Consider the following 57,671-nt stretch of genomic DNA (forward strand, 5'->3'; position numbering starts at 1 on the left):
TTGCTATTTGTACGTTATTAATAGCTTGTGCTCTTGGTCTTGTCAGTCCGAAGGAAGCTTTTAGCGGTTTTAGTAATGATATTGTTATTATCGTGGGGAGTGTGTTTGTTGTCAGTACGGCCGTATCGCGCTCTGGTATAATGGAATTTATTATTCAACGGATATGGCCAGACGTGAAATCTGTGCGTCTTCAATTAGCCTTTTTAGTTCTTTCTGTTGTCGTATTATCAATGTTTGTTAAAAATATTGGTGCTTTGGCTATTATGCTTCCGATAGCTTTTCAGTTTGCACGTCGTTCTCAGGTTTCTCCTTCTGTCTTTTTGATGCCCATGGCCTTTGGTTCTTTGTTGGGGGGGCTTATGACACAGATAGGAACATCTCCCAATGTTGTTATTTCAGCGATGCAAGAACGTTTAGCAGGAACACCTTTTACTATGTTTGATTTTACACCAGTTGGTGCGGTTATTGCGGCGGCTGGTGTTGTATATTTAGTCTTTTTTTATTGGCTTTTGCCTGTACGTGTGCGTTCAGGTGTATCATTTGATGATGCCATTGATATTCGTAATTATGTTGCAGAAGTGCGTATTCCAATAAATTCACCGATTATAGGGAAAAATATTGTTGATTTGGTTAAGCCATCAAGTGGTGACGTTATGGTGATTCAAATCATCAGAAACAAAGTATCTATTTCACCGTTACCAGATTTTGTTTTGTCTGAAAATGATATTATTTTGCTGGAAGGGTCGCATACAGGGTTAGATAGCGTGATGAACTCTGCTCGTTTAGAGTTTTCTAAGGGGCGAACTATTGCTGCAGGTGATAAGGACAGTGACATCGATATTATTGAAGCAGTCATCACCCATAATTCACCTCTTATTGGTATTAGTGCGAAAGAGTTTTCCCTATTTGATCACTATAATGTAAATTTGCTTGCATTAAGTCGTCAACATGAAAGGGTGCGGGGAAGACTTGATGATATTATTTTCCATCTTGGCGATGTGATTGTTTTGCAAGGACAGGATGCAGTTATTCCAAATTTATTAAGAGAATTGAAATGCCTGCCCCTAGCAAAACGAAATATTGTGTTTGGAAATTTACGACATGGTTTCATCTCTTTAGCTGTTTTATTTATAGCAATTATTTTTACAGCTTTTCATATTGTTCCCGTTGCGTTTTCTTTTTTTTCTGCTGCTGCAGCAATGGTTATCTTTCGCGTTTTGCCCGCGCGTGATCTGTATCAGGCATTAGATGGCCAAATATTAGTACTATTAGCGGCTCTTATTCCAGTGAGTGAAGCGTTAGAGAAAACAGGATGTACGGATCTCATTGGTCAATGGCTGAGCCAATTGGCAATATTTTTCCCACCATCTGGTGCCTTAGCACTTATGTTGGTGACAGCTATGTTGGTCACGCCATTTTTGAATAATGCAGCAACAGTGATGATGGTAGCACCAATTGCGTCAAGTTTTGCTCATTCCCTACATTATAAGCCTGAAGCTTTTTTGATGGCTGTTGCAATTGGTGCGGGCTGTGAGTTTCTTACACCTATTGGACATCAAAGTAATATGCTCGTGATGGCACCAGGAGGATATCGTTTTAGTGATTATCCACGTTTGGGTGCTCCATTGGCGGTGTTGATCGTTATTATTGCTGTTCCAATGCTTATGTGGGTTTGGCCCCTACAATAGGATATTTTTAGAAACTTTAAGGATCAATTACAAAAGGTTGTTAATCGTATAAAGATAAGTTGAAGGGATACATTTTGTATAAAGAGCTTTAACTGAAGATTTGAAATTATACCACACTTTGATTATGGTACTTCGGTATTTTTGATACAGATCAGATTTATCTATTTGGTTTTAGTAGGTATTCGTGGGAATTTATTTTTTGTTCAAGTTTTTAAAAGAATTGTCTTTTCTATTATAATTCTATAATCCAATATTATCAATGATTGCGTTGAAGACTCTAAAAGATTATCTCCCTATATAATGGGGAGAAAGTCCGTTTGAGATGATAGGCAATCATGATAAATATTAAAACAGTGAATTTTTTATAAGACTCAAAACAATATATAAAAGCTGTAATGTGAACAAACAGGGCGGTTACATCATTTTCGATTAAGACTGTTGTAAAAATTCGATTGATTTGGCTACATGTTGATTTAAAATAAATAAACGAGCAATTTAAAGATTTTTAGTTAATTAGGACTACCATCTTTGTCCATTTATGCGTAAAAGCACAGGGAAAGTAACTTTTTTCAAGGTATGATATATGTCGTATGATAGTTTTATTGCTGAAGTGAATGCAGAATTTCGTCAGGAAAAGGCGCTTGCTTTTTGGAGGCGGTATGGTTTTTCAATTATTGGAGCAGCTATTCTTTTTATACTCATGATAGTTGCTTATCAAATTTACCATCATCAGCAAATAAAGAAAGCCGGTTATATTGGTGATGCATTTGTAAAAAGTCTTGATTTTGCGGATACACGTCATTTTGATAAAGCGATAAAGCAATTAGAAACTGTTAAAACCTCTCATTTTGGGGGGTATCCTTTTCTTGCTCGTTTACGTGAGGCTTCTTTACTCATGGAGAAGGGTGACATTATTAAGTCAGTGGAGATTTTTGATTCTGTTGCAGCGGATGAGAAAGCACCAGAGATTTTGCAGAAAGTTGCAAAAATTCGGGCGGCTTATATCCTAGTTGATACAGGGACGTTAGCTGATGTTGAAAAGCGTATCAAAGATATGACAAGTGATACCGATCCTATGCATATGTCTGCAAGAGAGGCTTTAGGTTTAGCTGCTTATAAGGCGGATAAAATGGATGAGGCGGTTTATTATTTTAAGAAAATTTCTGAAAAAGGTGCTTTGGGTTCAAAAATAACAGATCGGGCTCGAATAATGCTTGAGCTGATACAAGCTGAGGGCAAGGCAAATAAGGAATAAATCGATGAGCCTTACCATTGCTATCGTTGGTCGTCCCAATGTTGGGAAGTCAACACTATTTAATCGTTTGGTTGGGCAAAAATTGGCTTTGGTTGATGATAAGCCTGGTGTAACACGTGATCGACGTATTCATGCGGCAAAACTTCAAGATCTACGTTTTGATGTGGTTGATACGGCTGGGCTGGAAGAAGCAGGTGATCATACACTTGAGGGGCGTATGCGTTCTCATACAAAAGCTGCAATTGATGAAGCGGATCTTATTTTATTTGTATTTGATGCAAAGAGCGGGATAACACCAAGTGATTTAAATTTTGCTTCATTGGTTCGCAAATCAGGAAAGCCAATTGTGCTTGTTGCTAATAAGTCTGAGTCAAGAGCGGCAACAGGAGGAGAGTATGAGGCGTGGTCATTAGGTTTGGGGGAGCCGTGCCTAATATCGGCTGAACATGGTTTGGGACTTAGTGATCTGCGTGATGCAATTATAGATGCTGTGGGGTCAGAGCGTGCTTTTGGCAACAACAAAGAAGAAGATATTACGATACAGCCTGCATCTGTTAGTGATGATGTAAACGATTTGGAAGAAGAGGAGCTTATTTACGATGAAAGTAAGCCCATTAGGATTGCAATTGCAGGGCGTCCCAATACAGGAAAATCCACTCTTATCAATAGCATGTTGAAACAAGAGCGCTTGTTAACAGGACCAGAAGCAGGACTTACGCGTGATTCTATTTCTGTAGATTGGGAATGGCGTGGTCGTCATATTAAACTTTTTGATACTGCAGGTTTACGTCGAAAATCGAAAATTCAAGAAAAATTAGAAAAACTATCTGTTGCAGATACTTTGCGTGCTATTCGTTTTGCAGAAGTGGTGGTCATTGTTTTTGATGCAACGATACCTTTTGAAAAGCAAGATTTACAAATTGCTGATCTCGTGATTCGTGAAGGGCGTGTTCCAGTTATTGCTTTCAATAAGTGGGACCTTATTGAAAATAGTCAGACCACATTGATTGATTTGCATGAAAAATGTGCGCGATTTCTTCCTCAAGTTCGTGGTTTGAGAGCTGTTCCTTTATCAGGACAATATGGTCAAGGGATTGATAAACTGATGGAAAATGTCATGATGATGCACCGTGTATGGAATCGTCGCATTTCGACGGCTAAATTGAACCAATGGCTTGGAACTGTTGTTGCACATCATCCACCTCCTGCGGTTTCTGGGCGTCGACTTAAGGTTAAATACATCACACAGGTTAAGACACGTCCTCCTGGATTTATGATTTCTTGCTCGCGCGCCCAAAGTATGCCACAGTCGTATTTGCGCTATCTTGTCAATGGGTTACGTGAAAAATTTGATATGTCTGGTATACCCGTTCGCATATCATTACGAGCCTCTGATAATCCTTTTGCGACACGTTCCAAAAAGAAATGATAACTCTTTAATTTTTTAAGTGATGAAATCTATACTTAAGAATCTTAAAAATAAGTTTTTTCAATGATCGTTCTTTTCATAAAAGAAAAAATTTTTATTTGCTAAAGTTTTAATTTTATTGATAATCATTTACCATGAGCGCTATTGAATAGAGTTCTCTCATCTTGATAAAGATCATTTATTTGCATGTTATGAGAAGAGTTTAATAGGGAGTATTTAAGAAAGAGTACATCATCCTCTCAATGGGTTATTTAAATGCAAGAATAGATGCAAATATGAGGGTAGGGAAATACAATTATGATGCTCGTTTGAAAAGAAGCATTAAATTATCGTTTTATAAAAATAAAGGTTATAAATAAGCGCTTTTGCTTACGATAGTTTGTCTAAATAAAAAGCAAAAATATTTGCTGAATCTACCGATATTCAATTGTAAAGGGCGAAATTCAAAAAAGTGGATTAAAATTGTATAAAGTAGTATGGTGATCTTATTTAAAATTTATTGTGTTCTATTGGCTTGACCTATTTGAAATTTTAGATTTATTAATATCTCGTATTTAAAGAAACCTCTCTTAATACCCTCAAGCTCATTGAGTGATGGGTTCTGTGATGGCATATGTAAAATACTTTGCGAATAGGATCATATAAAAACCATTGATTATTATCATTTTCATAAAATAAAAAGTGCAAGTTTATTTGAATAAAAGGAACAAAAAACGCTCTCATACTGTTTTTAGCTTTCTATGTTCTCTTTCAAAACTATAATTGATATAACATTGGGAGCTGGAAAATAAGATCGTATCAGTTTACACCTTTTGTTAAGCGTAAAAATGTAAAAATGGCTGTTCTATGAGTTTTATATCATTCACGGGAACTTTTCGTTATATATTCACGGGTGCTGTCGTGAAATCAGTTTAGGTGCTCAGAATATCTTTTTAAGAAAGATGTAAATTAAAAAATACGTTATTTATACAATAAAATTTATACGATAATTTGTGATAGATTTCTTTTAGTATCTTGACGAATAAATTCGGGAACAATATGATGCACACGGTTTTATGAAATGCATTCTTACGTTGCTTTTTAATTAAGGAGCCAATGATGGCGATGGGCGAGAAACCCGTTATAAGCCGTAAGGAGGCTGAAGAGGAAAAGCAAGGAGAGTGTCTTCATTCAGAGGATTTGGAATGTCGTAGTAGGAACTTAAGCGTAGCTTTAGTGCGCAAGCAGGCATTAAAGAAGCGGGAGCATGAGAATAAGCGAGAGAAATCACAAGGAGGGATGGCAAATGCAATTAAGCTTTCCAGTGAATTTCTGGCGAGTGTTATAGTTGGTGTTATTTTAGGGTTAGGGTTTGATAAGTTAGCAGGTTCGTATCCTTGGGGATTGGTATTTTTTCTCTTCTTTGGATTTGCTGCTGGTGTAGTGAGTATTCTTCGGTCTGTAGGGTATGTTTCCTCCAGTCAATTAGGAAAAAAAGGCGTATTGCGCCAAGATAAACAAGATAAAGGGGCCAATGAGAGGTCCGATAAATGAGGTTGAAGTGACAGCGCACGCTCCAGATCCTATTCATCAGTTTGAGGTTTCAAGGCTGATTAAGATTTCCATAGGAAATATGGATTTATCGTTTACAAATGTATCATTGTTTACAGTCCTCACGGTTGTTGTAACTTCTATTTTTCTCTTCATTTCATCATCAAGTCGTGGATTGGTTCCAACGCGGATGCAGTCTCTTTCGGAAATGGCATATGAGTTTGTAGCATCGACTCTGCGGGAATCATCTGGTGTACAGGGAATGCAGTTTTTTCCTTTAGTTTTTTCTCTGTTTACTTTTATTTTGGTTGCTAACTTTATTGGTCTTTTTCCTTATTTTTATACGGTTACATCGCAGATCATGATCACGTTTTCGTTAGCAATGGTGGTAATTTTGACGGTGATTGGTTATGGCTTTTATAAGCATGGGGTCAGTTTTTTGAAACTGTTTGTTCCCAGTGGAGTTCCTGTTGTGGTTTTGCCTCTGGTGACAATGATTGAGGTTATTTCTTTTCTCTCCCGTCCAATTAGTCTTTCTCTTCGTCTTTTTGCGAATATGCTTGCTGGTCATATTACGCTCAAAGTGTTTTCTGGGTTTGTTGTTTCAATGATTGGGGTAGGACTCGTAGGTGTGGGTGGTTCGGTTTTACCGCTTATTATGACTGTAGCGATTACTGCTCTTGAGTTTTTGGTCGCATTTCTTCAGGCTTACGTCTTTACGGTTTTAACTTGTATGTATCTTAATGATGCAATTCATCCAGGACATTAATAGAACTGGCGGTTTTCCGTCGAATAATGCAATTTCGCTTTAAAGGAGAATAACATGGAAATGGTGCTTGCAGCAAAATATATTGGCGCTGGTCTTGCTTGCTTTGGTATGGCTGGAACAGCTTTAGGACTTGGTAATATTTTTGGTAGCTATCTTTCTGGTGCATTACGAAATCCGTCAGCAGCAGATAGTCAGTTTGGACGTCTTGTCTTTGGTTTTGCTGTAACAGAAGCTTTGGGAATTTTTTCACTGCTTATTGCTTTACTACTTCTTTTTGGGGTTTAATCATCATCAAAAGGGTATATCTGTTCTTGCATGAGGAAAGATTTACCCTTTTAGCTCTTAACCAGAGAGATGTCAGTCAGTTATCATCGGTTATAGAGGGCTTTAATAAGCTATTTAAAGGATGAAAGAAGATGTTTGTTTCAAGCGCTTATGCACAGAACACTGAAACGTCGATAGAACATATTAAAAAGGTGGCAGAACATGCAAATCGCGTGTTTCCGCCTTTTGATTTTGTACATTTTGGTTCGCATTTTTTCTGGTTGGCGATTTCTTTCGGACTTTTTTATCTTTTTATCTCTCGTGTAATTGTACCACGTATTGGTGGTGTCATTGAAACGCGGCGAGATCGAATCGCATCTGATTTAGATCAGGCAATGCGCATGAAGCAGGAAGCAGACATTGTTGTTGAAACTTATGAGCGGAAATTAGCAGAAGCGCGTTTGAAAGCGCATGCTATAGCGCAGGTAGCTAGTGAAGAATTAAAAGAAAAAGCAGAGCTTGAACGGAAAGAAATTGAAGAGAGTTTAGAAAAAAAACTCGCAGATGCTGAAAAACAGATAGCAAAAATTCGGGATAAAGCGATGCAAAATGTTGGTTCTATCGCTGAAGAAGTGGCTCTTGAAATTGTGAAAAAATTGATTGACGTTGATATTAGCAAAGAGGCTGTTCGTTCAGTTGTTAAAACTGCGGATTATTGAGGAAGACAAAAATGACTGATACTTTTTGGGCATTTGTTGGGTTAGTTCTTTTTTTAGCTCTTTTAGTCTATTTCCAAATTCCACAGAGGGTTATACACCATCTTGATGCGCGCGCGAAGCGTATCAAAGATGAGCTGGATGAGGCTCTGCGTCTTCGTGAAGAGGCACAGGAAATATTGGCTGAATATCAACGCAAACATGCAGAAGCAGAAAAAGATGCGCAAGAAATTATTGCAGCAGCAAAACATGAAGTTGAATCTGTTATTGCTGAGGCTCGTACAAAAGCAGAAGAATATGTAAAAAACCGCAATAAATTGGCAGAGCAAAAAATTGCTCAAGCAGAAGCGGATGCGATACGCATGGTTTCTTCATCGGCTATTGATTTGGCAATTTCTACAGCACGTATCCTTATTGCAAAGGAATTAGATTCTAACAAGGCAGATGAACTTATTAAAGAGTCTCTTGAGAAAGAATCATTTATCAAAATGAAAACATATCTTAATTAATGATATTTGAGAGATAAAAAATGTCCTCTTTGGTTGCATAATTTTCTCAATATTAATTAATAAAAGTCATAAAAAAGAAAAATTTATCTTCATTATTTTTATCAATTAATAGGACATTTTGATTCTAAATGACAAGTTTTGAAAAGTCCGCAACCGATTGTGTAATAATGTGAATACATTTGAGAAGAGCAAGACGGTTAGCACGAACATCAGGTTTTTTATCATTCACCAATACCTTTTCGAAAAATATATCAATCAATTTTCCAAGTGGCGCTAGCACACTGAGTACAAATGATAAATTTGTCGCATTGATGGGAGCAAGAACCTGTTTTTCTACTTCACAAATTGCATGATAGAGCTGCTTTTCTTCTTTCTCGACAAAGAGCTCAGGATTAATTTCATTCACTATTGTTGTGCTTTTTTGAAATTCATTTTCAAGAATATTGGCAGTACGTTTTACAGAGGCTACAAAGTTCATTCCATCATGGGTATTGATAAAAGCGATAAGCGATTCGACACGACGTGCAACCAATAAAAAATCATCAGAATCTTTATTTAAAACGGCTTCAAGGGCATCGTAACGAGCACCTTCCTCTTTTAGATAGATTTTCAAACGGTCATGAAAAAAGAATAACAGGTCTGATAAAATATATTCTGTTTTTTCTGGAAGCAGATTCAGCAATTGTGAATTTTCTCTTTGAGAGATTTCATATTTATTTTTTTGTTTTAAGAAAAGATTCATTGCTAACTGAAACAGTGGCATAAGATTGATTTTCCAATCTCGCGAAAGTACAAGCCTAATAACTCCCAGTGCTGCTCGTCTTAACGCATAGGGATCTTTTGAGCCCGTTGGTTTTTCATTAATGAGCCAAAAGCCAACGAGCATGTCAATTTTGTCGGCGAGCATAACGGTTATAGCAAGCGGTTCTTGTGGAAGACGATCTGTTGGTCCTTGAGGTTTATAATGGTCCTCAATTGCTACAGCTACGCGAGGATCTTCCCCTTGAAGAAGGGCATATTTTTGCCCCATAACCCCTTGTAGTTCAGGAAACTCTCCGACAATTTCTGTTTGCAAATCAGCTTTTGCAAGGATTGCTGCACGTTTTGCTAAAAGAGGATCTGTCTGTATCAAAGGTGAAATTTCTTGTGCGAGTGTAGCAATGCGTTCTACTCTTGCACCTTGCGTACCTAATTTAGCATGAAAAGTTACATTCAAATGATCAAGTCGCGCCATTCTTTGATCGAGAGGTTTTTTTATATCAAGATCAAATTTTTTTATAGAAGATTCTAATTGTTGAATATCAGGCAAATCACGCTGATCGGTTTGCCAAAAATAAAGTGCATCAGAAAGACGGGCACGGACAACCTTACTATTTCCTTTTGAAATTTCTTTGCCTTCATCATTTGAAAGAATATTAGAAACGAGAATAAAATGATGAGAAAGTTTTACTTTTTCTCCTTGTTTACGGGTAACAAAACATTTTTGATTAGCTCGAATGGTCAAGCGAATAATTTCTGGAGGAATATCAAGGAATGATTGGTCAAAATCACCCATCAGGATAACAGGCCATTCAACAAGACCAGCAACTTCTTCTAGGAGGGGATTGTCTTGAACTAGTTCTAAACCGTTGGCAAAGCAGAGATTTTGGGCATCAGCTAAAATAATATTCTTTCGTCTTTCGGCATCCAGAATGACTTTATGGGTTTCAAGTTGAGTAACATAATCATCAAAGCGGCGCACTTGAAATGGCTTTCCATCACTTAAGAAACGATGACCATAAGTTAAATTATTGCTTTTAAGAGAACCAATTGTAAACGGAATAACATGTGTTTCACCAATTTCTGGTCCGAAGACGCAAAGAATGTTTTGTAAGGGTCGAATCCACTTCAGAGCACCACTTTGTGCTGAATCTTTTCCCCAACGCATAGATTTCGGCCACGGAAAGTTGCGGATAATATTCGGTAAAATATCGGCAATAATTTCTTCTGCAGCTCGACCTTTTTTAACAATTTTAGCAATATAAAAATGACCTTTTTTATCATCATGTCCAATATGTGCTTCAGAAATATCGTTTAATCCTGTTGCACGTAGAAAACCATCAATTACATGCTGTGGTGATTTTATACTAGGACCTCTTCGTTCTTCATGGATATCTTTTGAGCGTATGGAAAGTCCGCGTATGTCCAATGTTAGCCGACGAGGTGTCCAATATTCACGAGCAGCTTCATATATCAATCCAGCATTCACAAGTTGATCTGTAACAGATTTTTTGAGATCAGCAGCAGCTTTTCGTTGCATACGTGCGGGGATTTCTTCACTGAAAAGTTCAAGAAGAAGATCAGACATTAGGCTTCTCCAGTATATATTTGTCCAGCTTCTGTGAGTAAGAAGGCTTCCCCACAACGGCGCGCGAGATCACGAACGCGAAGAATGTAATTTTGTCGTTCGGTTACAGAAATAACGCCACGTGCTTGCAAAAGATTAAAGATATGGCTCGCTTTAATACATTGATCATAGGCAGGAAAAACACAGCGATGTAATATATTTTCTTTATTTGGTTTTCCAGCATCAAGAAGTGCGCTGCATTCGCGTTCTGCATCGATAAAGTGCTGATGTAGCAGTTTTGTATCAGCAAATTCGAAGTTGTAATATGAGTATTCCTGTTCTGTCTGTAAAAAAATATCTCTATAACTTATTTTGTTTTCTCCCTCCAAACCATTAAAGTTAAGGTCATAGACGTTATCAACCCCTTGGATATACATCGCTAGACGCTCAAGACCGTATGTGAGTTCCCCTGAAACTGGAGCGCATTCAATGCCACAAACTTGTTGAAAATAAGTAAATTGAGAGACTTCCATCCCATCGCACCAGCATTCCCATCCAAGCCCCCAAGCACCAAGGGTGGGACTTTCCCAATCATCTTCAACAAAGCGAATATCATGCAGTTTTGTATCAAGTCCGATAGCTTGTAGCGACTTTATGTAAAGTTCTTGTAGATTGAGCGGAGAGGGTTTGAGAAGTACTTGGAATTGATAATAGTGTTGTAAACGATTTGGATTCTTACCATATCGTCCATCTGTTGGACGTCTGGAGGGTTGGACATAAGCAACTTTCCAAGGGCGTGGACCTAGGGAGCGTAATGTTGTTGCGGGATGAAAAGTCCCAGCTCCGACTTCCATATCGTAAGGTTGCAAAATTGCACATCCATAGTGTGCCCAATAATTTTGCAAAGTTAAGATTAGTCCCTGAAAAGAACGTTTGGGGTTAAGATGTTCAGGCAGTTTCACGCTTTATACTCTTTATATTGGACTAAACAAAAGTAATTTTAGTTTCTCTGTTTATTATTTCATGTGGTTTATGGCTAAGCATCGTTTATTGCAAACCAAATTTCAACTTTTCTTGAATTTGTTCAGAATTTTCTGGTTTTCCGTCAATTGCATGGTTCCATTGAAAGATTGCTTCACGTTTACGTCCAACTTTCCAATAGGCATCACCTAAATGATCATTCAGTGTTGGGTCCTCAGGTTGTAATCTGACAGCATTTTCTAATATTTGCACTGCTTTATTATATTCTTTTAGTTTATAATAAGCCCACCCTAAAGAATCGAGAATATGACTGTTGTGAGCTTGCAAAGCAGAAGCTTTTTGCAGCATACGGAGCGATTCTTCAAGCTTCTCACCACGTTCTACAAGGGAATAGGCTAAATAATTAAGAACCTGCGGTTGGTTTGGAAAAAATTCAAGCGATTTTCTCAAGTCAATTTCTGCTTTTGGCCATTGCTTTAAACGTTCGAAAGCAATACCACGCTGATAAAAGAGTTTCCAATCGTCCTGCTGAAAGTTTTTTATCTGGGCAATAGCGGTGTCTAGAGTTTTAATGGCCTCAAGGAATTTATTGTCCTGCATATAAAAAGCAACGAGCGTTATCAAAATATTACGATCATTGGGAAACTTTTCATTTAACAATGTGAGTAATTTTATTGCTTCTTTGTAATTGTTGTTATTGGCAAGAAGGAATGCAAGATGAAGTTGTCCATCTTTATAATAAGGAGATTTAGGGGATAAAGCGCGATAAAGTTTAATTGCTTTATGAGGATCACTCAATTTAGCAGAAATGTGTGCGAGCTGAAACAGTGTTGCGTCATTTTGAGGGTATAAGGCGAAAGATAATTGCTTAAAAATACGTGCAATTCGCCCTGAGTTTTTGTGGTTGAGGGCTGTTCCAAAATTATATAGTACCTCGGCTGCTCCTTGTTGAGGTGTTTTAATAACTCTCTCTAAGAAAGAATTTTTTTCAATTTTTTCTCGAAAGTTTTTAAGGACTTCTCGACCTGACAACATTTGTTCGCCATGTTGGATTGTTTGAAGAGCTTGGTTACGCATATTATGGCGCAATTGGAATGAGGCATAGGCTATGATAATACGTTCATAGGTATTAGGAGCGATAAGAGTCCCCTGTTTGTTACTAAGTGCTTTAATGAAATATTTTTTTGCATCCTTTGGCTGTTCTGCAAGGTCGCTCATAAGTGCTAGATGATAAGATATAAAAAGGTCATACCAGACAGGACCTTTGAGTTTCTTAAGATCAGCGATTGCTTGAGATTTTTGTCCAGACCCAAATTTAATCCAAGCACCGATGAGTTCAGGTATTGGATTATTGGATTTCGGAGGTTCTTTTGATTGCAGAAGAAAATTGGCATTCTTATAGTCTTTTTTGATGAGACTTTCTACTGACAAAGTTAAAGAAACAAAGGGAGTTATAACATCTTGCTCTTTGAGTTTTTGGGCTTGTTGGACAGCTTCTTTAAAGTTTCCGACCGAGAGCATAGCTTCAAGGAGCTCTTTTTGTGTTTCAATGTTATCAGGTTGATAAACGAGTGCTTGTTTAAAGTAATTGATAGCAAGTTCTGTTTTATTTTCATGATTTGCAACCCTTCCAGCTAAATAAGCACCTGTAAATGAGCTTGTATGAATTGCGGTGCTTATTTTACTGTAGGTGGGGAATGGCATCAGCATGATACCCACGATAAAGAGGGTAAAAATTCGGGATACCGTTGCAGAGCACATGGAGCTAATCCTTTTCAAGATAATCAATCGATGGTGTTGTTTATAGATCATATCTCATTACTTTATTGAGAAATACTGCGATTCTTGCAAAGAATTCAGTTTACGCGCGCAATACAAAATTCAACAGTCTCAACGAGAGCATTGTAAGCAAGATTTTCGTTCATGGGAATAAGAGCATCAATTGCATGTTTTCCGTAGATGCGTGCTTGTTCTATTGTATCTGTGATACTATCATACTTTTCTATTAAGTGTTGCGCGTATGCGAAGGCTTCATTATTGTTATTGCCATCTTCAAGTGCTTGTTTCCAGAAATTTTTTTCTACTATATTTCCACGTTCATATGCGATAATAACAGGCATTGTTATTTTTCCTTCTCTAAAATCGTCCCCTATATTTTTTCCTAAGTTTTGAGCACTACCGCTATAGTCAAGTGCATCATCAATCAATTGGAAAGCTAAACCTAAAGATGTTCCATATTCACGTAATGAAGAACGCTCTTTATGTCCATAGCCAGCAACAATCGGTCCTACTTCAGCGGCTGCTGAAAAAAGTGCGGCTGTTTTGGCATTGATGATTTTGAGATAGTCTGAAGGGCTGGTTTTGATATTTTTTGCAGCAGAAAGTTGCATAACTTCTCCTTCAGCAATAATTGCAGCAGCGTTCGCTAAGACAGAGAGCGCTTCTATGGAACCGACATCGACCATCATTTTAAAAGCCTGACCCAACAGGAAATCACCAACAAGTACGCTTGCTTGATTCCCCCAAATCATCCGTGCCGTGGATTTTCCACGTCGCAAATTACTTTCATCAATCACATCATCGTGTAGTAATGTTGCTGTATGCATAAATTCAACAGCTGTTGCGAGTTTTATATGCCCGTCACTTTGATAACCGAACATATGAGCAGAAGCGAGCGTAATCATTGGGCGTAATCGCTTTCCACCTGATGAAATAAGATGGTTGGAAATTTCAGGGATCATCTCAACCTCTGATTTTGCCATAGAGAGAATAAATTGATTTACGCGCTCCATATCTTTTTGAGTAAGATTGACAAGAGATTGAAGAGAAATTTGATTATTTCTTATTTGTTCTGGTTTGATAGCTGCGCTCAATGTGTTTACTCCTAGAGTATTGCAATGGACATATATAAAATTTACTTTATTTACTAGCATAAAGGGGGTTTGTGTTTGACTCAAGCTTTTGATGGCGCTTTGAAGTGTAAGCTTGGAATGTTATTGGCAATAAATGTTCTTTAGCGAGTGTAATCTTGTTGTTATGAAATAATAAAAAAATTTAAAATAGCAGCTGGATGGCAAAAATGCAGTTTATAAAGGTGAACATTAGGCTTTTAAATGGATAAAACAACGAATCAGAGTGGTGAAACAATTGATAGTTTTCACCGCGGGAAATTTTATTTGGTTCAGCCCCATAAATATGGTCATCGTTCTGGAATGGATGCGATGTTATTAGCTAGTTTGGTTCCAAGTAATTTAAAGGGCAAGGTTGTTGATTTAGGTGCAGGTGCTGGAGCTGCAGGGTTGGCTGTTGCTTCGCGTTGTTTGAAAGTTCATGTTACCTTAGTTGAACGTTCAGCTTTTATGGTATCTTACGCTCAAAAAACGCTTATGCTAAAACAAAATAAACAATTTGCTAGCCGAGTTTGTTTGCTAGAAGCAGATGTTACCTTCAAAGGGAATGCCCGTATAAAAGCAGGTTTGATAGATAATAGCTTTGATTTTGCGATTATGAATCCACCTTTTAATAATCCTACTGATCGCAAGACACCTGATAAACAAAAATCTGAAGCACATGTTATGTCTGAAGCGATGTTTGATAACTGGTTGCGGAGTGCAGCGGCCATTGTTAAGCCAGGTGGATACTTAGGGCTCATTGCACGTCCACAATCGCTGACAGATATCTTGCGTGCTTTAGAAGGGCGTTTTGGTGGTATTTGTATAATTCCTGTGCATGCACGTGCGAAAACAGCAGCAATTCGTCTTTTATTTTACGCAAAACGAGGAAGCAGAGCAGCTTTATCTATTTTACCGGCATTGGTTATACATGAAGGTAATGACCATACTTTTTCACCCCGGGTTGATGCAATTAATAATGGATATATAAGCTTGTGGGAACTTTTCTAATAGTATCTTGTGTTTTTTAGTTTATTATTTAAAGTCGAAACTTTGTTGTTAGGGAGGTTTGACTTTGGGTGAAATTATATTTCTGCTTGTAATGTGGGGATTGATTGGCGCTTTTGGATATTATCGCGTTCTTCCTCTTTGTTGTCCTTTCCTATTTAATTGTTCTTAATTTATAAGGAGATTTTGTTTTGATGGATTTTATTAAAAGTTTTATTCCACGTCGTTTTTCTTCCGATAAACTTGAAATTCCTGTGGTGCGCCTTCAAGGAGCAATTATGGATTCATCAGCGTCTATATCTCGTACCCTTTCCCTCAGTAGGTGTGCAAATCTTTTAGAGAAGGCTTTCGCACACAAAAAGTCACCGGCTGTTGCACTTATTATTAATTCTCCTGGTGGTTCACCTGTACAATCGCGTTTTATCTTCAAGCGTATTCGTGACTTGGCAGAAGAAAAAAATAAAAAGGTTCTTGTGTTTATTGAAGATATTGCAGCATCCGGTGGTTATATGATTGCTTGTGCGGGGGATGAAATTTTTGCAGATCCTTCTTCAATTGTTGGTTCCATTGGAGTGGTTTCAGCTTCCTTTGGTTTTCCGGAACTTTTGAAGAAAATTGGTATCGAACGGCGTGTATACACAGCAGGAAAGAACAAAGTTACATTAGATCCATTTCAGCCAGAAAAAAAGGCGGATATCGAGCATTTGAAATCTCTCCAACTTGAAGTGCATCAAACTTTTATCGATTTGGTTAAAGAACGGCGTGCTGAAAAATTATCAGATGATTCGAATCTCTTTACAGGAATGTTTTGGAGTGGAAAACAAAGCGTTGAGCTTGGTCTGGTTGATGGATTAAATGATGTACGTTCTGTTATTAAGGAGCGCTTTGGTAATGATGCAAAACTTCGACTTATTATGCCTCCAAAAAGTTTCTTAGGACCTAAAACGCCTTCAGGAGTGACGGCACATACGGTTTATACAGTCGTTGACAGTGCATTGATGGCAGCAGAAGAGCGAGCACTTTGGCAGCGTTATGGTCTGTAATGGAAAGGATCATTCAAGCCAGAGGGATTGTTATCTAAAAACAGATTCTAGAAGAAAAAAGGCTTGAAATGATACGAATGAGAACATGTCGTTTATTTTGTATGAGTGCTCTTTATATTTATTGTTTGTTTAGAAAACGATTAAGAATATTCCAAGCTGTTTATAGGGTTTGTGCTAATAAAAGTATGGATAAAAGGGGGAATTTGTAAAAGAACCCTATGTAGGTGAATATTACGTCATATGATATCAAATGTACAAACTTCGTTCCAAAGACATTCCTATTTATTTACACCTATTAAATTGAATTTAGCTCTGCATGTTGTGGGGCAACGTGCTGATGGGTATCATTTAATAGAAAGTTTGGTTTATTTTAGTCTTAGCGGTGATTGTCTACACTATGCACCTTGCGAAAATAATCAGTTTGTTTTGACGGGACCATTTGCAAAAGGCCTTGTGTCTCATTTAGATAATTTGGTTATTCGCGCACGGGATTTTATGCATAAGACTTTTCCTGAATGTGCTCAACCTGCTTTTTTTCGGCTTGTAAAAACATTACCTGTTGCTTCAGGCATTGGTGGTGGCTCAGGTGATGCAGCTGGGGTTATAAGCATGTTGCGTCAACAGTGGAATCTTGATTGCTCTTACCAAGAATTAGCAAAAATGAGCTTAGTTCTTGGTGCTGATGTTCCCATGTGTCTTTATGCATTAGAATATCAGCAGCCGCTTTTGGTCAAAGGAATTGGTCAAGAGATGATACAACTAAAGGGAGCCTGTTCTCTTGCAATAGTATTGGTTAATCATGGACAAGAGATTTCAACACAAACTGTTTTTAAAGCGTTAGAGAAGCGTCATAATCCTTCTTTAAAAATTAATACAGACGCTTTAAAGAGTGTTGATTCATTGGTTGAAGCTTTACAAGAAACGCGTAATGATCTTTTTTCTTCTGCATTAAAAATAGCACCTCAGTTAGCTGAAGTGTTATCTGTATTAGATGAATGTGGCGCTCTTTTTTCCCGCATGTCTGGAACGGGAGCAACTTGCTTTGGCATTTTTAAAAATAAACAAACAGCGCAACAAGCAGCTCTTTTTATCAAATCAATGCACCCAAATTGGTTTGTAAAACCTATCATGACTTTAGGAAATATCTGATAAATAAATATAAAAGCGTTTATTTCGTCATGATTTTATTATACACAATGAAAGAGGGTAACCAAAGAAATGTATTTTTTTATTTTGTGTGTTTTTGATCTTTTGTGCAAGAATTCGCATAATGTTTGGAGAGCCATTTAAAACTATAATGCTTGCAAAAAATGATTAGGCTACAGAAATAGATGTATGTTTGTTGTATTTGTGATTTATCAAAGATGTTTAATGTTCCGCTTCAACCAAATTTTTCGTGCGAATTGGATTTGCAAAAACAGGGTTTTTTTCATATAGCAGGTGTTGATGAAGTAGGACGGGGGCCTCTCGCTGGACCTGTGGTAACGGCAGCAGTTATCTTGGATAAAGACCATATTCCTAATGGGTTAAATGATTCAAAAAAACTTTCTTTTCTCCAACGAAATAGACTTTATCATGAAATTTTGCAAAGTGTATTAGCGGTTTCAGTCGCTAGTCTTTGTGCTCGTACAATTGATCAATCTAATATTAGAAAAGCAACTTTAGAAGCAATGCGTCGCTGTATTATAGGATTAGCTATTCCAGCCCACTATGTCCTTGTTGATGGACGTGATATTCCTTCTGAGTTGTCCTGTCCTGCAATGGCGTTGATTAAGGGCGATCAGCGTTCGGTTTCAATTGCAGCCGCATCTATTATTGCAAAAGTAACGCGTGACCGGATGATGGAATGTGCAGGACAAGTTTATAAAGGGTATGGTTTAGAGAAGCATGTAGGTTATGCAACGCTAGCGCATCGTACAGCTCTTGATAAATATGGACCAATTATAGGATTACATCGTTATAGTTTTGCACCACTAAAAGAGTGTTATAGAAATGGTGTGCCATGACGATTCTACCACTTAATAGTGCTTCGATAAGAGAGGCAATAGCGCTTCTTGAACAAGGGAAGTTAGTAGCATTACCAACGGAAACTGTTTATGGATTAGCGGGCGATGCAACCAATGGGAGGGCAATTTCTTCTATTTTTTCTACAAAGGGTCGTCCACAAATTAATCCTCTTATTGCGCATGTCAGTGGCATCGAAATGGCAGAACGTTATGTTAAAATTGACTTTCTTTCACGCCAATTAATGGAGGAATTTTGGCCAGGTCCTTTGACATTGGTTTTGCCTTTAAAGGAACAGCATAATATCCATCCTTTAACAACCTCTGGTTTGAATACCTTGGCTGTTCGTTTTCCAGACAGTCTTTTTGCGGAAGTGGTACAACATTTTGACCGCCCACTTGCTGCTCCTAGTGCGAATCAGTCGGGGCGTCTTAGCCCTACTTCAGCTGAGGCTGTTTTTGCATCTTTGGGGGAATCTGTTCCTTTGATATTGGACGGAGGACCTGCTAAAATAGGGCTTGAATCAACGATTATTAAGATTTGTGATGAAAATATTTATCTTTTGCGTCCAGGTGGGCTTGCGGCTGATAAAATTGAAGAAGTTGTGGGGAAGTCTTTAAAACGGATAGATCAAAGGGCGGCGATTGAAGCTCCAGGGATGTTAAAGTCGCATTATGCTCCCAATGCCACGATTCGTTTGAATGTAGAAAAGGTGGAAAATGGTGAAGCGCTTTTAGCATTTGGTTCAAAGCGCGTTATGGGGGCTGAAAATGCCGTTTCTATTTTAAACCTTAGCGAAGATGGAAAGTTGGAAGAGGCAGCCTTTCATTTATTTCAATATATGAAGGAATTAGATTCATTTAAAGTGAGATGTATCGCAGTAGAACCTATTCCATCATACGGATTAGGGGAGGCGATCAATGATCGTCTTATACGGGCTGCGGCTCCAAAGGAGAAATAAACATGGAGCAGAAATTAATTGAGGGGTTTAGAGAAATTGTTGGTGCTAAGCATGCTATAACAGATCAAGCGTTGATTGCACCGTATTTGCTTGAAGAGCGTGGCCTTTTTCATGGAAAAACACCTTTACTTTTACGTCCATCTTCTTGCGCAGAGGTCTCATCGATTATGCAGCTAGCGAGCAAAACACGTACACCGATTGTGCCACAGGGTGGAAATACAGGGCTTGTGGGGGGACAACAACCAGATGAAAGAGGAGGGAGCGTTCTTTTATCCATGGAGAGATTAAATAAGATTAGAGCTATAAATCTTGAGGGAAATTTTGTTGTTGTAGAGGCTGGTGTTATTTTACAGGATTTACAGAAAAAAGTGGATGAATCAGGTCGTTTTTTCCCTCTTTCTTTGGCATCTGAAGGTTCTTGTCAAGTAGGAGGAAATCTTTCGTCGAATGCTGGAGGGACAGCTGTTTTAGCCTATGGCAATATGCGTGATCTTTGTCTTGGTTTGGAAGTTGTTTTACCAGATGGCCGTATTTTAGATGATTTGCGTTTTGTTAAAAAAGATAATAGCGGTTACGATTTGAAAAATCTTTTTATTGGTGCAGAAGGCACATTGGGCGTTATAACCGCAGCCGTTTTGAAGATGTTTCCAAAAATAAAAGGAAAAGCTGTTGCTTTGGTGGGATTATATAGTCCGGCGAAGGCTTTGGAGTTTTTATCTCTGGCTCAAGAATATGGAGGAGGGATGTTGACAGGTTTTGAGCTCATGGGAAATCTCAGTTTGCAAATGGCTTTAGATTATAAGATGTGTGAGAAGCCTCCTCTTCAGCGGAAGCATGAATGGTATGTATTAATGAACATTTCATCATTGCAAGGCGATGATGAGGCGTTATCAGTACTGAGTATTATTTTAGAAGAAGCTTTAAAGAATGCGGTGATAGAAGATGCAATTGTTGCACAATCTTTAAAACAGCAAGATTTTTTTTGGCAGTTGCGTGAAAGTATATCCTATGCACAAAAGTTAGCAGGAGGGTCCATTAAGCATGATATTGCGGTCCCACTTGCTTCTATTCCTGATTTTATTGCTGAGGCAGCGCTTATTGTTGAAGATATTGCTCCAGGAGCACGGGTGATTTGTTTTGGACACATGGGCGATGGAAATTTACATTATAACATTACACAACCTGTAGGAGCTGATACGACGGTGTTCTTGCAGTTATGGTCAAAAATGAATCATCGCATTCATAGTTTAGTGATGGACTATAGAGGTGCATTTTCTGCTGAGCATGGAATTGGTCAGCTTAAGCGGGAAGAACTTCGTTCTTTTAAATCGCCTGTCGCATTGGATATTATGCAAGGGATTAAAAAAACGCTCGATCCTTTAGGGATAATGAATCCCGGAAAAGTATTATAATTCAAGAATAGTGATCATGTATTTTTGTTTAGATTTTAATAACCAAAAAAGAAACCAGTTGTTTTTTATTCAAACTTTTAATAATCCAATGAGAAAAAGCTGCTAAAGGGTGTATGTTATTTAAGATAAATTGGGATAATGTATATGGCTAATCAATGCTTTAATCAGGCAAAAGCGGTGCTTGAATTTCGGTTAGATCCGTGCCATTTGCCACAAACGACGACATATTTTTCATCCAAAACGGGTAATCAGGTTATTTGTTCTTTAAATGAGCGTGGTGTTTCTTTTAAAACGGATATGCCTTCAAGCTTATCGCATTTAATACCCCCTTATCATTTCCAAGGAATTGCAGCACGTACCGTAAAAACGCGTTCAGGAGAAAGAGCTGTTGCATTAGAATTACTTCATGCCGATGAGGAAGCTTGTATACCGCTTTTGGTTTCCAGAGATTTGAATAATGTTCTTCTGGATTGGCGATTATGGGCCGATACTTATGGCCTCCCCATGCTTATGATCAATGAAGATAATCGCATTCTGGTTGTAAAAGATCGTTCTGATTTACATCGATTTTTTGGTACAACAGCACATTCTAAACAAAAGCGTTTTTTACTTCGTTATAGCAATCCGTTAGGCTTGCGTTTGGTGATTGCGAATCGAATTGCACTCCAGTAATATTAATATGCATTCATTTTTGTACTACCGTAAGCATTTATTTTGTTGTGCCGTAAAACATCGTTGTTTGGGGCGGTAATATAAGGCATGTAAACTTCACACATGAAGTATTTTTAGAGGACATGGCGAGTATTCTTAAGTTTGCTTGTCGGTCTTTGTGTAAGTGAAGCATATGAGTGGGAACCAAGAGGAACCTGCTCAATGAGAATCCAGATGTTTACAGATGGGATTTGGTGTGACTTTTGGTTCTTTAAGGCAAAGAGAAAATCAATGATTGTAAATGAGAGTTTTTTGACACCATATATTAGCAGCTGGAATTGGTTACGTTAAACGCTTTTCTCGGAGAGGTAAAACGGCTTTCATAACAATAGAAACCGTTTTTTGGCGGTGTAATTTTTAGTTTTCGCCCCATCATTAAAACACGAGCAGATTGCTGGAAGTGTTTTTTACTTTTTTATAAATCATTTCTCCATGTCGCATGAGAGCTTTAAATATTGCAAAATATTCTTATTTCATCTCTCTCCTATAATCAAAATCATTTTTTTGCACGTTATAAGAAGAATTAGAGTATGGATAAAAATCATTAAAAAAGAGTAAACACTCTCTGATAAAGCGTTTAGATAGAAAGGGTTATCGTAATATTGAGAGTTGGAAAATACAATGATAGTATCGGTTTTTATCTTTATTTCAGAAAGATGGCAGAATGGATTTATACTATTTTCAGGTAGTGTCGTAAAATGGGAGTGACGAGCATGAGAGATATTGTTTAAGAATTTGTACGTGAATAACATCAGTATCTTTTTTTTGGCATTTTATTTTTCGTAAAAGCGGAATTTCATTAAAAAACGCAATAAATAAGAGAAATGATAGTATATATGTTTTTCTTCAGGGTTTTATAAGAAAGAAAGTATTTATAAAGATGATGAGAAAATACGTTTAAATTAAATACAACAGTAAAATGATCAGTTTATATCACAGTGTCATATTCAGAGAAATTTCCTATTTTATCATGAGTAGATATCCTATTTACAATATTTGATTGTTCAAAGGAAAGCATACTCATTTTTTCAAAATTATGGTCAACGTAAAACAGTAAGAAAATTTGTGTATCATGCTCTTATATAAAATAATCAAATCGTAAAAAAGAATATTCAAAGAATTTAGTTTTCTCGCGCAATGGCTCTCCATCCGATATCACGGCGAACAAAACCTTCTGGCCAATCAATACAATCAACAGCTTCATAAGCACGTTTTTGTGCGTGCGTAATCGTTTTTCCTGTTGCTGTTATATTAAGAACACGTCCACCATTTGCAATGAGTTCTCCATCACGTAATACTGTACCAGCTTGAAAAACTTTCACATCGGGAAGATTGTTTACTTTATCAACGTTACGGATAACAGTACCTTTTTGGGGAGAGTCTGGGTAACCATTAGCAGCCATAACAACGGTGAGAGCAGTTTTTTCAGACCACCGAAGAGGCTTATTTTCAAGTTTTCCTTGAGCTGCAGCAAGAAAAATTGGCAAAATGTCATCTTTGAGGCGCATCATTAAAACTTGACATTCAGGATCACCGAAGCGTACGTTAAATTCAATTAATTCGGGTCCTTTTTGCGTTATCATTAATCCGACGAAGAGAATACCTTTAAAGGGGGCGCCCATTTCTTTCATGCTTTTTAAAGCTGGTTCAACAATTTCTTTGAGGGTACGATTCACTATTTCTTGGGTCATGATGGGCGCTGGTGAATAAGCACCCATACCACCAGTGTTTGCTCCAATATCCCCATCACCTACACGTTTATGATCTTGAGCAGATCCAAAAGGAAGAGCAACTTTACCATCACAAAGGCAGAAGAAGCTTGCTTCTTCACCTTCAAGAAAAGATTCTACAACAATTTTGTTTCCTGCATCTCCAAATGCACTTTTGAAGCAGGCATCGACTGCATTAAATGCTTCTTCCATAGTTGTTGCAACCACGACACCTTTGCCAGCTGCTAAGCCATCAGCTTTAATAACAATGGGAACACCTTGTTGATGAATGTAAGCTTTAGCTTTAGAAGCGTCATTAAAGCATTGGTAACTTCCTGTAGGAATGTTATTCTTACGACATAAATCTTTCGTAAAAGCTTTTGAACCTTCTAGTTGAGCAGCTTTTTGAGTAGGACCAAATACACAGATGTTAGCGCTATTAAGAGAGTCTGTTATACCCGCAACCAATGGTGCTTCTGGTCCTACAATCACAAGATCGATAGAATGTTTTTTACAAAAATCAATAACAAGGTGATGGTCATCAATGTTTAAATTAATATTTTCACCAAATTCTGTTGTTGCAGGGTTTCCAGGGGCACAATATAACTTTGTTAGCAGTGGTGATGCTGCTATTTTCCATGCTAAAGCATGTTCTCGTCCACCTGAGCCAATAAGAAGAATATTCATTGCTTGCTCCTCTCATAAAAGATGATTAATCTTATCTCCTTCTCATAAGAATGAAATGTCTCTATCGCAAGACCAAAGGTAAATCATTTAATGAAAAAAAATAAAAATATCGCGCATGTTCAGTCCTGTGAGAGTCAGGGACGGGTTATGGATGCATCTTCCAAACAATGGGTCTACAATTTTCTTCCCTGTTCTTTATGGTTTTATGCGCAATTAGCGCGTTGGGATCGGCCTATCGGATGGCAATTGTTGATGTGGCCTTGTTTTTGGTCAACAACAATGGCTTTTTTCTCTTATGACATGCATTACGATACTCTTTTATCAATGTTTCTTCATTGGGTTTGGTATCTTTTTCTTTTTTTTCTGGGATCTATTGCTATGCGAGGGGCAGGATGTACTTGGAATGATCTTATTGACCATAAAATTGATGCTCAGGTAGAAAGGACACGTTCTCGTCCATTGCCGACAGGTCATGTGAGTCGGTTTCAAGCAAGAGTTTTTATACTTATACAATGTTTGGTTGGTTTAGTCGTTTTATCACAATTTAATAGGTTTAGTTTTTTTCTAGGTATTTCGTCATTGATAGCTGTTGCATTTTATCCTTTTATGAAACGCGTAACATATTGGCCGCAGTTTTTTTTAGGCGTTGCGTTTAATTGGGGGGCATTAATGGGGTGGGCTGTTGTCTTTGGAAGTTTAAGCTGGGCACCAATCTTGCTTTATGTGGGATCAATCTTGTGGACCATAGGATACGATACAATCTATGCACATCAAGATAAAGAAGATGATGCTACTGTTGGTGTTCGTTCTACGGCTCTTCTCTTTGGTAAAGGAACCAAGCGTGCTTTAGTATTTTTGTATGGTGGTTTTGTGGTGTTTGTTAGTCTAGCATTTTATTTAGCTGGAGTCCCTGTTCTTAGCTTTTTGGGGATTTTTATGGCAAGCATCCATATGTTTATTCAAATTAAAGTCATTGATATAGATGACAGTTCACAATGCCTCAGGCTTTTCAAATCTAATTCGCTTATTGGTTTTGTGATTTTTGCTGGTTTGGTATTTGGGGGTATATGGACGATATTTTATCCTGCTGTCTAAAAATAAGTTAGCTAAAATCATAGTTTCTGCTGAATACAGTATTTTCTTTTAAATAAGCTTGTTGCTAATCTGTTTTAAGCGATACAGTAGAAAATATTACCAATCAACTTTTACAGTGAAAATGAAATTCTTCTATTTAAATAAAATGAATCATCTTCTTTTAGAATTTTTCAAATAAAAAATATTTGTTTAACTGTTGGGAAGAAAAAATCTTTATAACGATGAAGTTTGAAGGATTAGGGATAAAGTTTTTGTCTTTTCCAATCGCTGTGTTCAACACAATCGCGTGTAAAAAGCAGACGATCATGTAAACGAAATGGGCGATCGCACCAGAACTCTATAGAAAGGGGTTTAACACGAAACCCAGACCAATAAGGTGGTCGTGGAATATTGCCTAGAGCATAACGTGTAGTATAGTGAGCAATTGCTTTTTCGAGCACAAAACGATTGTCTAAAGGTTGAGATTGTTTAGATGCCCATGCACCAATTCGACTACCACGTGGTCGCGATTGGAAATAGGCATCGGCTTCTTGTTGACTTACTTTTTCAACAATTCCTCTAATTCTGACCTGACGACGAAGCGATTTCCAATGAAAACCTAAGGATGCTTTCATTGATTTTAAAATTTCTTGTCCTTTACAGCTTTCATAATTGGTATAGAAGACGAAGCCTTGGGGACTGTAGTCTTTGAGGAGAACCATACGAACATTAGGGAGTCCTGTTTCGTCAACTGTTGCTAATGCCATAGCATTTGGATCATTTATTTCACTTATCGTTGCTTCTTCAAGCCACTTTGCGAAAAGTTCAAAAGGTTTTTGCATTTTCATAAAATGATCATCTGTTGGTATTTTGTTGCTCATAGTTTCTCCAAATATCAGTGAGCATGGGTGAGGCATTTTCTCATTTACTTTATCATCAAAAAGCCAATGCTATTGTGTATTTCTATGGTAGTTTAATTATTTTTACTTTAGCATAGACTACAATGAGCTATATTAAATAAATGTCTCATTTTATCTGGTATTTTAGTTTACTGATAGACATATAAAGAGGAAAGAAGAAATTATTCTCTAAGAATAGACTGACGACGATATAAGGGATATTGAACAACGGATCAGTTGATATTTTGAAAACGAAAAAATTGAAAAGAGGGCAATATGCGTGATCCCTACACGATTCTGGGTGTGGCACGTACCGCAAAATCGCAAGAGATTAAATCGGCATTTAGAAGATTAGCAAAGAAGTATCATCCAGACCATAATAAAGATGATACAAAGGCTAAAGAAAAATTTGCTGAAATTAATCAAGCTTATGAAATTATAGGTGATAAGGATAAAAAGGCACAATTTGACCGCGGTGAAATTGATATGGAAGGAAAACCGCTTTATCAAGCTTATGGTACTGGTGAAAATTTTAGCAATAAACAAAATCCCTTTTCAGGAAGAGCAAAGGGATTTGATTTTTCCTCTTCAGGTGGTGCAGGTTTTGATGCGAGTGATATTTTTCGGGATCTGTTTGGAGGAGGTAGTAGCTTTTCGAATTCCACACACTATAACCGTCCCCAACAAGGAGCACATGTTCGTGCTAATCTTGCCATAACATTAGAGCAGATGGTTGGCGCAGAAAAGGTGGAAGCTGTTTTTCCAAATGGAAAAAAGTTAAAAATTAAACTTCCAGATTATATTGAAGACGGACAGACTATTCGATTAAAAGGTCAGGGAGAAGAGGTACCTCTTGGGCAAGCAGGAGATGCGTTGATAACCATTCAGATTCAAAAACATCCTCGTTTTCGGGTTGAAGGAAGAGCACTCCATCTTGATTTACCAGTTTCTCTTAAACATGCTGTTTTGGGAGCAAAAGAAGAAGTCGAGACGTTGGAGGGACGTGTGGTTTTAACGATTCCTGCTTGGTCAAGTTCTGATCGCGTTTTACGGTTGAAAGGGAAAGGGCTTCGTTTAAAAAATGGTACAAGAGATGATCTTTATGTGCATGTTCGCATTATGTTGCCGGAAGGTGAAAATGCCGCGCTAGAACAGTTTTTGCAAATGCAACAAGATTAATTTTAAAATTTTCTATATATAAAAGCGTAGTTTTTGTTTGATTTTAAACCAATTGCTTGAAGAAAAAGTTGACCTGTGTCATAGGCAGATGAATAATATTAATTTTAAGTAACAATGGGGCAGTGCTGATGGCTAAGAGTAATGGTTTATTGTACGGTAAGCGTGGTTTAATTTTGGGGTTGGCCAATAATCGCTCCATCGCTTGGGGAATCGCTAAAGCGGCAAGTAGCGCAGGGGCAGAGCTTGCTTTTACCTATCAGGGTGAAGCAATGAAAAAGCGTGTTGAGCCTTTGGCTGAAGAATTAAAGGGGTTTATTTGTGGACATTGTGATGTTTCTGACAGTGTCTCTATTGATACGGTCTTTAGAGAAATAGAGAAGAAATGGGGAAAACTCGATTTTTTAGTTCATGCTATTGGTTTTTCTGATAAAGATGAATTAAGTGGTCGTTATATTGATATCAGCGAATCAAATTTTATGATGACCATGAATATTTCCGTTTATTCCCTAACAGCTCTAACGAAGCGTGCAGAGAAATTAATGCCAGATGGTGGTTCAATCTTGACACTAACCTATTATGGTGCAGAAAAGGTTGTTCCCAATTATAATGTAATGGGGGTTGCCAAAGCAGCTCTTGAAGCGAGCGTGAAATATTTAGCGGTAGATTTAGGTCCTCAAAATATTCGTGTTAATGCTATATCTGCTGGACCAATTAAAACGTTAGCGGCTTCAGGTATTGGTGATTTTCGTTATATTTTAAAATGGAATGAATATAATGCTCCATTACGTCGTACGGTAACAATTGAAGAGGTTGGTGATTCTGCACTTTATTTTCTTTCAGATTTGTCTCGTTCTGTTACCGGTGAAGTCCATCATGTCGATTCGGGTTATAATATCATAGGTATGAAAGCAGTTGATGCACCAGACATTTCTGTCGTTAAAGAATAAAGTTTGGTTTATAGGATTTTATTGGACAGCAGTAATTTGACCAAATTTAAAGTGGCTAAGAGTATTTGGGAGCAAAGAGCTACCTTGTGTATAGCACACAACATACGTTGTCGTTGTATATATTTGACAGAGAAACGGATCTTTTTTCATGTCGCATAATACATTTGGTCATTTGTTTCGTGTAACAACATGGGGTGAAAGTCATGGTGCTGCTCTTGGTTGTGTCATTGATGGTTGTCCACCTGGAATTGTTTTTACTCTTGCAGAAGTTCAAGCTTATCTTGATAAACGCAAACCAGGACAATCAAAGTATACAACGCAGCGCCGAGAACCAGATGAAGTAGAGGTCCTTTCAGGAGTTGTTGTTCAAGACGATGGGACGACATTGGTGACAACAGGTACACCAATTTCTCTGTTGATTCGAAACACAGATCAGCGTTCGAAGGATTATAGCTCGATTGCCCATCAGTATCGTCCAGGACATGCGGATTATACTTATGATATTAAATATGGCATTCGTGATTTTCGAGGTGGGGGACGTGCTTCGGCACGGGAGACGGCAGCACGTGTTGCAGCTGGTGCCTTTGCTCGTAAAATCGTTCCTGGTTTGATTGTACGAGGAGCAGTGATAGCAATTGGTCCTCATAATATTAATCGTGATCGTTGGGATTGGTCAGAGGTTGATAATAATCCTTTTTTTACAGCTGATGCAGAGATGGTTCCCATTTTCAGTGATTATATCAGTAAACTCTGTAAAGAGGGAACATCTGTTGGTGCGGTTGTTGAGATCGTTGCAGAAAATGTTCCGGCAGGTTTAGGAGCCCCTATTTACGCAAAGCTTGATCAAGATATTGCATCGTTACTTATGTCGATTAATGCGGTAAAAGGTGTGGAAATTGGTGATGGTTTTGCGGCAGCCCGCCTGAGGGGAGAAGAAAATGCCGATGAAATGCGAATGGGAAATGATGGAAAACCGCTTTTTTTATCCAATCATGCTGGTGGTATTTTAGGGGGAATATCGAGTGGACAGCCAATAGTTGCACGTTTTGCTGTAAAGCCTACTTCATCAATTTTAACGCCTCGTCGCTCCATTGATGTTGATGGTCATGATATAGATGTTATAACGAAGGGACGTCATGATCCATGTGTTGGGATTCGTGCCGTTCCTGTTGGTGAAGCGATGGTTGCTTGTGCTATTGCTGACCATTATCTAAGACATCGCGGTCAAATTGGGTGATTGAGAAGGTGAATAATGGCGTATGATGAAAAAAAAATTGTTTCTGCACTTAAAGCTTTTGAACGCGGTGAAATTGTTGTGGTGACAGATGATGATGACCGTGAAAATGAGGGTGATTTAACTGTTGCTGCAACGCATTGTACAGAAGAAAAGATGGCGTTTATTCTTCGTCACACAACAGGTATTGTGTGTACACCTATGCCAAAAAAAGAAGCACAACGGTTTAATCTTGCTCCTATGGTACCAGATAATAACTCTGCACATGGGACGCAATTTACTGTTACTGTGGATTTTAAACATGGGATAACGACGGGTATTTCCGCACATGACCGCACATTGGCAGTTCGTAATCTTGCTAATCCAAATGCTGTTGCTCACGATTTTGTCCGTCCAGGACATATTTTTCCTTTGATTGCGCATGAAGGGGGGGTGCTCATGCGTTCAGGTCACACGGAGGCGGCTGTTGATTTATGTAAATTAGCTGGTTTGCCACCAGTTGGTGTTATTGGTGAGTTGGTCAATGATGATGGCAGCGTTAAACATGGCGATCAGATCATGAAATTTGCACAAGAACATCGGTTACATATGATAACGGTTGCAGATTTAATTGCTTACCGCCAACGTAAGGAAATATTGATCAAACATGTTGGAGAAATGCCTATTGAAACATCTATAGGTCCCGCTATTGTTCAAAGTTATCAACTCCCTTGGGAGGCCATTCAGCATATTGCAATTGTTTTTGGTGATGTCCGTGAGGGTGAGGATATTCCTGTGTATTTACATCATGAAAACATTATAAATGACGTTTTTTGTCAAGCTTCAGATATTATGGTGATGATGCGGCATATGATGGAAAAAGAAAAACGTGGCATATTTATTTATTTGCGTAAAGGATCTGTTATGCAATCAACTATTGATATTCAAAATATGGCAAGAGACAGTTCAGAAAACCATGTGCAGGCGATTGAACGCGAAGAAGAATGGCGCAAAATTGGTTTAGGATCACAAATTTTAAAATATCTAGGAATAGGCTCTGTTATTGTTTATGCTGCTAAAGAGCATCATTATGTAGGTTTAGAAGGTTTTGGAATTCATATATCTAGAACAGATATTTTTTGAGGTTCATATGAAAAAAGAGATACAAGAGGGGGATATTACGACCTTAAGCTTTGAGCAAGCGCTTAAGCAACTTGAAGTTATTGTCGAAAATTTGGAACGTGGCGATGTGCCTTTGGAACAATCCATTGATATTTATGAACGCGGTGAAGCGCTTAAAAAGCATTGTGAAAAACTCTTAAGAGTTGCTGAAGCTAAAGTTGAAAAAATACAGCTTTCAGAAGACGGTTCTCCAAAAGGAGTAGAACCACTTGATGCTAAATAATATTAAATATTTTGGATATTTATTGTGAAACGAGAAGATATAATAACCTTTTTTATAGAAAATTAAATCGATTGATTTCTTTTTTATAAAATAAGTAAAAAATGAGGAAAGTATAGCTCATCTCAAATAGAAAAGAGCATTTTTCAGTAAAAAAGATGCAAAACTGTAAATAAGAGTAGAGAAGATATATTTTTATCGTTTCGTTTTCTTGAGTTAAGATAATAGAAAGGTTTTTTTTGTCTCAGGTCTTAACACCATTGCTTGACCATATTTGTTTTCCGCAAGATTTGCGGGCATTGCCTGAGTCTGATTTGGTACAGTTGGCTGATGAGTTGCGAACTGCAACAATTGATGCGGTTTCTGTAACAGGTGGTCATCTTGGGGCGGGACTTGGTGTTGTTGAGCTCACTGTTGCATTACATTATATTTTTAATACACCAGAGGATAGGATTATTTGGGATGTTGGTCATCAAACCTATCCACACAAGATTTTAACGGGGCGTAGAGAAAAAATTCGCACATTACGTCAAGAGGGCGGATTATCAGGTTTTACAAAACGTTCAGAAAGTGTGTATGATCCATTTGGAGCGGGGCATTCGTCTACTTCTATTTCAGCGGGGCTTGGCATGGCGGTGGCAAGTGCTTTGAAAGCAGAGACAAGACGCAATATCATAGCTGTCATCGGTGATGGTGCAATGTCTGCGGGCATGGCTTATGAAGCAATGAACAATGCTGGTGCTTTGGATGCACGCTTGATTGTTGTTCTTAATGATAACGATATGTCTATAGCACCACCTACAGGTGCTATGAGTGCACATCTTGCACGATTAGTATCTCGTCCTTCTTATCGTCATTTGCGTGAACGCGTAAAGATGTTGAGCGAAAAATTGCCAAAGTTTTTTTTGGATAAGGCGCGTCGTTCAGAGGAATTTGCGCGTGGACTTTTGGTTGGGGGAACTTTATTTGATGAGCTTGGCTTTTATTACCTTGGCCCCATAGATGGGCACAATTTGGGGCATTTATTGCCTGTTTTAAAAAATGTTCGTGAATATCCTAGTGGTCCTGTTTTGGTGCATGTTGTCACACATAAGGGAAAGGGATATCCACCTGCAGAAGCCTCACCTGATAAATATCATGGTGTTAATCGTTTTGATGTCACGACAGGAAAACAGGTTAAAGCATCAAGTAATATTCTACCCTATACCAAGGTATTTTCTAAAGCTTTAATAGAAGAAGCTCGCCATGATGATAAGATTGTTGGCATAACAGCAGCGATGCCAACAGGGACAGGTCTTGATTCTTTTGCGAAAAAATTTCCTGAAAAAATGTTTGATGTTGGTATCGCTGAGCAACATGCCGTAACTTTTGCGGCAGGACTTGCTTGTGAAGGGTACAAGCCTTTTGTTGCAATTTATTCTACTTTTTTACAGCGTGCTTATGATCAAATTATTCATGATGTATCAATTCAAAAATTACCGGTACGTTTTGCTATTGACCGTGCAGGTTTTGTGGGGGCAGATGGTGCAACACATGCTGGAAGTTTTGATATTGTTTTTTTGTCCACTCTTCCTGGGTTTGTTGTTATGGCACCTTCTGATGAGCTTGAACTGATGCATATGGTGCGTACAGCTGCAGCTTATGATCAGGGACCAATTTCTTTTCGTTATCCACGTGGTGAGGGTATTGGTATAGATTTACCGCAACGTGGTGAGTTATTAGAAATTGGAAAGGGGCGTGTTCTGCGTGAAGGAAATAGGATCGCTTTGGTTTGTTTTGGAACGCGGATGTCAGAAGTGTTGCAAGCTGCTGATGCATTGGAGGCTGAAGGATTATCTACAACGGTTGCAGATGCACGGTTTGCGAAACCTTTAGATAAGGATTTGATGTGTCGTTTGGCACGTGAGCATGAAGTATTGGTGACAATTGAAGAAGGGGCAATCGGTGGTTTTGGAGCGCACATATTACAATTTTTAGCGCAAGAAGGGCTCTTAGAGCATGGTTTGAAAGCTCGTACACTAAAACTTCCTGATGAGTATTTGAATCATGGTGCACCAGAAAAAGTTCTTTCACGTATCGGGCTTGATGCTATGGGTATTGTCAACACGGTTTTTGCTGCTTTAGGCCGCGAGATTCGAACAGGATAAAAAATTCGAGTATGATATGGCTGCCAGAAAAAGGCTCGATATTCTCTTAGTTGAAAAAAACTTTTTTACGACACGTTCACGCGCACGTGATGCTGTCATGCGTCAAACTGTTAAAGTTAACGGCGAAATCGTTTTTAAAGCTGGGCAAATCGTTTTTGATGATGCAGAGATTGCTGTTTGTGATCCAGCGCAGAATTATGTTTCTCGGGCAGCGTTAAAATTGATTGCTGCACTTGATGCATTTCCGATTATAACAGATAAAGTGACGGCCATTGATGTTGGCGCATCAACAGGTGGTTTTACACAAGTTCTCTTAGAGCGTGGATCGGCTCATGTAATTGCCGTTGATGTTGGGCATCATCAATTTGATAAACGTTTATTGGGCAACAGTGCTATAACGTTATTAGAAGGCTTGAATGTTAGAGATTTTCAACATAAACATTTAGGTGGGCGAGAAATTGATCTTATCGTTTCAGATGTTAGCTTTATTTCTCTCAAACTTGCATTGCCTCCCGTTTTGTCTTTAGCCAAGAAGGGTGCCCAAGCTGTTTTACTGGTAAAGCCTCAGTTTGAGGTTGGTCGTAAACACTTTAGTAAGGGAGGAATATTAAATCCATCAATAGCTAAAGAAATTGCTGAGGCGCTTTTTGTTTGGTTAAATACACAAACAGGGTGGAGCGCAAGAGGTTTAATTCCTTCCCCTATTACAGGTGGTGATGGCAACGTGGAATATTTACTATTCGGAGAAAAACAAGAGTGAGTGACAATGTCATAATCGACCATATCGGAGCAAATGGGTATGGTACTTCTAGGACGTCTCGCGGCTTCGTTTATGTTCCTTTTACTTTACCAGGAGAGTGTGCTGAAATTACTGTTCATGGAAAATATGCAACATGTATAGCATTAAAAGAAAAATCATTAGAACGCATTGATACTCTTTGTCAGCATTTTGGAGAATGTGGAGGGTGTACTCTTCAGCATTGGCATATGGATGCTTATCGCGTATGGAAACAACAATTGGTTGTTGATGCGCTTAAAAAGTATGGACTTAATAATGTTGTTGCGCCTTTAATAGAATGTAAACCTTATAGCCGACGGCGGATTACTCTAACAGCATCTATGACCCCACAGGGGCAAAAAGTTGGTTTTAACCGTTATCTCTCTCATGAGATTGTAGCTCTTGAGGAATGTCCAGTAAGCCGTCCAGAGCTTATTTCTCAGTTGCATAATATCAGAGAGCTCTGTGCTTTTCTAAGCAGCTCTGCCAAACGGTTTCATGTTACAATAACACGTGTTGAAAATGGTTTAGATGTTGCTTTAAGCGGTTGCATTGTACACCATGAATCACTTCGTCAGAAAATGATCAGTGCTGCTCTTTCATATGGGATTATACGTTTATCTGTTGACGGTGAAGTTTTGGTTGAACGAGAAAAACCAGAGATTTACTTTGGAGATGTCCGTGTTGAATTTCCTTCTGGTGGTTTTCTTCAAGCAACCTGCGAAGCTGAAAATATAATGGGCAATATTATTTTGACTCATTTAAAAAAAGCAAAGAATGCTGTTGATTTGTTTTCAGGGATAGGAACATTTACCTTGCGCATAGCAAAAAAGATGAATGTTCATGCAGTAGAAAATAATGAAGATGCATTAAGAAATCTAAATACAGCAGCACGTTTTGCAACTGGTTTAAAAACGGTCACTTGTGAAAAACGTGATCTTTTCCGACATCCCCTTTCTGTAAAGGAACTTGAGGGTTTTGAGAGTGTTGTTTTTGATCCTCCCCGTGCTGGTGCAGAGCAACAAGTACGTGAATTAGCGAAGACAACAGTATCACGTGTTGTGGCAATTTCCTGTAATCCTACTACATTTGCTCGTGATTTATCTCTTCTTGTTGCAGGGGGGTATACAGTAGAAAAAATCATACCGATTGATCAATTTTTATGGTCACCACATGTCGAAATTGTTGCTGTTTTGAGCAAAAAGAAAAAAAAGAAAGTTTGGAAGCTTTAGCCTAAAATTTTTTAATGCCATGAAGATTTTTTTAAAGTTTACTTGAGTATTATTATAAAAATCTCTCCAAAATTTCTCTATAATAATAACCTTTTGCTCGTTGAATTAAGAGCACTGAATATAGAAAGTGTTTTTTATTTTAAACTTTTTTATTATGAAATATAAAAGGTAAATTACCCCACACAAAAGACTAATGTATTACGAAGAAGATGTATCTGAGCAAGCCGGTGCCAGTGTTATATTTGCCATCTCCCAATGTTTCTACAACTCTTGGTACTTGAGGGGGACATAAGAGGAATCTTTGGTCCTGTCTTTGATAGTTTTTATTCATATAACTCCCCCCACCTGTAACGTACAAACGAAAGATTTTGATTGATTCAACATGGAACAGATTTGAAATGAGAGAATCTTATGGTATTCAAGGTTCTAATTCAATATGAACAACGATAGATTATCTTTATAAATCAACGCATTGTACAAACATCACAAAGTGCTCGTGATAGACGAGAAGGAGGCAATATTGAGAAGGAATGAGAACGCTTATTCCTTTACAAGCGCAGTTCCACCGATTGTCATATTATTGATTCGAAGATGAGGTTGACCGACACCAACAGGAACGTTTTGCCCAGCTTTCCCGCACATACCGATACCATTATCAAGTTTGCTATCATTGCCAATCATTGTAATACGTTTCATGGCATCTGGTCCATTACCGATAAGCGTTGCACCTTTAATAGGCGCTACAATTTTACCATTTTCTACTCGGTATGCTTCAGTACATTCAAAGACGAACTTTCCAGAAGTGATATCAACTTGTCCTCCACCAAATGAAACAGCATAGATACCATGTTTGAGTGAAGAAAGGATTTCTTCAGGTGTTTTATCTCCTCCTAACATGATTGTATTGGTCATTCGTGGCATTGGTGCATGAGCATAAGATTCACGCCGTCCATTTCCAGTTGATTTACCTCCCATAAGCCGTGCATTAAGCCTGTCTTGCATAAAACCAACGAGCTTTCCATCTTCAATAAGAACGTTATATCCTGAAGGGGTCCCCTCATCATCGACAGTGAGAGAGCCACGGCATTGTGGAATTGTACCATCATCAACAACTGTAACACCTTTTGCCGCAACTTGTTGTCCTAAAAGTCCAGCAAAAGCGGATGTTTTTTTACGGTTAAAGTCACCTTCTAAACCGTGACCTACGGCTTCATGGAGCATAACGCCAGGCCATCCATTGGCTAAGACAACATCAAAAGATCCTGCAGGTGCTGCTTCTGCTTCTAAATTTGTTAAAGCCATACGTAAGGCTTCATCCGCAGCTTTTTTCCAATTGTCTTCATGAATAAATTGGTCAAATGCTTGTCGCCCTCCACATCCATAAAAACCATTTTCACGCCGATTACCCTCAGCAACAACTACAGATATAGAAAGTCGTACAAGAGGACGAATATCACGAACCAAATAACCATCTGCACGTAAAATTTCAACATGTTGTAGCGAGCCGGAAAGAGAAGCAGTCACTTGATGCAATTTATCATTTTTAGCACGTAAATAGGCATCAATTTTTTGCAAAAGAGCACTTTTTTCTTCAAATGATGGAGCATCAAGGGGATTATGCGGTTGATAAAGTCTCTTGTTTGTTTGTTGAGGTGCTATGCTATAAGTCCCTGCATGATTATTATAGGTAACAGCTTTAGCTGCTTCACTGGCACGTTTGAGTGCAGCAACTGATAACTCACTAGAGTGAGCATATCCAGTAGCCTCTCCAGCAACAACGCGTAGTCCAAATCCCATATCTTGATGAAATGAGCCGTTTTTAAGCTGTCCATTATCAAATAAAAGAGCTTCGCTTTCTGTATACTCAAGGTAAAGCTCACCATCATCAGCATGATGAAGCGTTTCCTGTACAAGTGATTGCACTTTAGAGGAAGCAATATCAAAATGATCTATCAGCGATTTCATAAGAATTATCCTATTTTTATGGGGGCTTAGAAGATTTTTATTAATCTAATTTAAGGAACTTTCAAAATATACGATGAGATTTTTATCGTCTAAAGCGTATCGATTTCATTCATGTCGGTAAGGTTTCATAGGCGTCGGCAAGACCATGAAGGTCAACAAAACCTCCAATCCCTTGTTCAGGAGTTGTAAAGATAAAATAGGTTGCCATTTTTCCTTTTAAAAAGAGCTGCAATATGTCTTCTTTAAGAAAGGCTTCAGCAACACAATTATCACCAAGACAGCGACGATATTCCATTCTGCCCATATTTTTATCGTCAATTTTAATTCCAACGCCAGGACGTAATTCAACGCGAATTGGAACAAAAACACGCATCAAAGCACCTTGCTTTTGAGGAAGTTTATAAAATGTAACACGCAAGGTAATATCATGACGACCTTGTGTATGAACGTTTTGTATAACTTCACACTGCATGTTAGGTGTACCTGGCGGTAGAGCACAAACTTTTGTCCATGCACCATAGGTTTGTGGAGCAGGGACATTTTGCGCATAGGGTGTTTGTGCAAATGCATGATTGATAAAACCACTATAAAGTGTGTAAAGAACAGCACCAATAACAAAACTTTTTTTGAGTAATTTATGAAGTATCACAGAAAATCCTATCCGACTCAACAAACACACACAACCATGCATAGATTTACATAAAAAAATGAATTCCCCACATAAAAACTATAACACAAAATCAGTATTTACCCAAATATATTAATCCATAGGATATATTTTTATGATACATTTGTAATGTAGGAGAGAATGTTGATTGAAAAAATGTATTTTTGTTGCCAATATTTCCATCTATTTCTAGGAGATACGTGCGAACGAGGTGTTTCATATTTTCTCAAAAATATGATTGGTCTTAATTGATCATTTCCATACGCTAGATAATATTTGTCAGATAATATTGGTTTGTGAATGACAGAAATGGAAAAGGGCTTTGAGCGGAATGTCAGTTTCAGGAGAGTTATCGGTTGTGAATGGTAAATCAACGCCACCAAAATCCGGTATTGGTGATTATATCACATTATTAAAGCCACGTGTTATGTCTCTTGTGGTCTTTACGGCTCTGGTTGGTTTGCTTGTATCGCCTGTTCCTATCAATCCGTTGTATGGTTTTTTAGCGATTTTATGTATTGCTATCGGTGGTGGCGGTGCGGGAGCACTGAATATGTGGTATGATGCTGACATTGATGCCGTGATGGAACGGACCAAAAAACGTCCTATTCCTATGGGTAAAATCAGTTCCCGAAAAGCATTTATTTTTGGCATGGTTCTTTCTATGCTTTCGGTATTGGTTATGGGGAGCTTTATTAATTGGTTTGCGGCATTTTTTCTTGCGTTTACGATTTTCTTTTATGTCGTTATCTATACAATTTGGTTAAAACGTATCACACCACAAAATATTGTTATTGGTGGTGCTTCTGGGGCTTTTCCACCAATGATTGGATGGGCTGTGACAACAGGGTCAGTGAGTATTGATAGCTTTTTATTGTTTTTAATCATTTTTATGTGGACACCCCCTCATTTTTGGTCTCTTTCTTTATTTTCATCTCTTGATTATGAGGCTGCAGGTATTCCTATGATGCCTAATGTACGAGGTGAACATTCAACAAAAAAACAGATTTTATTTTATACTATTTTGATGGCATTATGCGCTGCTGCTCCTTGCTTTACTGGTCTTGGCGGAATTTTTTATGGTATTTTTTCAACAATTTTAAGCATTATCTTTGTTTATTTTGCCTATCGTTTGTGGAAAGCTGATACACATAATGAAACTATTTTGATGGCAAAAAAACTGTTTTTCTTTTCATTACTTTATTTGGCAGCTATCTTTGGAGTTCTTTTGATTGAATCTCTTGTTTGGTATTTTATTGCTCTTTAGTCGCGTAAAATGAAAGAATAAATTTTAAAAGAGCTTTATTGCAAGAACATATTGTAAGAAAACACGATAGAGTGTGTTCTTATGCAAAAGATGGTATTGCCAGTTTTTTTACATTGCTTATTCGTGTATAACGATAGATTGTTTGAATATATAGCTAAAACTGTAGAGATTAAGGATGATTTATGTCTGGACTTCCCCCTTTAACGATACGTCTTTGTGGTCCACGTGGATTTTGTGCAGGGGTTGATCGTGCTATCCAGATTGTTCTCCTTGCATTAAAAAAATATGGTGTTCCAGTATATGTTCGTCATGAAATTGTACACAACCGCTACGTGGTTGAGGGATTACAACAACGGGGAGCCGTTTTTGTTGAAGAACTTGATGAGATCCCAGAAGAACATCGCAATCAACCGGTTGTTTTTTCTGCTCATGGTGTACCAAAATCTGTTTCAGAAGAAGCACGATGCTATAATTTGTTTTATCTCGATGCAACATGTCCGTTGGTCTCGAAAGTTCATAAACAAGCGATACGACATCAACGTCATGGTCGTCATGTCATATTGATTGGTCATGCTGGTCATCCTGAGGTGATAGGGACAATGGGACAGCTTGAAGAAGGGGCTGTGACGCTTATTGAAACGATAGAAGATGCTTTGCATTACCAACCCAATGATCCAGATAAATTAGGATTTGTTACACAAACAACGCTTTCTGTTGAAGATACTGCAGGAATTCTCGATATATTACAACAACGTTTCCCTACATTAGCGGCCCCAGCAGCTGAGTCAATTTGCTATGCTACAACGAATCGACAAGATGCGGTTAAGGCAGCAGCAAAGGGGAGTGATTTGTTTTTGATTGTTGGAGCGCCAAATTCTTCTAATTCACGGCGTTTAGTAGAGGTTGCCGAAAAGTCTGGTGCGCGGCAAGCTATTTTAGTTCAGCGCGCTGATGAAATTAATTTTGAAAACCTAAAAGCTCTTTCTATTGTCAGTCTTTCAGCAGGGGCTTCGGCTCCTGAAATTATTATTGATGAAATTATTTCAGCGTTTCGTGAGCGTTATAATGTCACAATAGAATTAGCTGAAACAGCAGTAGAAACGGAAAAATTTTTAGTGAGTCGCGAATTACGTGACGTCATTTTAACGTCGCAAGATATGGCTTTCGTCAATGGTCAAGAAAATAATGCAAAAAATGAAAATCAGAATACAGACATGTCTAAAACGAAAGCAGAATAATGGCCGTTTATACAGATATTCATTCAAATGATTTAAAAGTGTTTTTAACACGTTATGCAATAGGGTCACTTTTGTCTTATCAAGGTATAGAGGAGGGGATTGAAAATTCTAATTTTATGTTAGAGACAACACAAGGGCGATTTATTTTAACACTTTATGAAAAACGTATTTCAAAAGATGATTTACCTTTTTTTTGTCGCTTGATGCAGCATTTAGGACAGCGTGGAATTCCTTGTCCTCAACCTGTTATTCAAAATGATGGAATGATGATCTGTGAATTAGCAGGACGCCCTGCTGCTATTATTACTTTTCTGGAAGGAGAGTGGGTCCGCCAGCCCACTATAGATCATTGTGGCGAAGTGGGGACGGGGTTAGCACAATTACATTTAGTAGGACAGGATTTTACACTCAGTCGTAAAAATACTCTTTCTGTTATGGATTGGCAGGTATTATGGCAACGTTGTCAAACAAAAAAAGATGCATTATTAAAAGAATTTGGGCAAAAAATTGAGTTGGAATTGGCTTTTTTACAGGAAAATTGGCCGCTCAATTTACCAATAGGCATTATTCATGCAGATTTATTTAATGATAACGTCTTTTTTGTGAATCATCGTCTTTCTGGGATAATAGATTTCTATTTTGCTTGTAATGACTTTTTTGCTTATGATTTAGCGATCTGTTTAAATGCTTGGTGCTTTGAGCCTGATCATTCTTATAATCTGGCCAAAGCACGTAAGTTATTGGAAAATTATCAAAAAATAAGACCATTGATCCCTTTAGAATTGGACAAGATTGTTTTGTTAGCTCGTGGTGCGTCTTTACGTTTCTTACTCACACGTCTTTATGATTGGTTTAATACACCGCCTAATAGCTTTGTTATTAAGAAAGATCCATGGGAGTATTGGCACAAGCTTTGTTTTTTCAGTAATGTAAATTCGCTAAGTGAATTAGGTTTTTAAATTTTATGGCAACTCAACAAAAAGTCGTTGAAATTTATACAGATGGTGCTTGCTCAGGGAATCCTGGAATTGGAGGATGGGGAGCAATTTTACGCTGGAATGGTCATGAACGTGAGCTTTATGGCGGTAAGGTCCATACGACAAACAATCAAATGGAACTCATGGCGGCAATTTGTGCATTAAAGGCGCTTAAAGAGCCCTGTTTGGTCGACCTTTATACAGACTCAGTTTATGTGCGCAACGGTATATCTAAGTGGATTGAAGATTGGAAAAAGAATAATTGGCGCACTGCATCAAAAAATCCTGTTAAAAATATGGAGCTATGGCAAGCTCTTGAGGATGCTTGTTCTTGTCATACAGTCAGATGGCACTGGGTAAAAGGACATGCGGGACATCCAGAAAATGAACGCGCAGATGCCCTTGCTCGCAAAGCAATTTCTCAATATCGCGAAAATGGACGTTTTCCAGCATAATTACTGTTTGAGAGTTTTTTTCTTTTATCGCGGAGTCGCAAGAGGGGTTGGCTGCGTATGAAATATGAATGTTCCACTTAAGGCGTAATCTTTAAAAGAAACTGTATAAAAAATTTTTTGGTTTATTTCTTCTGGTGCGAAATAGAGTGGAGCACTGAAGAGTGTATATTCTGCGTTATCACTGACTTTTTTTGCTGCTCCAATTTGCATTTCTCCTCCATCTAAAAAGAGAGAGGAAGGAGTGGTTTTGTTGTTATTTTGTATTTTTATAAGAAGGGTACTGTTATTTTTTTCGGCACTTATTTTTAGTGCATTCTGCATCATGCGGGGCAAAGAATCTTGGGCATTTTTTAAGAAGGAAGCAGGAAGATGTTTATTTTTAAGAGCAGATGGCGAAAAATCAAAGTTAACAGTAAATGGAAGACAGATTTTATTACATAATCCAAGAGTGAAAGCACCACTTAAATTTTTGCTTGAACCAGAAAGATTGAAGGGCAATATTACTTTATCTTTATAGCCTAATGACCAATCATTTTCTGTTTCAAAAAGCTGTGGGGTAGGATAAAAGATTTCATAAGAAACCTGTTGGTTGAAATTAAAAAACGGTGCCATGCCAGAATTACCTGGATTACGCCAGTAAGTTTTCCATCCTGGTTTAAGCACAATCTCAATAATGCCTTCTCTTATTCCAGAAAGAGAAGGTTCGGTGATCGCTAATCGGATACGACCACCATCTGATTCATACCAAGATGTTGCGAAAAGCTGGAGTTTTTGTTCTTTTTGAGCATTTACAGGAATGTTAAGTAATTCTAAAACTATGAATGTTAAGCTTAAAGTAACTAAAAGCTTTTTATAAAAGAAAGTTGCGATATTTTGTAAATTTGTAAATATATGACTTTTTTTCATTGGAGTTTTATTTTCCTAGTGTACTAAATGAACAAACTTTTATCATGTAAATTATGGAGAATAACAAATTAATGAAGCGGTGTAATGGCTTTTTAGGTGGACAATTACTCATAGCAATGCCTGGGATGAATGACAAACGCTTTATTCGTTCTGTTATTTACATTTGCGCGCATTCTGATGCCGGTGCGATGGGCATTATTCTCAATCAATTGCATCATATTGATTTTCCAGAGCTTTTGCTTCACTTGGGAGTCATAGACAGTGGCCAAAAAAAAAGTCTTTCTGAACCAATAAAACAGTTTCCAGTTCGCTATGGTGGTCCTGTTGACCCTTCGCGTGGTTTTGTCCTTCATTCAGATGATTATGCTTGTGAAGAAACTGTTTTTATTGCAGATAAGGTCTGTTTTACTGCGACAATTGATATATTAAAAGCGATCAGTTGCGAACAAGGTCCGCAACATGCACTGGTAGCGTTAGGTTATGCTGGATGGAAAGCGGGGCAACTTGAGGCAGAAATTTCTACAAATGGTTGGCTAATCAGTTCTACATCACCTAGTTTTCTTTTTGAAAGTGATTTAAGCTGCAAGTATGATAAAAGTTTAACACGCATGGGTATCGATCCAACTTATCTTGCTTCTGAAATGGGACACGCGTAGAGTTTTTTCTAAGCTTTTTAACTTTACACGTTATTTTATCCCTTATGTTTTTATTTTATAAGGGAAATGGCTCTGAACGAGCGTAATTAATTCTTCTATGGCAATCGGTTTCGTTACAAGTGTGCTTTGAACATATTTACAGCCTTCTTGACGGAGGAAGATTGCTTCTTTTTCATTTTCAACACCTTCTGCGATAATTTGCAAATTAAGATCTGTTGCCATATTAATGATAGACTTGAGAACAATTTTCTTCTTAAGGGAGTCGATTGAAATAAGTGAACGATCAAGTTTAACCATATCAAATGGATAACGTACGAGATAGGTCAGAGACGAATAACCTGTTCCAAAGTTATCGAGTGCGAGATTCATTCCAAGTGTTTTAATTTGTTCGAGAAAGTGCGCTGATTGTTCAGGATTATTTCTTAAGACAAATTCAGATATTTCAATCATCAAACGCCCTTTGTGGAGCGGATGACGAAGCAAAGCGGCGCGCAATTGACTGATAAAACGAGGATGAATCATTTCTGCGCTTGGTAAATTAATTGAAATAAAGAAAGATTGTTGGGAAAACTTTTCTTGTACATTTATAAGATCGATAATGGCATTATCGATGATAAATTGTGACAAATTCATAACAATTTGTTCGTTTTCTACGATTTTTATGAAATCAGAGACATTTAAATTTCCATAAGTGGGATGATGCCATTCTACAATTGTTTCAAAACCAATAATATGTCCGTCTGATAAATTAAGAATAGGATGGTAGAGGATTTTTATCTCATTACGTTTTATGGCATAGTGAACATCTTTTTCCAGAGTATTATGTTCGAGACCCAAAGTGCGAAAATTAGGACGGAAAGGTTCAATATGGTTTCCACCCATTTGTTTTGCACGAATCATCGCTAATTCACTATCATTAAAAATATCTTTAGCCGTCGATCGGCTTTCACTCCATGTAACCAATCCGATAGACGTTGAAAGGATTATTTTGTTTTCTGAAAGTGAAATAGGTGCTGAAATTGTTTTGTGCAAATGATCTGCAAATGCTGCAATTTTTTGTGGTTCAGTTTCACTGAGTAAAATAATTGCAAAGCGGTCTGCTGAAAGGCGCGATAAGGTGTCTTGAAAATTAATGAGACGGTTTAAACGACGTGCGATTATAAGCAGTACAGTATCTCCAACTGCTATGCCTAATTTGCGATTAATTTGGCGAAAATTGTCAAAATCAATCATAAAGACAGTCGGTCTAATTTTGATATTTGCTTTCGCCAAAGAGGTATAATTTTGTAGTCTATCGAAGAAAATTTGTTGGTTAGGAAGGCCGGTTAAGCTGTCGTGGATTGCATCATGCAATAAGCGTTCTTCGGATTTTTTGTGGTTAGTAATATTGACAATGGTTCCAATGACACGTGTGATTTTCCCATCTTTTTGCATAGCCGGACGTGCACGAAGAGAAAACCAATGATAATAACCACCACCGGAAGAAAGCCGAAAAATTTGATCAATGCGCCCTTTTTTATTTTTAAGAATGATATCTAATACGGCTTGAAAGCGTTCACGATCATCATGGTGCAAGGCTGAAATCCAGTTGCGCATAGGTCCATTGAGGTTATGAATTTCAGTACCCAAAAGGGTTGCCATGTTTGGATGTACAACAATACGGTCACGCTCAATATTCCAATCCCAAATAATATTTCCAGCTCCCTTTGCTGCGAGTACTTGTTGTTCAAGATCGGAAAATATTCCTTCATGGAAAGCGTCATTAGAAAAAGTTTGTTGCAGGACAGTAAAGCTGATGAGAAGAACAATGAGCACTAATCCTCCCGCTAATGCTGGCTGGATAATATCATTGTTTAAATATCCAGCTATGCAGGCATAGGCTCCAATACACCAAAAGCTAATGAGCAACCATGTTGGGATAAGCATAATGGCGCGGTCATAGCTTCTGATTGAGAAATAGATGATTAATATTATACCAAGCACAGCGGTAAGACCAAAAGACAAACGCGCAATTCCAGCTGCTCTGATTGGATCATAAATAGCAAAGGCTCCTAGACTGCAAAAGGCAATGGTCCAAGCGATAGCACCGTAACTAAAATGATAATGCCAGCGGTTAAGGCTGAGATAGGTAAAAAGAAAAATGAAGAGTGTAGCAGTAAGTGCTACTTCTGTACCAGCACGCCAGATTGGTTGTGTTGTGAGTGTAACTGCAAAGAATTTATTTAAAAAGTTGAAGTCAATACCAATATAAAAAAGCACAGCCCAAGCAACAGCTGCTGTTGCAGGAAACAGCCCTGTTCCACGGACGACGAAGAGAACAGTTAACAAAAGCGCTAAGAGACCAGATATACCAAGAAGAATACCATGATAAAGCGTATAAGAATTAATTGCATCTTTATAAGCTTCAGGTTGCCATAAATAGATTTGCGGTAGATTTGCAGAGTTAAGTTCGGCTACAAATGTAACAACAGCACCAGGGTTAAGGGTAATACGAAAGATATCAGAGTTTGCACTAAGTTGACGATCGAGGGAAAAACCTTCGCTTGGCGTTATGGATTGAATCCTTGCTGATCCAAGGTCTGGCCAAAAAAATCCAGAACGCGCCATGCGGTAGTGGGGGGCAACGATGAGACGATCGACTTGTTCATCTGTTGGATTTGCAAGAGAAAAAACTGCCCAATTTCCGGAAAATTTTTCATTTTTTGCCTGCACTTCAATACGCCAAACAATACCATCTGGTCCTGGCGCTGTACTTGTTTGAAAAATAGAGCTGTTTGTATGGTGAATTTCAATTGCTTGTGAGAGATCAAGAGCAGCATCCTGAGAAGAAATTTTAACTGGCTCAATTGCTTGTGCTGATGTAAGATGGACAAGAGAACTAACGACTACAATGAAAATGATGTCAATTATTTTACGCAAACTCTTCACAATGTCCCACTCTCAATATTTTAGGATGTTTAACTTTCATTTCGATTTTTGAGAAAAAACGTCCACCTTTTATAATTTATTTACATAATAAATTGTTATCACTTTTTCTTAAGTTATGTGGTTTTATATACAAATAGACCACACGTCCATTTGCTTCAATGGAACTTGAAGCGAATGAAGTTTTATATTTTAAAAGGGCAAAGTTAAACCATGAATTTCCAGATTTCACGGATATACCTTCACTCATTAGAATCTTTATCACATGAAGTATGAATTGGGTAGTTTTGTACGCTTCTTTGCCCAATATTTCCAAAACTTATTTAATGAGAAGAGCTTTTGTGGTAAATTTTACGATAAAAATAAAATATGTGTATGTTATTGTGATGCTGTTTTGAAAAGAAGTTTTTTACTTTAGCTTGGATGAAAGAGTTGACGTTAAATCATCAAAATTTATGAGGGGTCCTACAGGTCCGACAGCAGTTAGTGTTGGAGTGGAATTTGTAAAAAGACGATGTGCTAAATCAGTTAATCTTTTAGGAGTGATGAGATTGAGGCGTTCAATTGTTTCCGATATTGGAATTGGTCGACCATAAAGGAGTATTTGGCGAGCAATGAGATGTGCTTGACTAGAGGGATTTTCCTGTGACATTGTCAGATTCGCACGATATTGCGTTTGTGCTCGTTGCAGTTCATTGGCGTGAATGTTTTTACTGACCTTGGAAAGTTCATCAAGAATCACGGGAATAAGTTCTTTGAGCCCTTCTTGTCCGGTAGCTGCGTGAACACCAAAAAGCCCAGTATCTGAAAATCCCCAATGAAAAGCATAAATAGAATAGCATAATCCACGTTTCTCTCTTACCTCTTGAAAAAGACGTGAAGACATACCACCACCAAGAATGATTGAAAGAATTTGGGCCGCATAAAAATCACGCGCGTGATAAGCACGCCCTTCAAACCCTAAAACAACTTGTGTATCCATTAAATCGCGATATTCACGAAAGTCGCCACCGACATAATTTGCAAGATTAGTAAGAGGTGCGGTTGAATGGGAGCGAAAAGTACCAAGACGACTTTCAACTTCTCGCAAGAAACTTTCGTGTTTTACAGCTCCTGCAGCAACGACAATCATACGATCTGCACTATATTGTTTATTGATGAAATCATGGAGATCAGTAGATGTAAATGATTGAATAGTTTTAGCTGTTCCTAAAATAGAGCGTCCAAGGGATTGATGACGAAAGGCTGTTTCTGTAAAGTGATCAAAAACAATATCATCAGGAGTGTCATGAGCGGCACCAATTTCCTGAAATATTACTTGTTTTTCTCGTTCTAGTTCATTGTCGTCAAATTTTGAATGCATTAAAATATCGGCTAAAATGTCTATAGCAAGTGGGATATCGCTTTTAAGTACACGTGCAAAGTAAGCTGTTGTTTCAATACTGGTTGTAGCATTGATTTCACCGCCAACATCTTCAATATCGGTTGCAATTTGAAAAGCAGTGCGATTTTCGGTTCCTTTAAAAGCCATATGCTCAAGAAGATGAGCAATACCATGCTGTGTGGAGGTTTCATTGCGTGAGCCCACTTTAACCCATATTCCGAGGGCAACACTATCAATTTGTTGCATTGTATGTGTGGCGATAGTCAAGCCATTACTAAGGCGACATATATCTACATCCATGTATTTACAACTCCATTAAATAAGCTAAATACCTCATTGTAAGGGTATTAGAATATTCTTGATTTAAGTTAATGCAGCTAACTTTAATAAGATGCACGCGATTTTAAAGAGATATAATCTTTTACTATTTTTTCATCATTAGCAAGACTTATAAAGTGTTCTTTGCGTTTCATTACATCATTGAGATGAGATGGCCATGGGGCATGAAGTCCACAAGCACTTTTAATAGTATCAGGAAATTTAGCTGGATGAGCCGTGGCAAGGACGATCATTGGAATATGCGGTTTTTTGTTTTTACGCGCTACTTGAAGAGCGACGGCTGTATGTGGATCAACAAGATAGCCACTTTCCTTATAGACACTATCAATTGTTTGAGCTGTTGCAGCCATGTTGCTTTTCCCAGCAGAAAATAGGGAACGAATATTTTTGAGTTGCTTTTCATCAAGAGTAAAACGTCCAGATTGTTTCAAGTTGTCCATTGCATTGCGAATCCACATTGGATCACGATTGCCACTTTCAAAGAGCAAACGTTCAAAATTAGAAGAGACCTGGATATCCATAGAAGGTGATGTTGTATGGACTATTGGTTGTGTTTCGTAAGTACCGCTGGTCAATGTACGTGCAAGGATGTCGTTATCATTCGTTGCGATGACCAGTTGAGCAATGGGTAATCCCATACGGGCTGCGACATAACCTGCAAAAATATCACCAAAGTTTCCAGTAGGAACAGTAAATGAAACAGCTCTATCAGGAGCCCCTAAGGAAAGTGCAGATGAAAAATAGTAAACAATTTGCGCCATGATACGCGCCCAATTTATAGAGTTAACACCTGAAAGCGCTCTTTTTTTACGAAAATTGTGGTCATTAAACATTGCTTTGACAAGAGCTTGGCAATCATCAAAATTTCCTTCAATGGCAATGGCATGAACATTTGAACATTGATTGGTTGTCATTTGCCGTTGTTGAACAGGTGATACACGTCCTTTAGGAAATAAAATAAAAATATCTGAGTGTTCTTTTCCAGCAAAAGCTTGTATCGCAGCCCCTCCTGTATCACCTGATGTTGCAGCAATAATCGTTGCACATCTATTTTTTTCAGTCAAAACATAATCCATCAGTCGAGAAAGAAACTGCATTGCGACATCTTTAAAAGCTAAAGTAGGACCATGAAAGAGTTCAAGGATAAATTCATCTGCTCCAGTTTGTCGTAACGGACAGATTGCTGGATGGTGAAAGGTTGCATAAGATTCAGCGATCATATTTTCAAAAGCTGTATATTCGATTTCGTTATTTACAAAGGGGCACAGAATAGTTTTAGCAATTGTTGTATAGGACTGACCACGAAGTGCTCGTAACGCATCAAATGAGAGCTGAGGAAATTTATCTGGCAGATAAAGTCCCCCATCACTTGCCAATCCTGTCATGATCGTTTCCGTAAAGCTTAAAGCAGGAGCTTCACCTCTCGTGCTGATATATTCCATAAGTCTTATCCTTTTTTTATTTCTGGAAAATTGGTGAAGTTATTTATTTCACGTTTTTCATAATATTTAAATTATTAAATGGATAGTTTTTTTAACTCAATAATGAAAGGAAATAGTCTTAAGCATTTTTATTTTTGAGATATAAACGCCAAATGTTCACAGAAAATCTGTTAAAGTCGAAAATTTTCTCTCTATTATTCATTCACTTAAATTTTGCAACGTATCTTCATTTGTGCACCTTCTTAAATAATAAAATCAAATAGATAGAATGGTATTTATTGAAGAACTTTTTTGAAAAACTCAATCATTCATAGTTATTTTATGCTCTTATACTTTATAACAATTAAATCTGCTAAAATGAATGTTGAAATGACACAACCAAAAATTCACACTGGAAGATTTATAAGGTAAATTTATGGCATTTCGTGCGCAAATCTATACTTTGAATAATGTTTGTTTAGCTTAATTTATTATTTTGTATAATGATAGATATTATATTTGTTCTATACAGTATGGTAACCTGAAGTTTATCCATAGAAAACATACAACAGCCTGCTAAATGATGTGAAGCAGGCTGTAAAGTATTCTCATTTTAAATAGAAAAAATAACTGAGTATCTTTGAATTATTTGCCTTTAAGTTTTCCTATTGCCCATCCAATTGTCCCGCTAAATATGGACATAACAAATCCAGTCAAGAATCCAAAACCCAAAGCTCCTACTGTAGAAAAAACTCCTAGCGTAATTGGTTCAAATACTTTCTCAAATTTTCCTTCAGTGGCAGTTTCACTTTTTGCTCCATGAGTGAAACTTGGGACATAAAGAGAAGCTATATCGATAGCTTTTTTCTTTCCCTGTTCTATTAGAGAGACAGTTTCCCATTGAATATCATTTTTCAAATGATTGGCATGAACATTTATAACTTGTGAAAGCAAAAAAGCAACTGCTATAAAAATATTTAATACTTGAGTTTTCAATACTTTAATCATAATTTATCACCAATACTTTTACTTTTATTTTAATTTGAATTGAATAGATGCATCGGCAGAATTAGTGCACATTGAGAGAAACAGAAGCATTTAAAGCTTTTTCATTCTTAATGTGATAATTCATTAGTTTTTTGTCATCAACAATGGATAAATACAGAATATATCCATTGTTTATATTTCGTATGAGAAGGTTTTATTCTGATAAAATTTCAATTTTAACGAGATTTAAAATACGATATTATTTTACCTATTATCCATCCTAAAAACATGCCTATCGTACTTGATGCATATCCAAGTGCCATCCCAACACCAAAGGTTCCGAGTGTAAGAGGTTCAACGACCTTTTCAAATTTTCCTTCAATAGTAGTTTCATTATCCACTCCACAATTTAGAATGGGGCTATAGAGAGAAACGGTATGGATTGCATCCTGTCTTTTCTGTTCTATTGCAGAAACAAAAATATTCTCACGATGAGTATTATTTTGCAAATAGTTTGCATGCACATTTACAACCTGTGAAAGAAAAAAGGCAGACATAATGAAAATACTTAACATATGATTTTTAAACAATTTAATCATAATTTACCTCAAATATTTTATAATATTCAATATATATATGCGTAAATTTATACTTTGGATATTTGGATATAAGCTACAACATTTATATTTTATATCAAGAAAAGCTTCACTATGTAATTATTTGCAACAAATGATAGATTTCATAATGAAGCTATTATTCTAGAGTTCTAGACGAGGTTGAATTATTTGAACATCAACACTATGTCCTTTATCCAACTTATTATCGATCCTATAAAGCTCATTGCATATCCAGCAAACAATAGTCCCACTCCTATAGTCATAGGCTCAACGACCTTTTCAATTTTCCCTTCACCTGTTGTTCCATTTTCTGTTTGATAATTTACAGATGGAACATAGAAAGCAGTTGTAGAAACTACATCAGATTTCGCATACTTTACTTGTTCCATTGGAAAAACAGAAAGTTCCTCTTTTGGAGTATCGGTTTTCAAATAGTTTGCATTAACATTTACAGTTTGTGAAATAAAAAAAGTGCTCGCTATAAAAATGCTTAAGATATAATTTTTAAATATTTTGACCATAACTTTACCTCAAATATTTTTAATTTATATATGTAAGAAAATATACATAATGTTTATATATCTCACACTATATACAAATTAGATATTTCAATATGTATTTTTAGTCAATAATAAAAATACATATAAAAATATAAATATATTTTTTTATAAACATTATTGTAAAAATGTAACAATAATAATCATAAAAATATTTTTTAAAATTTTATAAAATATTTCGTTATGTGTTATATATAAATAACATGTGGTGATCGCATAATTTTTATAAAATGATATTAATATTATTTTTTTAAATACATTTATAGATAATAAAAAATATGAAAATTATGGTGTATTTATAAAAATACTATTAACAATTCAAATATAAATGGACGCGATAAATTTTTATTATTTACAATAGTTGTTGTAGATACTAAAAATATACAGTTCACTCATAGTATAAAGTAGAGCTCAAATTGGATAGAGATAAATGATATTATCTTTTTCTCGCCAATGTGAACAGCATATTACTGTGATGTAAAGAAGTATATAGAAGAATATCAATTCAGAGACATTTATGAGTGCTGAAAGATCGGCAGTAGATAATATTTTTCAACATTTTCTTCTTTCCAAACCGAAAAGCCACTTTTATTTTTAGAAAGGATGTCTTTCCTAAAGTTGGATTACTTTTGAAAAGATCTGATTTCATTACTTATTTAAAAAATCTATGCAAGTGCTTTCAGAAAATTTTGAGCAACTACAGGTATCTCTTTATGTTGTTCTATGTTTCATATTTACGTGCTTTTTTAAGAAATCCTTCTCAAGGTACTCAAGCCTATTTTGCAATTATAGATATGATGATAAAGCCCCATAATATAAAATTCTTAGGGCATCAGAATCTTTGATGTTTATAAAGAAGAAAGATGGCATCGCTATACACTTTGCTCGCTTCTAATGTTGCTACAATCTTTGCCTCTTGAGATGATTTATTAAGAGACATTTTTATTTCTTTAATTCAGCATATCTAGGTTTGAAATAAGAGAATCTTACAATATTCGTTTTTTTTGTTTAGTTTAATAATGATAAATTATTATTATAAATCAATATGTTGCCCGTAAATGACTTGGTGTGAAATGTTTTTTATAAAATGCACATCTTCATAAGAATCTATTCTTTTTATCTTTTGTAATCTTAGGGAGGTTGTACCAATTGATGCTGTTAAAATACTGTTTAAACAGCAAAGTAAATAAGCCTTAAACAAGTTTACGAGATTTGGATTGAGTAAATATAAGTCCTTTTAACTCAACAAGGACGCTTTTGTTGTTTTCAATAAACTCTTGTATTCCATAGATTCAGCGAATTTTAATATGTTTTCCATGATCAATACGCACATACTCTAAAATTTTACCATAGTGTGTGATTTTTTTGATCAGATGGAAGAGGCTAGCAATTTTCACATCTTATCGAGCAGGGCATCGTCATATTCCTTTTTTGAAAAATATAATAATTTATCAGGATGGGCTGCTGAGGTTGGGAGTGGGATATCGGGTTTGAGATAGATAAGCAGGGTTTGATTTTTATGAGTTTTCCTCCCTGTTTTTTGCTTTTTTTAAAGCGCGTGAAATGGTTAACTGACTTATGATTGCTCAACGAGGTGCTATATTTTTTCCTTCACATTGAAATGTAATTCACTCGTATCGTGAATTACGCATTTATTGAAGTTATTATAAAAGAAGCAGCGAGAAGAGAAGGGCATTTGAGTAAAAATGCTTCTTACAAGAGTTTACAAACTGATATATTCAAGAGATTTTTTATAATAGATCTCGCCATACTGCCATTGCTTCTAAGACTTCTCCTAAATGAGCATGTTTTGCGATAACTGTTTCTGCACCAGCTTCTGCAAGTGCATTAGAGTGACCAAGATAGCTATGTGATCCTCCCGTAAAGCCGATGACACGCATGCCCGCTGCTATGGCTGCGTGTACACCATGAAGTGAATCTTCTATAACGATAGTGTTTTGGGGCTCTGCCTGTAATTGTTGTGCGGCAAAAAGGAAAACATCAGGGGCTGGTTTTGTTCTTTTTGTTCCAACTTCAGGTGCTGAAAATATTTTACCTTCAAAAAGGTCATAGAGATCAACTGTGGTGAGCATCTCTTTTATATCTACGCTTTTTGCATTAGAGCAGATACAGTAGGGATAGCGTGTTTGAATAATTTCTACGGCTTCTCTTACATCATCAATAGCCCGTAATTTAGTTTTTATTTGTGTACGAAAAATATTAGTCATCTGATCTATGAGATGAGCGGAAATTGGTTTTTCTGTTTCCTGTTCAACTTGTTTAAGAATATCGCGAAAAATAAGCCCTGCAAAACGCTCACTCAATTCTTCGGGTGATATTTCATATCCTGTTTGTTTGAGCAATTGAGATCCAATTTTTGCTGCAAGATATTCAGAGTCGACGAGAACTCCGTCACAATCAAAAATAATAAGATCTATCTGAGGCATAAGATATTCCTTTACATGTTACGAGATGGACAACTTTCATGAAAACGATATTGAGAGGATCTTATTTCATAAAAATACGCTTTGAAAATGATTCTTAGTTCTTTTACGAAAAAAAAGATATGGGAACAGTACATTGAAAAAAAGAAAAATAAGGTTTCATTCATATGAAAGTTTTTTTACTTAAAAAAACAAAAACAATTATCAATTTTGTAGAAATTTAACGATACGTTTACGCTATTTTGTAAATATGGATTGGTAATGCGGGCCTATAAACTATTTTGGTTGATTATAGGGCAAATTCAGTTAATTTTGTTGGGTTTTTCATGACAGTTATTCAGCTTCAAAAAGATTTTCTTCGTACTCCCTCACAGATGCCATGGCGCAATAAAATTTTTAAAGGAGATTGTGTTTCCGTTCTAGAAAAACTTCCAAAACATTCCGTTGATATGATTTTTGCGGACCCACCCTATAATTTGCAATTGGACGGAGCTTTATACCGTCCAGATCATTCGCTTGTTGATGCGGTTGATGATGCATGGGATCAGTTTGAGAGTTTTGCTGCTTATGATGCTTTTACCCGTGCATGGTTGCTTGCTTGTCGTCGTGTATTAAAACCCAACGGAACACTTTGGGTTATCGGATCTTACCATAATATTTTTCGAGTTGGGACGGCATTACAAGATTTAGGTTTTTGGATGCTTAATGATATTATTTGGCGCAAAAATAATCCGATGCCTAATTTTCGAGGGCGCCGTTTTCAAAATGCCCATGAGACGCTTATTTGGGCCGTGCGAGATCAAAAAGATAAAAAGTACACATTTAATTATGATGCCTTAAAAGCGGCAAATGAAGATCTACAAATGCGTTCAGATTGGCTTTTCCCTCTCTGCACTGGAGCTGAACGTTTAAAGGATGATTCAGGGCGTAAATTACATCCAACACAAAAACCGCAAGCGTTATTAGCGCGTATTATTATGGCCTCTAGTAAACCTGGTGATGTTATTCTTGATCCGTTTTTTGGTTCGGGAACAACAGGTGCTGTTGCCAAGCTTTTAGGGCGTGATTTTGTTGGGATTGAACGCGAGCAAGATTACATTGATGCAGCATGTGAGAGAATTGCAGCGGTTAAACCTTTAGCGCAACCAGAATTAGCGATTTTGGATAGAAAAAAAGCAGAACCGCGCGTAGCATTCAACAGTTTGCTTGAAGCAGGTTTACTCTATCCTGGAGAAGTTCTTTATGATCGTAAGAAGCAAGTATCTGCTATTGTAAGAGCTGATGGTACGATTATGCATGGTGGTGAAGCGGGCTCAATTCACGCAATGGGAAGAAAAGCTCAAGATTCGCAGAGTTGTAATGGTTGGACATTTTGGTATTATGAGGAAAATGGACGGTTGAAGTCCATAGATCATTTAAGAATGATCATACGTTCACAAATGTTAAAAACGGGTGTTTTATGAACTAAGCTAATCGCTTCATTCTAGAGTGATCATCAATGTACCTGATCTTGATTGAGATGGACGTGAGGGCATTTTATGCCTTTCTTAGATGTTTTTTATTAAAACATTAATCTCGCTTGTAGGCGGCGAGCGAGTATTTTTATGCTTTTTGTAGAAGAAATTAAAATGAGAAATTTTCACTCTATGTTCTGATTTTAGTTCCAAAACAGTAAAATTTTAATATAATCTTATAAAAATGAAATATCAAAATTAAAAGGCTCATTCAGAAGCTCAAAATTAAGTGCTTTTTTGAGGTAATATGTGCATCTATAAAGTGCGTAAAATGTATTGGTTTATCAAGATAATTTAGCGTTATTCATATTGAGTTCCCCCCGAATATCGTCAAATTTTCTTATTTCAGACCTGTTTCATATTGAATCAATAAAATTTACTTGCTTGCATGTCATAAGCGGGGTTGGCGTGTGAATAAAATTGTTAAAGAAAGAACTAAAAAGTACCTTTTATGAACCGTTTCAAGTGCCAAGGGTTGTTGTAGGGGGCTGGTAAATATAATGATGGTGCTGACTTGCTCCTTCATAATCACAAAAGGATAGATCCTGAAATTTAAATCTAAGCGTTCTAAGCTTTTTTATCCCTCCTTAATTCTTATCTGTAGAAAAAATTGGTTATTTCATTTTCTTAAGTTTTTCTTTTACAGATCAATAAATGACTTAATAAATGACCGTTAGAGATACAAAAGTCTCCGTTAGAAAACATTTTTACGAATAGGGAAGGTTATTTAAATCTGAAAGAATTGGGAAGTGCTACGGAAATGGCTTTTTTCATAACAGTAGGTAGTGCTTCTTCGGCAAGATGTTGAATATTACACCACCAACCATTTTCACAATTCATTTCATGAATATCCTCAGTATAGTAAACATCGAGTTTTAGAGAAAAGTGAGTAAAAACATGCGTAATTTGTCCTTTGAATTGCCAATTGGCAGTAAAGGGTGCATTTTGGAGCCCATTTTCGTTGTTTATGCCAATATTGTTAGGAATTTGGGTCATTCCACCAAGGAGCTTTTGCGTCTGTCGTTTTTCCAAATAAATTTGTCTCTTTTTATTAAGAGCCACAAAAGCAATACCTGTTTTTGAAGGGCGTTCTTTTTTAGGGGCTTTGACTGGAAAAGATTCCTGTTGTTGCGTCTTTGCTGCTTTACATAAACATTGAAGAGGGCAGGTATAACAAGATGGTTTGCGTGGAGTACAAACTGTTGCTCCTAAATCCATCATTGCTTGAGCAAAGTCACCAGGACGATTTAAAGCAGTAATTTTTTGTGTTTTTTCTTTAATTTCAACTTTTGCTTTTTGTAATATTGAAGTGATAGCAAAAAGGCGCGCTACCACACGTTCGACATTACCATCAACCACTGCTACAGGGTGATTAAAAGCAATTGAAGCAATGGCTGCGGCAGTATAATCTCCAATACCGGCTAGAGTTCGCAATTCTTTTACAGATTGTGGAAATTGTCCCGCGTAGTTTTCAACAAGCTGTTGCGCACATTTTTTAAGATTACGTGCGCGTGAATAATAACCAAGTCCAGCCCATGCTTTCATGATGTCATCTTGTGAGGCTTTTGCTAAAGAGGAAAGATCAGGCCATAGTTTCAGAAACTTTTTAAAATAAGGCTTAACTGTTTCAACGGTTGTTTGTTGAAGCATGATTTCAGAAAGCCAAACTTGATAAGGATCAGGACGGATACCTTGTTTTTGCTTTTCGGGGGTAATCCGCCATGGGAGATGTCTGTGATTTTGATCGTACCAAGCAAGCAGGTGCGAAGAAATTTCATACATGATTGTTTTCAAGCATAGGAAGATATAAAATGCAAAAGAAAAAATTATTTATTTTGTTGATATTTCATAAATTGAGGAGGCAATAATTTTTAGGTGAAACAAATGATTTTAATTTAGTAAGCGATTGAACAATGATCTAAAAATGAGAAAACAACTTAAAAAACATATCTTTTATTCTCTTTCTGAGACGGTATACAAAATACTTGATCCAGTTTTACGCAAACGGACAGGGCTTAATGTAGCACTTATAGAACATTGGCCACAAATTGCGGGCTATGATATCAGTGAACATACAATGCCGCTTAAAATTATTTGGAAACGTCGTGCAGATCAAGATGATGTTTTTCAGCCAGCAACACTTGTTGTCGCATGTGAAGGATTTGCTGCGTTAAAATTGATGCATGAAACAGAGGAATTACTTCATAGAATTAACGGATTTTTTGGCTATATTGCTATTAATCGCATCAAGATTGAGCAAAGGAGTATGTCGGTTTTTATGAATCACTTGCCTCTAAAATCGTCTTTGAGTGAACAAGACAAAAAATGCGTGGGAGAAATGCTTGAAGGAATTGAAGATAAAAGCTTGCGCCAATCACTTTATAAACTTGGCTGTTGCATTTTCTTGGAAAAAAATAATAAATAGAAAGATATTTTATATATTTTTCTTTAATATATGAGAAAGCATTGGATTCTTATTCGTTAATAACAACAGAAAAGTATTATTTATGGTAAAATATCGTTCTTTTTTGTCTTTCGGGATAATTTTTCTCTTCATAACGATTGCACAAAATAGTGTAACAGTTGCT

At 37.1% G+C, this 57,671-nt stretch carries 49 protein-coding genes (2 of these 49 cut by a window edge); 32 read left to right on the forward strand and 17 right to left on the reverse strand.

The features are described from left to right. The 8 genes from U736_RS0102500 to U736_RS0102535 all read left to right on the forward strand — a co-directional run. Positions 1-1,688, forward strand: partial view of an SLC13 family permease gene (locus tag U736_RS0102500; RefSeq protein WP_012754796.1) — the 3' portion only. It extends 85 nt beyond the left edge of the window; only the last 1,688 of its 1,773 coding nucleotides appear in the window; its start codon lies off the left edge, out of view; it ends in the stop codon at positions 1,686-1,688. A gap of 583 nt (positions 1,689-2,271) precedes the next feature. Next, positions 2,272-2,943, forward strand: coding sequence for a DUF2659 family protein (locus U736_RS0102505; RefSeq protein ID WP_012754797.1), 672 nt, complete (start codon positions 2,272-2,274; stop codon positions 2,941-2,943). Positions 2,944-2,947: 4 nt separating this feature from the next. Further along, complete coding sequence (der, locus tag U736_RS0102510) at positions 2,948-4,372, forward strand: ribosome biogenesis GTPase Der (protein WP_012754798.1); 1,425 nt, start codon at positions 2,948-2,950, stop codon at positions 4,370-4,372. A gap of 1,098 nt (positions 4,373-5,470) precedes the next feature. After that, complete coding sequence (locus tag U736_RS0102515) at positions 5,471-5,905, forward strand: AtpZ/AtpI family protein (RefSeq protein WP_012754799.1); 435 nt, start codon at positions 5,471-5,473, stop codon at positions 5,903-5,905. A 7-nt stretch (positions 5,906-5,912) separates the two neighbouring features. Beyond that, positions 5,913-6,671, forward strand: coding sequence for a F0F1 ATP synthase subunit A (locus U736_RS0102520; RefSeq protein WP_026500261.1), 759 nt, complete (start codon positions 5,913-5,915; stop codon positions 6,669-6,671). Positions 6,672-6,725: 54 nt separating this feature from the next. Next, positions 6,726-6,956: a F0F1 ATP synthase subunit C gene (locus U736_RS0102525; RefSeq protein WP_005773968.1), complete on the forward strand. Its 231-nt coding sequence runs from the start codon at positions 6,726-6,728 to the stop codon at positions 6,954-6,956. A 131-nt stretch (positions 6,957-7,087) separates the two neighbouring features. Beyond that, entirely contained in the window at positions 7,088-7,654 is a 567-nt protein-coding gene (locus tag U736_RS0102530; protein ID WP_012754801.1) for a F0F1 ATP synthase subunit B, read from the forward strand. A gap of 11 nt (positions 7,655-7,665) precedes the next feature. After that, positions 7,666-8,160: a F0F1 ATP synthase subunit B gene (locus U736_RS0102535; RefSeq protein ID WP_012754802.1), complete on the forward strand. Its 495-nt coding sequence runs from the start codon at positions 7,666-7,668 to the stop codon at positions 8,158-8,160. Positions 8,161-8,284: 124 nt separating this feature from the next. Here the strand turns inward: U736_RS0102535 and glyS are convergent, their stop codons facing one another. The 4 genes from glyS to U736_RS0102555 form a co-directional block, all read right to left on the reverse strand. Continuing rightward, on the reverse strand, positions 8,285-10,507 hold the full coding sequence (glyS, locus tag U736_RS0102540) for a glycine--tRNA ligase subunit beta (protein ID WP_012754803.1): 2,223 nt from the start codon (positions 10,505-10,507) through the stop codon (positions 8,285-8,287). Beyond that, on the reverse strand, positions 10,507-11,448 hold the full coding sequence (locus tag U736_RS0102545; RefSeq protein WP_012754804.1) for a glycine--tRNA ligase subunit alpha: 942 nt from the start codon (positions 11,446-11,448) through the stop codon (positions 10,507-10,509). The genes glyS and U736_RS0102545 overlap by 1 nt, the downstream gene beginning before the upstream one ends. An 85-nt stretch (positions 11,449-11,533) precedes the next feature. Further along, complete coding sequence (locus U736_RS0102550; RefSeq protein ID WP_012754805.1) at positions 11,534-13,228, reverse strand: tetratricopeptide repeat protein; 1,695 nt, start codon at positions 13,226-13,228, stop codon at positions 11,534-11,536. 95 nt (positions 13,229-13,323) lie between these two features. After that, positions 13,324-14,400, reverse strand: a complete 1,077-nt coding sequence (locus U736_RS0102555; RefSeq protein ID WP_012754806.1) for a polyprenyl synthetase family protein — start codon at positions 14,398-14,400, stop codon at positions 13,324-13,326. Positions 14,401-14,580: 180 nt separating this feature from the next. Between U736_RS0102555 and U736_RS0102560 the strand changes: the two genes are divergently transcribed. From U736_RS0102560 to U736_RS0102590, 7 genes are all read left to right on the forward strand, one after another. Continuing rightward, the gene (locus tag U736_RS0102560) at positions 14,581-15,369 is read left to right on the forward strand and encodes a tRNA1(Val) (adenine(37)-N6)-methyltransferase (RefSeq protein ID WP_012754807.1); all 789 of its coding nucleotides are present in this window, start codon (positions 14,581-14,583) and stop codon (positions 15,367-15,369) included. Between the two features lie 191 nt (positions 15,370-15,560). Continuing rightward, positions 15,561-16,409, forward strand: a complete 849-nt coding sequence (locus tag U736_RS0102565; RefSeq protein WP_012754808.1) for a S49 family peptidase — start codon at positions 15,561-15,563, stop codon at positions 16,407-16,409. Positions 16,410-16,649: 240 nt separating this feature from the next. Then, positions 16,650-17,558, forward strand: a complete 909-nt coding sequence (locus U736_RS0102570; protein WP_012754809.1) for a 4-(cytidine 5'-diphospho)-2-C-methyl-D-erythritol kinase — start codon at positions 16,650-16,652, stop codon at positions 17,556-17,558. A gap of 182 nt (positions 17,559-17,740) precedes the next feature. Continuing rightward, the gene (locus U736_RS0102575) at positions 17,741-18,415 is read left to right on the forward strand and encodes a ribonuclease HII (RefSeq protein ID WP_425290143.1); all 675 of its coding nucleotides are present in this window, start codon (positions 17,741-17,743) and stop codon (positions 18,413-18,415) included. After that, positions 18,412-19,374 (forward strand): L-threonylcarbamoyladenylate synthase, encoded by a 963-nt coding sequence (locus U736_RS0102580; protein ID WP_026500265.1) that lies wholly within the window; start codon positions 18,412-18,414, stop codon positions 19,372-19,374. The genes U736_RS0102575 and U736_RS0102580 overlap by 4 nt, the downstream gene beginning before the upstream one ends. Before the next feature lie 2 nt (positions 19,375-19,376). Further along, complete coding sequence (locus tag U736_RS0102585) at positions 19,377-20,786, forward strand: FAD-binding oxidoreductase (protein WP_012754812.1); 1,410 nt, start codon at positions 19,377-19,379, stop codon at positions 20,784-20,786. Between the two features lie 144 nt (positions 20,787-20,930). After that, entirely contained in the window at positions 20,931-21,458 is a 528-nt protein-coding gene (locus U736_RS0102590) for a DUF6101 family protein (RefSeq protein WP_012754813.1), read from the forward strand. Positions 21,459-22,618: 1,160 nt separating this feature from the next. Here the strand turns inward: U736_RS0102590 and purD are convergent. Then, a complete protein-coding gene (gene purD, locus U736_RS0102595; protein WP_012754814.1) occupies positions 22,619-23,893 on the reverse strand; it encodes a phosphoribosylamine--glycine ligase in 1,275 nt (424 codons plus the stop codon). A gap of 90 nt (positions 23,894-23,983) precedes the next feature. Here purD and ubiA point away from each other — a divergent pair, with 90 nt between their 5' ends. After that, positions 23,984-24,988 carry a 4-hydroxybenzoate octaprenyltransferase gene (gene ubiA / locus U736_RS0102600; protein ID WP_012754815.1) on the forward strand — a complete coding sequence of 335 codons (1,005 nt, stop codon included), beginning with the start codon at positions 23,984-23,986 and terminating at the stop codon, positions 24,986-24,988. 236 nt (positions 24,989-25,224) lie between these two features. Here the strand turns inward: ubiA and pdxH are convergent, their stop codons facing one another. Continuing rightward, entirely contained in the window at positions 25,225-25,848 is a 624-nt protein-coding gene (gene pdxH / locus U736_RS0102605) for a pyridoxamine 5'-phosphate oxidase (protein WP_026500266.1), read from the reverse strand. Positions 25,849-26,142: 294 nt separating this feature from the next. Between pdxH and U736_RS0102610 the strand changes: the two genes are divergently transcribed. From U736_RS0102610 to U736_RS0102645, 8 genes are all read left to right on the forward strand, one after another. Then, positions 26,143-27,045 carry a DnaJ C-terminal domain-containing protein gene (locus U736_RS0102610; RefSeq protein ID WP_012754817.1) on the forward strand — a complete coding sequence of 301 codons (903 nt, stop codon included), beginning with the start codon at positions 26,143-26,145 and terminating at the stop codon, positions 27,043-27,045. A 128-nt stretch (positions 27,046-27,173) separates the two neighbouring features. Further along, positions 27,174-27,992 carry an enoyl-ACP reductase FabI gene (gene fabI / locus U736_RS0102615; protein ID WP_026500267.1) on the forward strand — a complete coding sequence of 273 codons (819 nt, stop codon included), beginning with the start codon at positions 27,174-27,176 and terminating at the stop codon, positions 27,990-27,992. A gap of 148 nt (positions 27,993-28,140) precedes the next feature. Then, positions 28,141-29,229: a chorismate synthase gene (gene aroC / locus U736_RS0102620; RefSeq protein WP_012754819.1), complete on the forward strand. Its 1,089-nt coding sequence runs from the start codon at positions 28,141-28,143 to the stop codon at positions 29,227-29,229. A 15-nt stretch (positions 29,230-29,244) separates the two neighbouring features. Beyond that, positions 29,245-30,348, forward strand: coding sequence for a 3,4-dihydroxy-2-butanone-4-phosphate synthase (gene ribB, locus U736_RS0102625; protein ID WP_012754820.1), 1,104 nt, complete (start codon positions 29,245-29,247; stop codon positions 30,346-30,348). A 7-nt stretch (positions 30,349-30,355) separates the two neighbouring features. Further along, positions 30,356-30,610 (forward strand): exodeoxyribonuclease VII small subunit, encoded by a 255-nt coding sequence (locus U736_RS0102630; RefSeq protein ID WP_012754821.1) that lies wholly within the window; start codon positions 30,356-30,358, stop codon positions 30,608-30,610. Positions 30,611-30,846: 236 nt separating this feature from the next. Continuing rightward, positions 30,847-32,754, forward strand: coding sequence for a 1-deoxy-D-xylulose-5-phosphate synthase (gene dxs / locus U736_RS0102635; RefSeq protein ID WP_012754822.1), 1,908 nt, complete (start codon positions 30,847-30,849; stop codon positions 32,752-32,754). A 16-nt stretch (positions 32,755-32,770) separates the two neighbouring features. After that, positions 32,771-33,514 carry a TlyA family RNA methyltransferase gene (locus U736_RS0102640; RefSeq protein ID WP_012754823.1) on the forward strand — a complete coding sequence of 248 codons (744 nt, stop codon included), beginning with the start codon at positions 32,771-32,773 and terminating at the stop codon, positions 33,512-33,514. Then, positions 33,511-34,764: a class I SAM-dependent RNA methyltransferase gene (locus U736_RS0102645; RefSeq protein WP_012754824.1), complete on the forward strand. Its 1,254-nt coding sequence runs from the start codon at positions 33,511-33,513 to the stop codon at positions 34,762-34,764. Before U736_RS0102640 ends, U736_RS0102645 begins: the two co-directional genes overlap by 4 nt. 540 nt (positions 34,765-35,304) lie before the next feature. Here U736_RS0102645 and tldD read toward each other — a convergent pair. Further along, on the reverse strand, positions 35,305-36,729 hold the full coding sequence (gene tldD / locus U736_RS0102650; protein WP_012754825.1) for a metalloprotease TldD: 1,425 nt from the start codon (positions 36,727-36,729) through the stop codon (positions 35,305-35,307). 109 nt (positions 36,730-36,838) lie between these two features. Then, positions 36,839-37,420, reverse strand: a complete 582-nt coding sequence (locus U736_RS0102655; protein ID WP_012754826.1) for an invasion associated locus B family protein — start codon at positions 37,418-37,420, stop codon at positions 36,839-36,841. 307 nt (positions 37,421-37,727) lie between these two features. Between U736_RS0102655 and cyoE the strand changes: the two genes are divergently transcribed. From cyoE to rnhA, 4 genes are all read left to right on the forward strand, one after another. Continuing rightward, positions 37,728-38,663: a heme o synthase gene (gene cyoE / locus U736_RS0102660; RefSeq protein ID WP_012754827.1), complete on the forward strand. Its 936-nt coding sequence runs from the start codon at positions 37,728-37,730 to the stop codon at positions 38,661-38,663. Positions 38,664-38,845: 182 nt separating this feature from the next. Continuing rightward, positions 38,846-39,901, forward strand: coding sequence for a 4-hydroxy-3-methylbut-2-enyl diphosphate reductase (ispH, locus tag U736_RS0102665; RefSeq protein WP_026500269.1), 1,056 nt, complete (start codon positions 38,846-38,848; stop codon positions 39,899-39,901). After that, a complete protein-coding gene (locus tag U736_RS0102670; RefSeq protein WP_026500270.1) occupies positions 39,901-40,860 on the forward strand; it encodes a homoserine kinase in 960 nt (319 codons plus the stop codon). The genes ispH and U736_RS0102670 overlap by 1 nt, the downstream gene beginning before the upstream one ends. Positions 40,861-40,865: 5 nt before the next feature. Then, on the forward strand, positions 40,866-41,333 hold the full coding sequence (gene rnhA, locus U736_RS0102675) for a ribonuclease HI (RefSeq protein ID WP_012754830.1): 468 nt from the start codon (positions 40,866-40,868) through the stop codon (positions 41,331-41,333). Between the two features lie 24 nt (positions 41,334-41,357). Here the strand turns inward: rnhA and U736_RS0102680 are convergent, their stop codons facing one another. Then, positions 41,358-42,239, reverse strand: a complete 882-nt coding sequence (locus U736_RS0102680) for a protein-disulfide reductase DsbD domain-containing protein (RefSeq protein ID WP_012754831.1) — start codon at positions 42,237-42,239, stop codon at positions 41,358-41,360. A gap of 71 nt (positions 42,240-42,310) precedes the next feature. Here U736_RS0102680 and U736_RS0102685 point away from each other — a divergent pair, with 71 nt between their 5' ends. Further along, positions 42,311-42,895: a YqgE/AlgH family protein gene (locus U736_RS0102685; protein WP_012754832.1), complete on the forward strand. Its 585-nt coding sequence runs from the start codon at positions 42,311-42,313 to the stop codon at positions 42,893-42,895. A 42-nt stretch (positions 42,896-42,937) separates the two neighbouring features. On the opposite strand, the gene U736_RS0102690 is transcribed toward U736_RS0102685, so the two are convergent. From U736_RS0102690 to U736_RS0102730, 7 genes are all read right to left on the reverse strand, one after another. Next, positions 42,938-45,823, reverse strand: a complete 2,886-nt coding sequence (locus tag U736_RS0102690) for an EAL domain-containing protein (RefSeq protein ID WP_026500271.1) — start codon at positions 45,821-45,823, stop codon at positions 42,938-42,940. Between the two features lie 406 nt (positions 45,824-46,229). Next, positions 46,230-47,504, reverse strand: a complete 1,275-nt coding sequence (locus tag U736_RS0102695) for a M16 family metallopeptidase (RefSeq protein WP_012754834.1) — start codon at positions 47,502-47,504, stop codon at positions 46,230-46,232. Between the two features lie 83 nt (positions 47,505-47,587). Further along, the gene (gene thrC, locus U736_RS0102700; protein ID WP_012754835.1) at positions 47,588-48,985 is read right to left on the reverse strand and encodes a threonine synthase; all 1,398 of its coding nucleotides are present in this window, start codon (positions 48,983-48,985) and stop codon (positions 47,588-47,590) included. Positions 48,986-49,609: 624 nt separating this feature from the next. Continuing rightward, on the reverse strand, positions 49,610-49,972 hold the full coding sequence (locus U736_RS0102705; protein ID WP_012754836.1) for a hypothetical protein: 363 nt from the start codon (positions 49,970-49,972) through the stop codon (positions 49,610-49,612). Between the two features lie 215 nt (positions 49,973-50,187). Then, positions 50,188-50,550, reverse strand: a complete 363-nt coding sequence (locus tag U736_RS0102710) for a hypothetical protein (RefSeq protein ID WP_012754837.1) — start codon at positions 50,548-50,550, stop codon at positions 50,188-50,190. Between the two features lie 182 nt (positions 50,551-50,732). Beyond that, positions 50,733-51,089 (reverse strand): hypothetical protein, encoded by a 357-nt coding sequence (locus U736_RS0102715; RefSeq protein ID WP_012754838.1) that lies wholly within the window; start codon positions 51,087-51,089, stop codon positions 50,733-50,735. Positions 51,090-52,876: 1,787 nt separating this feature from the next. After that, positions 52,877-53,572: an HAD family hydrolase gene (locus tag U736_RS0102730; protein ID WP_012754839.1), complete on the reverse strand. Its 696-nt coding sequence runs from the start codon at positions 53,570-53,572 to the stop codon at positions 52,877-52,879. A 371-nt stretch (positions 53,573-53,943) separates the two neighbouring features. Between U736_RS0102730 and U736_RS0102735 the strand changes: the two genes are divergently transcribed. Then, positions 53,944-55,032: a site-specific DNA-methyltransferase gene (locus U736_RS0102735; RefSeq protein WP_372440009.1), complete on the forward strand. Its 1,089-nt coding sequence runs from the start codon at positions 53,944-53,946 to the stop codon at positions 55,030-55,032. A gap of 774 nt (positions 55,033-55,806) precedes the next feature. Here the strand turns inward: U736_RS0102735 and mutY are convergent. After that, on the reverse strand, positions 55,807-56,865 hold the full coding sequence (gene mutY / locus U736_RS0102740) for an A/G-specific adenine glycosylase (RefSeq protein ID WP_012754841.1): 1,059 nt from the start codon (positions 56,863-56,865) through the stop codon (positions 55,807-55,809). A 142-nt stretch (positions 56,866-57,007) separates the two neighbouring features. Here mutY and U736_RS0102745 point away from each other — a divergent pair, with 142 nt between their 5' ends. Together U736_RS0102745 and U736_RS0102750 are read left to right on the forward strand one after the other, a co-directional pair. Then, positions 57,008-57,508, forward strand: a complete 501-nt coding sequence (locus U736_RS0102745; RefSeq protein ID WP_012754842.1) for a DUF721 domain-containing protein — start codon at positions 57,008-57,010, stop codon at positions 57,506-57,508. Between the two features lie 82 nt (positions 57,509-57,590). Beyond that, a protein-coding gene (locus U736_RS0102750) for a DsbA family protein (RefSeq protein ID WP_012754843.1) crosses the window boundary here: on the forward strand, positions 57,591-57,671 show its 5' portion. The gene runs 576 nt beyond the window's last position; the window shows 81 of its 657 coding nt (coding positions 1-81); the start codon lies at positions 57,591-57,593; its stop codon lies beyond the right edge, outside the window.

This window comes from Bartonella grahamii ATCC 700132 (assembly GCF_000518085.1).
Lineage (GTDB): Bacteria > Pseudomonadota > Alphaproteobacteria > Rhizobiales > Rhizobiaceae > Bartonella > Bartonella grahamii.

Excerpts from the sequence above, each read along its gene's own strand:
- mutY (WP_012754841.1), bottom strand. The coding sequence starts at position 56,865 with ATGTATGAAATTTCTTCGCACCTGCTTGCTTGGTACGATCAAAATCAC.
- U736_RS0102505 (WP_012754797.1), top strand. The coding sequence starts at position 2,272 with ATGTCGTATGATAGTTTTATTGCTGAAGTGAATGCAGAATTTCGTCAG.
- U736_RS0102515 (WP_012754799.1), top strand. The coding sequence starts at position 5,471 with ATGGCGATGGGCGAGAAACCCGTTATAAGCCGTAAGGAGGCTGAAGAG.
- U736_RS0102685 (WP_012754832.1), top strand. The coding sequence starts at position 42,311 with ATGAAGCGGTGTAATGGCTTTTTAGGTGGACAATTACTCATAGCAATG.
- rnhA (WP_012754830.1), top strand. The coding sequence starts at position 40,866 with ATGGCAACTCAACAAAAAGTCGTTGAAATTTATACAGATGGTGCTTGC.
- U736_RS0102565 (WP_012754808.1), top strand. The coding sequence starts at position 15,561 with ATGGATTTTATTAAAAGTTTTATTCCACGTCGTTTTTCTTCCGATAAA.
- ubiA (WP_012754815.1), top strand. The coding sequence starts at position 23,984 with ATGAAAAAAAATAAAAATATCGCGCATGTTCAGTCCTGTGAGAGTCAG.
- cyoE (WP_012754827.1), top strand. The coding sequence starts at position 37,728 with ATGTCAGTTTCAGGAGAGTTATCGGTTGTGAATGGTAAATCAACGCCA.
- U736_RS0102705 (WP_012754836.1), bottom strand. The coding sequence starts at position 49,972 with ATGATTAAAGTATTGAAAACTCAAGTATTAAATATTTTTATAGCAGTT.
- U736_RS0102670 (WP_026500270.1), top strand. The coding sequence starts at position 39,901 with ATGGCCGTTTATACAGATATTCATTCAAATGATTTAAAAGTGTTTTTA.
- U736_RS0102735 (WP_372440009.1), top strand. The coding sequence starts at position 53,944 with ATGCCATGGCGCAATAAAATTTTTAAAGGAGATTGTGTTTCCGTTCTA.
- U736_RS0102710 (WP_012754837.1), bottom strand. The coding sequence starts at position 50,550 with ATGATTAAATTGTTTAAAAATCATATGTTAAGTATTTTCATTATGTCT.
- U736_RS0102630 (WP_012754821.1), top strand. The coding sequence starts at position 30,356 with ATGAAAAAAGAGATACAAGAGGGGGATATTACGACCTTAAGCTTTGAG.
- pdxH (WP_026500266.1), bottom strand. The coding sequence starts at position 25,848 with ATGAGCAACAAAATACCAACAGATGATCATTTTATGAAAATGCAAAAA.
- fabI (WP_026500267.1), top strand. The coding sequence starts at position 27,174 with ATGGCTAAGAGTAATGGTTTATTGTACGGTAAGCGTGGTTTAATTTTG.
- U736_RS0102575 (WP_425290143.1), top strand. The coding sequence starts at position 17,741 with ATGTATGTTTGTTGTATTTGTGATTTATCAAAGATGTTTAATGTTCCG.
- purD (WP_012754814.1), bottom strand. The coding sequence starts at position 23,893 with ATGAATATTCTTCTTATTGGCTCAGGTGGACGAGAACATGCTTTAGCA.
- U736_RS0102555 (WP_012754806.1), bottom strand. The coding sequence starts at position 14,400 with ATGCTAGTAAATAAAGTAAATTTTATATATGTCCATTGCAATACTCTA.
- der (WP_012754798.1), top strand. The coding sequence starts at position 2,948 with ATGAGCCTTACCATTGCTATCGTTGGTCGTCCCAATGTTGGGAAGTCA.
- U736_RS0102680 (WP_012754831.1), bottom strand. The coding sequence starts at position 42,239 with ATGAAAAAAAGTCATATATTTACAAATTTACAAAATATCGCAACTTTC.
- U736_RS0102640 (WP_012754823.1), top strand. The coding sequence starts at position 32,771 with ATGGCTGCCAGAAAAAGGCTCGATATTCTCTTAGTTGAAAAAAACTTT.
- U736_RS0102585 (WP_012754812.1), top strand. The coding sequence starts at position 19,377 with ATGGAGCAGAAATTAATTGAGGGGTTTAGAGAAATTGTTGGTGCTAAG.
- U736_RS0102745 (WP_012754842.1), top strand. The coding sequence starts at position 57,008 with ATGAGAAAACAACTTAAAAAACATATCTTTTATTCTCTTTCTGAGACG.
- U736_RS0102535 (WP_012754802.1), top strand. The coding sequence starts at position 7,666 with ATGACTGATACTTTTTGGGCATTTGTTGGGTTAGTTCTTTTTTTAGCT.
- U736_RS0102590 (WP_012754813.1), top strand. The coding sequence starts at position 20,931 with ATGGCTAATCAATGCTTTAATCAGGCAAAAGCGGTGCTTGAATTTCGG.
- tldD (WP_012754825.1), bottom strand. The coding sequence starts at position 36,729 with ATGAAATCGCTGATAGATCATTTTGATATTGCTTCCTCTAAAGTGCAA.
- U736_RS0102655 (WP_012754826.1), bottom strand. The coding sequence starts at position 37,420 with ATGCATGGTTGTGTGTGTTTGTTGAGTCGGATAGGATTTTCTGTGATA.
- U736_RS0102560 (WP_012754807.1), top strand. The coding sequence starts at position 14,581 with ATGGATAAAACAACGAATCAGAGTGGTGAAACAATTGATAGTTTTCAC.
- U736_RS0102580 (WP_026500265.1), top strand. The coding sequence starts at position 18,412 with ATGACGATTCTACCACTTAATAGTGCTTCGATAAGAGAGGCAATAGCG.
- ribB (WP_012754820.1), top strand. The coding sequence starts at position 29,245 with ATGGCGTATGATGAAAAAAAAATTGTTTCTGCACTTAAAGCTTTTGAA.
- U736_RS0102550 (WP_012754805.1), bottom strand. The coding sequence starts at position 13,228 with ATGTGCTCTGCAACGGTATCCCGAATTTTTACCCTCTTTATCGTGGGT.
- glyS (WP_012754803.1), bottom strand. The coding sequence starts at position 10,507 with ATGTCTGATCTTCTTCTTGAACTTTTCAGTGAAGAAATCCCCGCACGT.
- U736_RS0102525 (WP_005773968.1), top strand. The coding sequence starts at position 6,726 with ATGGAAATGGTGCTTGCAGCAAAATATATTGGCGCTGGTCTTGCTTGC.
- thrC (WP_012754835.1), bottom strand. The coding sequence starts at position 48,985 with ATGGAATATATCAGCACGAGAGGTGAAGCTCCTGCTTTAAGCTTTACG.
- U736_RS0102695 (WP_012754834.1), bottom strand. The coding sequence starts at position 47,504 with ATGGATGTAGATATATGTCGCCTTAGTAATGGCTTGACTATCGCCACA.
- U736_RS0102570 (WP_012754809.1), top strand. The coding sequence starts at position 16,650 with ATGATATCAAATGTACAAACTTCGTTCCAAAGACATTCCTATTTATTT.
- U736_RS0102730 (WP_012754839.1), bottom strand. The coding sequence starts at position 53,572 with ATGCCTCAGATAGATCTTATTATTTTTGATTGTGACGGAGTTCTCGTC.
- U736_RS0102530 (WP_012754801.1), top strand. The coding sequence starts at position 7,088 with ATGTTTGTTTCAAGCGCTTATGCACAGAACACTGAAACGTCGATAGAA.
- U736_RS0102715 (WP_012754838.1), bottom strand. The coding sequence starts at position 51,089 with ATGGTCAAAATATTTAAAAATTATATCTTAAGCATTTTTATAGCGAGC.
- aroC (WP_012754819.1), top strand. The coding sequence starts at position 28,141 with ATGTCGCATAATACATTTGGTCATTTGTTTCGTGTAACAACATGGGGT.
- U736_RS0102610 (WP_012754817.1), top strand. The coding sequence starts at position 26,143 with ATGCGTGATCCCTACACGATTCTGGGTGTGGCACGTACCGCAAAATCG.
- ispH (WP_026500269.1), top strand. The coding sequence starts at position 38,846 with ATGTCTGGACTTCCCCCTTTAACGATACGTCTTTGTGGTCCACGTGGA.